We start from the raw sequence: 57,671 nt of genomic DNA, 5'->3' as shown, positions 1-57,671 counted from the left end.
CACCGGCGTCAGCACCGAGTTCGGCAGCTATGCGAACCGGCGCGTGCGCGAGCTGACGAAGGGTTCCGCCGACAAGCTGCTGGCGCGCGTCTACGGCGGCGACTATGCCGTGCTGCGGGAAAAGGCCGAAACGGTCGCCAAGTCCATCGCCGACATTCCCGGCGTGGTGTCGCCGCAGGTGCGCCTTCCGGCCGTCGAGCCGGCCATGGAGGTGGAAATCAATATCGACCGCGCCACGGCCAAGGGCGTGAAGCCGGGCGACGCGCGGCGCGCCGCCGCGACGCTGGTGTCCAGCATCACGGCGGGCCAGCTGTTCGAGGAGCAGAAGATTTTCGACGTCGTCGTCTGGGGCATGCCGTCGATGCGCTCAAGCGTACAGAGCGTCAGCGACATCCTCATCGACGCGCCGCACGGCAGCCAGGCGCGCCTGGGCGACATCGCCGACGTGCGCGTGCGCTCGAATCCCTCCATCATCCGCCACGACGCCGTTTCCCGCTACATCGACGTGGCGGCCGGCGTGGCGGGCGCCTCGGTCGCCGCCGTCAACGAGAAGGTCGACGACCGCCTCGACAAGATCAGCTTTCCCGCCGAGCACCATGTCGAGCTGCTGGGCGAATCCGACGAGCGCGAACGCGACGCCTTCAGCCTGCTGCTCTACGCGGCGGCCGCCGTGTTCGCCGTCTTTTTCGTGCTGCAGGCGCGCCTGAACAGTTGGCGCCTCGGCGCGCTGCTGTTCGGCGCGCTGCTGCCGCCGCTGGGCGGCGCCGTGCTGGGCGCCGCCACGCAGGGCGCGGCGGGGTCGACCCTGGCGCTGTTCGGCGGCCTGGCCGTGCTGGGCGTCGCGGCGCGCGGCGGCTTGCTGTTCCTGGAGCGCTGCCAGGCGCTGGCGCGCGAAAACGGCGCCGTCCTGGGCCCGAACCTGGTGCACAGCGCGGCGCGGGAGCGCTTCGACGCCGCCGTGCTGGGCGCCGCCGCCGCCATGCTCGCCATGCTGCCGCTGCTTTTCTACGGCGCCGCCGCCGGGCTGGAGCTGGTCAAGCCGATGGCGGCCGTGGTCGTCGGCGGCCTGGTAACCACCCTGCTCGGCAACCTGTTCCTGCTGCCGGTCCTGTACCAGGCGTTTGCGCCGCCGGCCGACCGCGCCGCGGCGACGGCGCGGCGCGAGGCCGTCGTGCGCGGCGCCGAACGGCGCCAGCCGCAGCCGGCGTGAAACCATAGCGACAAGGAGGACTGGCCATGATGCGCTGGATAGTCAAAACAAGCTTGCGGCTGCGCTATCTCGTGCTGGCCGCCTCGGTGATGCTGATCGTCCTCGGCGCCACCCAGTTCCGCGGCATGCCGGTCGACGTCTATCCCGAGTTTGCCCCGCCCAAGGTGGAGGTGCAGGTGCTGTGCCTGGGCATGCCGGCGGCCGACGTCGAGGCCCTCGTCACCGTGCCGATGGAGCAGGCGCTGTCCGGCATCCCGGGGCTGGACGTGCTGCGCACGCGCTCGGTGAACGACCTCTCCGACGTCGTGCTGATCTTCAAGCAGGGCGCCAATCTGATGGACGCGCGCCTGCGCGTGCAGGAGCGCGTCACCGCCATCACGTCCCAGTTGCCGCGCTGGGCCACCTCGCCGTTCATGATCCAGCCGTTGTCCTCGACCAGCCGGGTCATGAAGATCGGCCTGTCGGTCAAGGACAAGTCGACGCAGAACCTGATCGACGCGGCGCTGACGGCCTACTGGGTGGTGCGGCCGCGGCTGATGATGGTGCCGGGCGTGGCCAATGTGGCGATCTGGGGCGACCGCTGGAGCGTGCTGCAGGTGCACGCCGACGCCGACAAGATGCGCGAGCGCAAGGTGACGATCAACGGCGTGATGGACGCGGCCGCCGACGCCCTCGACGTCGGCATGCTGAAGCACCGCAGCGGCCATGAAATCGGCACCGGCGGCTTCATCGACACCCCCAACCAGCGCCTGGTGGTGCGCCACATCCTGCCCAACCTGACGCCGGCGGAGCTGGGCAAGGTGCCGCTCGACACGCCCAAGGGCGCCGCGCCCGTGCGGCTCGGCGACGTCGCCACCATCGTGCGCGACACCCAGCCACACCTGAACGGCGACGCCATCATCAACGACGGCCTCGGCCTGATGCTGATCGTCGAGAAGCTCGCCTGGGGCAATACGATGGAGGTCACCCGCGGCATCGAGGAGGCGCTCGACAAGCTGCGCCCCGGCCTGCCGGGCATCGCCATCGACACGACCATCTTCCGGCCGGCCACCTTCATCGAAGACGCCCTGGGCAATCTGGGCGGCGCCATGCTGATCGGCTTCGCCCTGATCGTCGCCGTGCTGCTGCTGTTCCTCTACGAGTGGCGGGTGGCGCTGATCAGCGTCGTATCCATCCCCCTGTCGGTGGTCAGCGCCGGCCTGATCCTCAAGTACATGGGGGCCTCGATCAACACCATGGTCCTGGCCGGCATGATCATCGCGCTCGGCATCATCGTCGACGACGCCATCATCGACGTCGAAAACATCGTGCGGCGGCTGCGCCAGCGCCGCAGCGAGGGCAGCACCGAGTCGAGCGCCGCCATCATCCTCGCCGCCTCGCTCGAAGTGCGCGCGCCCATCATCCACGCGACCCTGATCATCGTCGCCGCCACCGTGCCGATCTACCTGCTGGAGGGCCTCACGGGCGCCTTCTTCCGGCCCATGGCCTCGGCCTACGCGCTGGCCATCCTCTGCTCGATGGTGGTGGCGCTGACCGTCACCCCCGCCCTGGCCCTGGCCGCGCTGGCGAAGGCGCCGCTGGACCGGCCCGGCTCACCGCTGGCGCGCTGGCTGCGCCAGCGCTACGAGCGCGCGCTGCGGCCCATCCTGCGCCATCCGGCCGCCGCCTACGGCGCGACGGGCGCCTTCGCCCTCGCCGCCATCCTCGTCTGGCCGCTGCTGGGCCAGGGGCTGTTTCCGGCCTTCAAGGAACGCGACTTCCTGATGCACTGGGTGGCGCGGCCGGGCACCTCGCACGCCGAAATGCTGCGCATCGTCCAGGCCGGCGCCGCGCAGCTGCGCGCCATCCCCGGCGTGCGCAACTTCGGCGCCCACATCGGCCAGGGCACGCTGTCCGACGAACCGGTCGGCATGAACTTCGCCGAGAACTGGATCAGCATCGACAAGACGGTCGATTACGACAAGACGCTGGCCGCCGTCCAGGCCGTGGTCGACACCTTCCCCGGCTTGCAGACGGACGTGCAGACCTATCTGAAGGAGCGCACCAAGGAGGTGCTGTCGGGCAGCGGCCACGGCATCGTGGCGCGCATCAGCGGCGAAGACCTCGGCATCATGCGGCAAAAGGCCAAGGAACTGCAGCAAAAGATGTCGGCCATCAAGGGCGTCGTCAACGCCCACGTCGACCTGGTCACGGAAGTGCCGCAGATACAGATCGAGGCCGACCTCGGCAAGGCTTCCCGCTACGGCATCAAGCCCGGCGATCTGCGGCGCACGGCCTCGGTCTTCATCGCCAGCGAGGAGGCCGGCGACATCTGGCACGCCAACAAGAACATCGAGGTGCACGTGTGGAGCGACGCGCGCCACCGCAACAGCATCCACAGCGTCGCCGACCTGATGCTCAACGCCCGCGACGGCCGCCTGGTGCGGCTGGGCGACCTGGCCAAGGTGGAGTTCAAGCCGGTGCCGAACGTGGTGCTGCGCGAGAACGGCTCGCGGCGCATCGACATCGCCGCCGACGTGGCCGACAGCGGCCAGCTCGGCGCCGCGGCGCGCGCCGTCCAGGAACTGCTGGCCACGCTGGAACTGCCGCGCGGCTACTCGGTCGAGCTGCTCGGCGAATACACGGAGCGCGAGAACGCCACCCGGCGCCTGCTGATCCTGTCCGTCGCCGCGCTGGCGGCCGTGACGCTGCTGCTGCACACGGCCTTCGCCAGCGCCCGGCTGGCCGTGCTGGTGGTGCTGACGCTGCCCTTCGCGCTGGCCGGCGCCATCGTCGCCACCGGCATCGGCGACCGCGTGCTGTCGCTGGGCACCCTGGTCGGCTTCCTGACCGTGCTCGGCGTGGCCGCCCGCAACGGCATCCTGATGATCAAGCATTTCCAGCACCTCGAACGCTACGAGGGCGAAACCTTCGGGCTCGCCCTGGTCGTGCGCGGCGCGCGCGAGCGCCTGTCGCCCATCCTGATGACCTCGCTGGCGGCCGGCTTCGGCGTGCTGCCGCTGGTGATCGCCGGCACCGTCCCGGGCAACGAGATCGAGCATCCGATGGCCGTGGCCATTCTGGGCGGCCTGATCACCTCGACGGCGCTCAATCTGTTCGTGCTGCCCTCGCTCTACCTGCGCTTCGCCAAGCCGGCGGGCATGGCGCCCGCCGGCTTGGCCGGGCCGGCGTAGGCGCGCCTTCCGCGGCGGCGCCGGCCCGCGGGCTGTCTGAATCGAAGGAGGTGGACCATGCAGCTTCATCAAGTAATGGCGGCCGCGGCCATCGCCGCGGCGCTCGCCGCCGGCGGCTGCGGCAAGCAGGCCGGCACCAAACCGGCGGCGCCGAAGGGCCCGGCCGTGCAACTGCTGCCGGACGGCGGCAAGCGCATCACGCTGCGCGAGATCGACAGCCGGCACCTGGGCATCGAGCTGGCCGAGGTGCGCCAGGGCGCGGACGGCCTGGTGATCCCCTATGCCGCGCTGCTGTACGACCCCACGGGCAAGGAGCTGGCGTATATGAGCACCGCCGCCAACACCTTCGTGCGCGCGCCGCTGAAGGTGAAAGCCATCGAGGGCGACACCGTCACCATGCTGGAGGGGCCGCCACCGGGCGCCAAGCTGGTGACGAAGGGCGCCGTCGAGCTGTACGGCATTGATTTCGGCGTCGGCAAATAGACGGGAGGCCATCATGAAACGCCGTGTTATGGCAGTGTGCGGCATGCTCGCCTGCGGGTTGGCGAGCGCCGACGCCAAGTTCGAGCAACTGTCGGTGCGGATAGAGCAGAACGCCACCGACCAGGACTTCGAGTTCGTCGTCGAGGCGACCGGCGGCGACACCGGCTTCGCCGCGCTGACGGTGAGGGCGCCCGACGGCCGCGTCGTCGCCCGCTTCGAGGCGCCGAAATCCGGCCTGGGCATGCGCACCTTCCGGCTCGAAACGCCGGAGCCGAAAAGCTTCGCGCGTCTCCAGGCCGATTACCCGGCCGGCGACTACACGTTTACCGCCACCACCGTCACGCAACTCCAACTCAGCGATACGGCGCGCCTGAGCCACCAGTTGCCGGCGGCGGCCACCTTCGTGCGGCCACGCCCCCACGAGTCGGGCGTCGCGCCGGGCGGGCTGCGCATCGAATGGCGTCCGCCGGCCGGCTTGAAGTCCTGTGTCTTGACGATAGAGAACGACGTGACGGAGGTGAAGGTCGTGCAAGCCACGCTGGCCGGAACGGCAAGCACCTTCCAGGTCCCCGACAAGCTGCTCGAAGCGGGCGCCACCTACAAAATTGCCATCGGCAGCGTGGCCCAGAACGGCAACGCATCCTATGTGGAAACCTTGTTCAGCGTCGCGAAATGAGGCGGCGGCGCGGCGCTATTTTTCGCCTCGCACTTGATGCAGATCCATAGGGCGCGGCGGGCCTGCCGTGTAAGATTGGCGAACAGGGAAAGCCGCCGGCCTGATGTTTTTGCAACAGTTACGCCGCTGTGTAGTCCCTGCACAAGGAGATGTCAACATGATATCAATCGTTCACACCGGGCTGGCCGTGGCCGCGCTATTCCTTTCCGCCGCCGCCCCAACGACCTCCGTGCACCTGGGCACGGAGGAGTTCGGGCTCAGTCCCAAGCAACTGGTCGTAGCCATCGACAAGGTGGAGTCCCTGATTTCAGCATGCATGCGCGAGCAGGGCTTCGAATACGTGGCGGCGGACTTCAACACCGTGCGCAGGGGCATGGCGTCCGACAAGAAGCTGCCCGGCATGAGCGAAAGAGAATTCATCGCAAAGTACGGATACGGCGTGTCGACCCTGTACACGGGGGAGCCGCCGCAGCTCGCCAAGGGCTACAGCCCCGGCAAGGAAGGATTGGGCGCGCGCAATGTCGACATCTACCGCAAGCTTTCGCCGCAGAGCCAGGTCGCCTACGACCGTGCCCTGTTCGGCGCAAACTCTGGAGCGACCTTCGCCGTGAGCCTGGAGATGGAAAACTTCGCCTTCACGGGCGGCTGCACGAAAAAAGCCGTCGAGCAAGTCTTCCAGCCGGATCAACTAAAGGACACTTACTACAATCCCAAGGACGCGCTCGTCAACAAAGACCCGCGCATGCAGGCCGTGCTGCGCAAATTCGCCGCTGAAATGCGCAAGGCCGGATACGACTATACCCACCCCGACAATGTCGAGCAAGATATCTACAAGCGGCTTGCGGCCCTGACCAGGGGCGGGGCGATTCCCGTGAGCCAGATGACGCCGGAACAGCGCGCGGCGCTCAAGCAGTTGCAGGCCTACGAGCTGCAGGTCGCCCAGAAAAGCGTGCAACTGAGCGAGGATCTGGTCGATCCCGTCAAGGACAAGATCGAGGAGGAGCTCTTCGGCCGCACGCCCCAGTGATCGCACGCGGCGCCGCCCGCGGGCGGCATGCGCCGCGGCGCTACACTCGCGCGCCCACACCATGGCCCTCAAACACTCCACCGCGCTCGCCGGCGTGCTGCTCGCCGCGGCCGTCGTCGCCATCGGCGCCTTTATCGCCGGCACGCGCATCGTCTCCCCCGCCGACACGGCGGCGCGCACGGCGCCGCCGCCACCCTCGCCCATCCTCGTTCCCATCGAACGCCGCGTGCTCAGCGCCAACATCGTGACGCGCGGCACGGCGCGCTTCGGGCTGCCGCAGAAAATCGCGCTGGCACCGTCCGCCCTCAAACCGGGCCCCGGCCTGATCGGCACCCTGCCCGCGCGCAATGCGGACGTGCGCGAAGGCGCGGTCCTGCTCACCGTCTCCGGCCGGCCGGTGTTCGTGCTGCGCGGCGCGCTGCCGGCCTACCGCGACCTCGCGCCCGGCCTGAGCGGCGACGACGTGCGCCAGCTCGAACAGGCATTGGCGCGGCTCGGCTTCCCGCCCGGCCCCGACGACGGCGCCTACGACCAGCGCACCGCCGAGGCCGTGGCGCGCTGGTATGCCGCCGGCAAATGGGCGCCCTTCGGCGCCACCCGCGAGCAGCTCGCGGCGCTGGCAGCGCTCAAGCGCGACATGGAGGACACGCTCAAGGCGCGGCTGGCGGCCGAGACGGCGCTGACGGCGGCGGCGCTGGCCGTCGACGCCGCGCTGGCCGGCGCGGAACTGGCCGTGCAGACGGCGGCCACGGATCTCGACGCGAAACGCGCCGCCGCGCGCCGCCTGGCCGCCGACAGCGGCCGGCCCATCGCGCTGGAGGTCGAGCGGGTCCGCGCCGCCTACGCAAACAGCGCCGCCAGCGCCGAGTACCAGGCGCAGATCGCCGAGCGCGCCCTGGTCGTGCTCGATCCGCGCCAGCCGGGCACGGCGCGCGCCGCGGCCGAGGCCAAGCTCGACCTGGCCCGCAACGCCACCCAAAAGACCCGCGTCGAAGGCGAGGCGGCCATCCTCGCCGCCGAACGCGACGCCCAGCTGGCGCGGGAACAGGCCGCGCTCGCCGACACGGCGCTGGCGTCGGCGCAGTTCGAGGCGCGCAAGTCGATCCAGGCCGCGCGCGACGCGCGCAAACTGGCCGAATTCGACGCCGCCGCGACCAGGCAACGCGCCGACCGCCTCGCCGCCGAGCTGCGGGCGGCCGAATACCGCAGCGGCGTGCAACTGCCCGGCGACGAAATCGTCTTCCTGCCGTCCCTGCCGGTGCGCGTGGCCGACCTCGCCGCGCCCGTCGGCGCCCCGGCGAGCGGCCCCATCCTGTCGGTCACCGACTACCAGCTCGCCGTCGACGGCGCGCTGCCCCTGCAAAGCGCCGCGCTGGTGAAAACTGGCATGGCCGTGGCCATCGACGAGCCCGACCTCGGCATCAGCGCCACAGGCGTCGTCGGCCAGGTCGCGGCCGAGCCGGGCACGCGCGGCGTCGACGGTTACCACGTCTATTTCGAGGTCCGCGTCACGGCGGCGCTCCCCAGGCTGGACGGCGTGTCGGTGCGCCTGACCATTCCCACCCAGACCACCAGGGGCGCCGTTCTCGCCGTGCCCACCAGCGCGCTCTGGCTGGCGGCCGACGGCAGCAGCCGCATTCAGATACAGGACAAGGGCGGCTTCCGCCCTGTGCTCGTCAAACCGGGGCTGGCGGCCGCCGGCTTCACGGAAATCACGCCGCTGAACGCCGCGCTGCAGGCGGGCCAACTGGTCGTCGTCGGCTACCAGACGGCCGCCGCCAAGGACGCGAAGTGACGCCGCCCGCGGCGCGCGTCCTCGAACTGCGCGGCATCTGCCGCGATTTCGGGCTGGAGCAGTCGGTGCCGGCCCTGAGCGACGTCAACCTTTCGCTCGACCGCGGCGACTGGCTGGCCATCACCGGCCCCTCGGGCTCCGGCAAATCCACGCTGCTCAACATCATCGGCTGCCTCGACCACCCGAGCTCGGGCAGTTACCTGATCGACGGCATCGACACGGCGCAGCTCTCCGACGCAATGCGGGCCGGGCTGCGCAGCCATTACATCGGCTTCGTCTTCCAGTCCTTCCACCTGCTGCCCTACCGCTCCGTGCTGGAAAACGTCATGCTGGCCGAGGTCTACGGCCACCATGCCCCGGCTGGCCGGCGCGAGCGCGCCCTCGACGCCATCGGCCGCGTGGGGCTGGCGCAACGCGCCGACTATTCGCCGATGCGCCTCTCGGGCGGCGAGCGGCAGCGCGTCGCCATCGCCCGCGCGCTGATGGCTGCGCCTAGCGTGCTCCTGTGCGACGAGCCGACCGGCAACCTCGACACCAAGGCCAGCAAGGCCATCCTCGACATCTTCGCCGACCTGAACCGCCACGACGGCCTGACGCTGATCGTCGTGACCCACGACGAGAACGTGGCCGGCAGGGCGATGCGGCGCGTCAGCATCGTCGACGGGAGGCTCAGCGAGGCGGCCGGCGCGCCCGCCCCGGCGCCGGCGCGCCCGCCGGCGCCCGCCGCCGGCCGGGACGTGCCGCCCTCCCGCATCAGCCTGCGCGACCTGGCCAACGAAGCGCTGGCCGGCATATTCTCCCGTCCGGGACGCATGGCGCTGACCGTGCTCGGCGTGGTCATCGGCCTGGCCGCGCTCGTGGCGACGGCCGGGCTGAGCCGCACCGCCGGCAACAGCGTCATCAGCAAATTCGACCGGCTCGCCGCGACCGAACTGTTCATCAGCGGCCGGCCCGGACAAACCACCGGCATCGTCGACCCGGCGGCGCTGCCCTGGGACGGGCCGGCACGCCTGCGGCGCCTGAACGGCGTCGTCGCCGCCGGCACGCTCAGCGACGTCGACGTCGGCGAGGCCATGGTCAGCGCCTCCCCGGTGCACGATCCGCGGCAGCAAAGCGCATTCAAACTGTCGGTCCGGGCCGCCTCACCGGAACTGTTCCCGGCGGTGCGCGCGACGCTGCGCGCCGGCCGCGCCCCGGACGCCGGCCACTCGGCGCGCGCCGACCGCGTGGCCGTGCTCGGGCCGGACGCGGCGGCGCGGCTCGGCATCACCGGCCTCGAACAACTGCCGGCCATCTTCGTCGGCGACCAACTCTATCTGGTGATCGGCCTGCTCGACAGCGTCGCCCGCAAGCCCGAATTACTGAGTTCCGTCATCATTCCCGAAGGAACCGCGCGGCACCTTTTCCGCCTCGCCGGCCCCGGCCTGATCGTCGTCGAAACGCGCATCGGCGCGGCCAAGTTGATCGCCGACCAGGCCCGCCTGGCGCTGCGCCCCGACGACCCGCGCGCACTGCGCGTCGAAGTGCCGCCCGAGCCGCGCCGCGCCCGCGACGAGGCGCAGAGCGACTTGAACATGATGTTCCTGATGCTGGGCGGACTCTCGCTCATCGTCGGCGCCATCGGCATCGCCAACATCATGCTGGTGGGCGTGATGGAGCGGACCGCCGAGATCGGCCTGCGCCGGGCGCTGGGCGCATCGCGCGCGCATATCACCGCGCAATTCCTGATGGAGAGCGCCTCGCTGGGCGCCCTCGGCGGCGTCATCGGCGCCAGCATCGGCGTACTGATCGTCGTCGGCGTCGCCGCCTACCAGACATGGACGCCGGTGCTCGACCCCGCCGCGCCCCTCCTCGCGCCGCTGGCCGGCGGCATTGTCGGATTGTTGTCGGGCACCTACCCGGCCCTGCGCGCCGCCCGCCTGGAGCCGGTGGAGGCGCTGCGGCACTGAGCGCGCGCCGCCACGGGGCGGCGCGGCAAAAAAACCTATCATCTGAGGAGGAATCCATGTCCGCCGAGAAGCTGCAAGCACACATCGCATTGGCCGGTATACGGCGTGGCGCGGCGCTGCTCCTGTGCGCGCTCCCACACATCCTGTGCCGGGCCGACGATGCGGACGCCATTGCGGAACTGAAACGCGCCGTCGCCAGCCTGCGCGAAGAAAACCGCGCGCTGACGCGCCGCCTCGACGCCCTCGCCGAGCAGCGCGCCGGCGGCCTCGATCAGCGCGTGCAGGAACTGGAGAGCGCGAAGATTGCGCAGGAAGATGCGGTCCGCGCCATCATCCGGGACAGCCTGTCAAAGGTCGGCCCGAAGATCAACGAGGCCGCCGCACTCGGCGGCACGCTCAGCGCCAGACTGGCGCGCGACAAAGACTTTTCGGGCGCCCGCAATAGCGCGCTGGGGCTCGGCTCCATCGACTTCGAGCTCGACATCAAGATGAGCGAATGGGCAAGCGGCCACATCAAGATCGACTATCTGAACGGCCAAGGCGCCGCGCCAATCCAGGGCAGCGCGGCGCCCCTCGACCGCCTCGCCGTCGACACCGGCTACATCACGCTCGGCAACCAGCAGAAATTCCCGCCGCTGCTGTCGATAGGCCGCATGGTGCTGCCTTTCGGCACCTCGACCGGCCATCCGGTGACCGACGCCCTTTCCGTCGGCAGCGCGCTGACCGTGGACGCCTTCGAAATGCGCCACAACGCCATCGGCCTCAACTTTGCGTTCCCGACGCCGCCGCTGCTGCCGCGCAGCCCGCCCGTAATCGCCCCGGCGGTCAAGCCCCAACTGTTCTATCCGATCGTCCGCGCCCTCGCCCACGGCATGGGTTACGCGCCGCCGCCGGCGCGCCCCGCCGCGCCAACGCCGCAGCCGGAAGAAACGCCGCCGCCGACATACAGCGCCGGCGTCTACGTCTATGAGGGACTCACTCCCGGCGGCAACTCGCGGCATTTCGGCGCCAGCCTGGGCTACCGCGCCAAAGGCCATTGCGGCCGCCCCTACGAAGAACTGCGCGGCATCGGCGTCTGCCCCTGGGCCGTCGATCTGGCCTTGAGCTACAACAGCTCCGTGTTCAACAGCCTGTTCCTGGGAAGCGAATACGCCGCCCACCTCGGCCAGATCGGCCGCGTGCCCGGCGTCGCGGCCAGCATCCGCTCGACCCTGGGACCGTTCGCCCTCGTCGGCGAATGGAATTCCGCGACCCGGCCCGCCCGCTTCCGCAACGACGCCGGCGCCCCGCTCGCCATCCGGCCCGCCGCCTGGCAGATTTCGCTGGGCTATCAACTGGGTTGGAACCCCTGGGTAAGGGAAATCGGCGCCCAGGGCAGCTACCTGTCAATCGGCTACTCGCGCAGCCGCGACCTCGCCGGCACGACAAGAATGCTCGACACCACGCCGACACGCTTCGGCTTCCTCCCCCGCCAACGCCTGCTGCTGACCTTCGGCGAATGGGTCGTCGACGGCGTTCGCTTCAGCATCGAATACTCCCGCGACTGGGACTATGCGCCCGACCAGGGCGGCAGCGGACGCACGGCCAGCGGGCTTGCCGCGATGCTCACCTATGCATGGTGACACGGCCCGGCATTGTCGTGAAGACCATTTCGTGGCAGCATGCCAGTTGCCTGACAAACATCACGATGCGACGCGCACACCGGACCACTATATGGGACCTTCCCAATTTTCAATTGAAAAACAACTTCCCCCGCCCCTGGGCCGCGCGGCGCCGGACGATGAAGCCCATTGGGAAACGGTGCGCGCCCAATTCCAGGTCGCCCCCGACTTCATCAATCTTGAAAACGGCTATTTTGGCGTGCAGGCACAGCCGGTATTCGACGCTTTCCTGCGCCACCAGCGGCAAGTGAATACGCAAACCTCCTACTTCATGCGCCAGCATTTCGCCGATCGCCACGCGGCCATCATGCACATGCTGGCCGCCTTGTGCGGCGTCAACGCGGACGAGCTGCTGATCACGCGCAACCTGGTCGAGGCCATGAACATCCTGATCCAGGGCTATCCGTGGCGCGCCGGCGACGAAGTGCTGCTCGCCAGCCACGACTACGACAGCGTCGTCGACACGCTGGAAATGGTCCGCCAGCGCAAGTCGATTTCGCTGGCGCGGGTCAGCATTCCGCTCGACCCGGACAGCGACGAACACATTGTCGGCATCTACGAGCAAGCGATACATGCCGGAACGCGGCTGCTGCTGCTCACGCACATGGTGCACCGCACGGGCCAGATCATGCCGGTGGCGAAAATTGCCGCCATGGCCAGACGGCACGGCGTCGACGTGATGGTGGACGCGGCCCACTCCTTCGCGCAAATACAGTACCGGATGCCGGACCTCGGCGCCGATTTCATTGCCGTCAACCTGCACAAATGGCTGGGCGCGCCGCTCGGCGTCGGCTTGCTGTACATCCGCAAGGCGCGCGTGGCGGACATCGCGCCGCTGTTCGGCGACCTGGCGCGGGACGCCGGCGACATCCGCAAGCTCGGCCACTTCGGCACGGTGCCGCCGGCGACTATCCTGAACATCGAAGACGCCATCCATTTCCACCACTGGGTAGGCGCGGCGAACAAGGAGGCGCGCCTGCGCTACCTGAAGGAATACTGGCTGACGAAAGTCCGCGCCATGCCGCACGTGACGGTGCTGACGCCGACGGCGCCGCATCGCTCCTGCGCGATCGCCGCATTCCAGGTCCAAGGCGTGCCGGCCCGGCGGGTGGCCGAACTGCTGATGTCGGAACACAAAATATTCACCGTCATGCGCGACATCGACGGCACGCAGGGCGTGCGGGTGACGCCGCATTTATTCACCACACCGGCCCAGCTGGACCTGCTGGTGGCGGCAATCGCCGGGCTGGCGGCCCGCCCGCATGGTACATTGATGACTACTTGACTCAGCTGCGCCCTTGGAAGGAGACAAGCTTGAGCATCATCACCATCTTCAACCAGAAGGGCGGTGTGGGCAAAACCACCACCGCCGTCAATCTCACCGCCGCGCTCGCCAGGCGCGGGCGCAATCCCTACTGCATCGACCTCGACCCGCAAGCCCAGTTCAGCGCGATCAGCGGCGTGCACGCGGCCGACGGCGACGCCACGGTGCTGTCGCTGTTCCAGCGCAACCGCCCGCTGCGCGAGCTGATCGTCAGCACCAACAACGGCGGCAGCATCATCCCCGCCCACCTCGAGCTGTCCAAGGTCGACACGCTGTTCGGCAAGGGGTATAACGTCGTCAACCGCCTGAACACGGCTTTGCGCGCCGAGCGCTTCGCCGACGAGGCTTACCCGGTGCTAATTGATTGCAGTCCGCTGATCGGGGTGCTGGTGCTGAACGCGATCTTCGCCAGCCACGGCGTGATTATTCCCGTGTCGGCAGATCATCTGTCGGCGCGGGCGGCGCTGCAAACGGAAAAAACCTTGAAGGCGCTGGAGGTGGTGTTGAAGCGCAGGGTGCCGCGGCGCTATCTGATGACGCGCTTCGACACGCGCCGGCGCATGGCCTGGGAAGTGCATCAGATGCTAGACGAGAAATGTGGCGCCGAAGTGTGCCGCACGCGCATTGCCGAGAATGTCAGCCTGGCCGAGAGTCCGGCGCACAGCATGACGGTGTTCCAGCACGCGCCCAGCAGCCGTGGCGCGCAGGATTACGATGCCTTGCTGGATGAATTGTTAGCCGATGGCTTTATCGTCTGAGCCGGCGTAAGGGCGGCGGCATCAGCTGTCCTTGGAAATCAAGGTCAAGATATCCTCCACCGATGTCGCCTGCCACAGCTTTTCGTCGGTGTTTTTGGTGACGCAGCGCATCACCGTGCAGAGGCGGTACATCTGCATCAGCTTGCGCTCGGCGTCGGCCTGGTCGCGCCCGGCAATCAGGATGCTGTCGATTTTCTGGCCGTAGCGCGTCTGTACCGAGAAATCAAATTTCAGCATGGGCTTCCCCTTCATCGTTGCTGACGCTTATTATGCGCCGAAATTGCTTTCATGCAAGCGTTGTCTCCCCGCAGCCGTAAAACCGTTTCCGCGACTCCTGTTATGATGCTTGGTCACTATCATCTTGCTACCGGAGTTCACCCATGAACGCGCTGATGTACGCCAATTTCGGCATTACCGACTTCTGGACTTTTTTATTCGGCACCATCTTTATCGTCCTGCTGCCGGGTCCGAATTCGATGTATGTGCTCAGCGTGGCGGCGCAGCGCGGGGTGCGCGAGGGCTATCGCGGCGCCTGCGGCGTCTTTTTGGGCGATTTCGTGCTGATGGTCTTGTCGGCCTGCGGTGTCGCTTCGCTGCTCAAGGCCAGCCCGATGCTGTTCTATCTGGTGAAATACATAGGCGCCGCCTACCTGGGCTGGATAGGCTTGCAGATGCTGCTGGGCTGCTGGCGTTCGCTGCGCGCCGGGCCTGAGGCCCGCGCGGCGGCCCCGCAAGAGCTGCGCGAAAGCAAGCCCTTCCGCAAGGCCCTGCTCATCAGCCTGATGAATCCGAAGGCGATCCTGTTCTTCATTTCCTTCTTTATTCAATTCGTCGACCCGCAATTCGCCACGCCGATGCTGTCGTTCGGCCTGCTGGGCATCGTCTGCGAGCTCATCAGCTTCACCTACCTGACGGCGCTCATCTTCATCGGCGTGCGGCTGGCTGCGGCGTTTCGCCGGCGCCGGCGCCTGTCGGCCGGCATGTCGGGCGGCGTAGGCGCGCTGTTTATCGGCTTCGGCGCAAAACTGGCCGCCGCCACGCTGTAGAGCGCGCTTTCGCGGGTCGGATCGGCGTCGCGCCATCCGACCGGGGTATTAAAACATGCGCGGCGTCAGCACTTTCACGTCTTCGCGCTGCACGGCCAGCCGGGACACATAGGCCTCGGGTTCCAGCCGCATCGCCGTCGCCAACATCCTCACGCGCAAAGCGACGTCGTCATCGACCCGCTTGCCTTCCTCGACGACGATATCCACCAGGGTGTCCAGCGCCAGCCCGTACTCGCCGGCGTCGAGAAACTCGCGCACCTCGGCAATTTCAGCCGCCGAGAAAATTTCCTCCAGCATGCGCAGTAGCGCGGTAAACATCGACTCGATTCTCTTGAAATCCGACATAATCTTTCCCTCTCAATTCTTCGGCGTATTGGTCGGGAATCCCGTGACCGTCCTGTCACTGGGCTCGACCACCACCGTGATATCAATGCCGTCGCGCGTGCCTTTGATGACGCTGCGGCCGCCGCGCCCCGGCGTGACGCTGGAGGCGGAATCGTTGGCCACGTCCAAAATGGCATTCAATATTTTTTCATCGCTCCAGGTTTGCGGAAACTCGCTCTTGCCCGGATGGCCGGTGCCATAACGATGTCCGCCGCCCGTGGCATCGCCATCGAGAATGTGCGTCTTGCCTACCTCGTCAATATAATAGCGTCCATAGACCACGGCTTTTGTATCCATTGTAGTGTAGCAGTCCCTTAAACAGGCATAAAGGTGAACCCTGGTTGCGCCTGGACTGTGAAACGCCGGGAAACCAGGACTCAGAATAATATCGACAGCCCGGCTCCGCCGCAACGATTTTATAAATATGCAATTATCGCATTCCAGCTATTTAGGGCGGAATACAATGCAAAAAAAGGCGCCCGCGGGCGCCCTTGCAACGGCAAGCGCGGCCAGGCCCGCGCCGCACCTTAGAACTGCTGGTTGTACGCCACGCCCAACAATTGCAGACGGGTTTTGTAGGTGCCAACGGTGGTTTCGCCGTTGCCGGTGCAATCGCGCATGATCGGCGAGCAGGCGTTGCTGTAGTTGATGTTCGCTTCCTTGAAGTGCAGGTAGCTATAAGCAAGGTCGATCGACGAGTTCGCGCTCAATTTCCAGTTCGCGCCCAGCGAGAACTGGTAGCGGTCGCTGTCCGGCAGCGCCGGGTGGGTCAGCTCCGGGCTGCGGGTTGGCGCCTGGTCGTAGGCGAAACCGCCGCGCAGCATGACCTTGTCGTTGTACTGGTAGTTGCCGCCAACGGAGACGCGCACCGTGTTTTTCCATTCCTGGCGGATGCGCTCAGCGCCTTCCGTCGTCGGCGGGAACTGGATGTCCAGGTTTTTCAGACGCGAGTTGCGGGTCCAGGTCACGTCCGCCATCGCCGCCCATTTCGAGTCGATCTGGTGGAACACGTTGGCCGACAGGGTTTCCGGCGTGCGCAGCTCGACCAGCGAACCCGAGTTCACCTTCAGCGAGGAGTCGGACAGGAATTTATTGACCGCCGCGTTGTTGCTGGCGTTCGAGAAATCCCAGATCGTGCTGCCCTTCAGCTTGTGGGAAATCGACGAACGGTAAGCCAGGCCGAAACGGGTGCCCTCGTCGAGCTGGAACAGATAACCGACGTTGAAGCCGAAGCCCCAGTCCTTGCCGTCCATCGAAGCATGGCCGTCGCCGTTGCCGTTCCTGCCGGCGCCAACCCCTTCCAAGGCGGTGCGGGCGGCCAGCATGGCAGCCATGCCCTGGGTCTTGGCGATGTTGGTGAGGAAGGCGGTGGAGCCGGCCGGCGCGAATTTACCCAGGAAGCGAACCGAAGTAGGCACATCGACGGCTTGCTCCAGATCCGCCTTCATGAATTCGGCGGTGACGCCGAAGCCGAAGGAATGATGTTTGTCGAGCTTGAACGAAACGGATGGGTTCAAGGCCACCGATTCCAGCTTGATGCTGGTCAGCGCATAGCGGCCGGACCAGGTGTTGCCGTAGTCCAGTTTCGCGCCGTAAGGCACGAACAAGCCGGCGCCGACGCTCCATTGATCATTGATTTTCTTGCTCGCGTACAGGGACGGGGCCACCACGGCGTTCGGCGCATAGTCTTTCGCCGCCGTGCCGTAGCTTGGGCCGCCGACGAAGCCCACTTTGGGGACGTTAAAGCGGCTTGAGCCCTTGTCCGTAAAAGTCGAGTGCGGAATAACAACGGTGGCGCCGCCGGTGAACTGGGTGCCTTCCAGGCGCGACATGCCGGCCGGGTTGTAGAAAATCGTCGATGCATCGTTCGCTTCGGCGGCGTTGGCGTCAGCCGTGCCTTGCGCGGAGATGCTTTGCGAGCCAAAACGATAGCCGGACGCCTGTGCCGTGGCGGACATGGCGCCGAGGGCGCCGGCAATGATCAGGGGCAGGTATTTAAGTTTCAAAATGAGTCTCTCTTTTTTATGTGGTGGCATGCGTTCGCCGGTCATTTCAACGGCCAGAACCGCACGCTCGATCCGCCCGGCGGAACGACGGCGCTCTGGAACTTGAAGCATACAACATTCCGTTCAAACGAGCGAGCGCTCGTTCTTTTATTTTGCAATGTTGGCAATTGCACAATATGACGCCAGCACCGGTTCCGGCAAGTCGATCAAGAACCGCTTGCGCATCAATTCCAGCATCTGCTCGGCCGGCACGGGCCGGGAAATCAGGTAACCCTGCACCTCGTTGCATTGCAGCGCACGCAGTATCTCCAATTGCTGCACCGTCTCCACGCCCTCCGCGACCACGCTCATGCCCAGCGCGTGCGCCATCGACAGGATGGCGCGGATGAACACCTCGCCCTGCTTGGACTTGCCCAGCTCCAGCGTGAAGGCGCGGTCGATCTTCAAGCCGTCCATGGCGAACTTCTGCAACTGCGACAGCGAGGAATAGCCCGTGCCGAAGTCGTCGACGAGCAGGCGCACGCCCTGGCTGCGGATCGCCGCCAGTTGCCCCAACGCATCGTTCTGGTCGCCCATCATCGCCGACTCGGTGATCTCCACCTCGATCCAGCGCCCCTCGATGCCGTAGCGGGCCAGGGCCACGGCCAGCACCCGGTCGACGTCGCCGCGGCCGAACTGGTGCGCCGAGACGTTGATCGACACGGGCAATAGCTCCAGCCCCAGCGACTTCCACTGCGCCAGTTGCTGGCACACCATGTCGATGACGCGCGCGCCCAGTTGCGCGATCAGGCCGCTGCTCTCGGCCACGGGAATGAATTCCAGCGGCGGCACCATGCCCTGCTGGGGGTGGATCCAGCGCACCAGCGCCTCCATGCTGCACATCTCGCCCGTCAGCGCGTCCACGCGCGGCTGGTAATACACGGTGAACTGGTCCTCCTCCAGCGCCGCCACCAGGTTTTGCTCGATGTCGCGGCGCTGGCGTATCACTTCAAACAGTTCCGGCTGGTAAAAGCGGTGGTGGCCCTTGCCGGCCACTTTCACCGCGTACATCGCGATGTCCGCGTTCTTCAGCAAGGTGGCCGGGTCGGCGCCGTCGCGCGGGTAGACGCTGATGCCGATCGAGGCGCCCATCTTGTGGCGCTCGCCGTCCAGCAGGAAGGGTTCTTCGACGGCCGCGGCGACGCGCTCGGCGACCCGGGCCACGCGGGCGTCGCTGTCGACCGGGTCGAGGATCACGACAAACTCGTCGCCGCCCAGACGCACCACGTGGTCGCCGGGGCGCAGCACCGACTTCAGCCGCAGCGCCGCCGCGCACAGCACCGCGTCGCCCTCGGCGTGGCCGCGGGTGTCGTTGACGGCCTTGAAGCCGTCCAGGTCGATGAACAGCAGCGCCAGCATGCTGTTGGCGGCGCCGGCCTGCCGCAGCGCCTCGGGCAGGAAGCGGCCCAGCCAGTGGCGGTTCGGCAAGCCCGTCAAACCATCCTCGTTGGCCACGCGCAGCAAGTCGGCCTCGTGCGACTTGCTGCGGCTGATATCCTGCAAGGTGACGGCCAGGCGGTCGCCGCTGCGCACGAGGCGCCGGCGTATCCAGCGCAAATTGAATGGATTGCTCTCGGGCAGCTCGATCTCGACATCCGAACAGCCCGTCTCCATGGCCTCCCGGTAAATGCCGATCAGCTCGGCGAAATACGGCTCCTGCGCGCGCGCCTGCAGGCGCAGCCCCAGCAACTGCTCGCGGCGCAGCCCGAAGAAATGCGCGCCCGGCTCGTTGCAATCGACCAGCTCGAAATCCTCGATCGTGCCGCAATGGTTGCGGATCGCCGCGACGATATAGAAACCGTCGCTGGTGCCCTCGGTCGCCATCCGGTAGGCGCTGCGCACGCCCTCGCTCTGGTGCTGGCGCCAGGCCAGGCGCACCGACAGCACGCTGGCGATGATGGTAAATAACAGCAGCAAGCCGCTGACGGCGCCGGCGATGACCATATAGATGGCCCGCGTCTCCTCGTAGGGGCGCAATACCTCGGACGCGGCCAGGCCGATCACGGCCGTAAACGGATACGCCTTCAAGGCTTGCCAGGCGACGAAACGGTTCTCGCGGTCGGCAAAGGTGCTGCGCCCGGCCGACAGCGCCACCCCGCTTTCGCCCTCGACGAAGGCCGTGTCGATGAAGGGCGTGCGGCTGACGGGCAGCACGGCCGCGCCGACGCGCGCGCTGAACACCTCGCCGTCATCGCTGAGCATCGCCGTCAAGCCGTGCTGGCCGAAATTGAAACTGTCATAGAACTGCGACAGATAGGCGGGATCGACGGCCACCACCACCACGCCGTCGAACTCGCCGTTGCGGTCCTCCAGCCGGCGCGTGAAATTAATCAGCGGCGCCGCGGCGGCTGGGCTGCGGCCCACGCCGATGCGCAAGGCGCTGGCATTGCTGCGCCAATGTTTGAGCACATACTCGGCGCTGCCGGACGGCAGGCGCTCGAACGGCACCGTGGCCGTCACCGGCCGGCCCTTGCGGTCGAGAATGGCGACCATGGCAAACTGCGGCGCCGTATACAAACCGTTCCTGCGCGACTCCTCCAGGCTCAGCGTCGCCTTCGAATGCTCCCAGTCGTACTTCAACTCCATCGTCATCTGGTCCATCTGCTCCAGCGTGCGCACCAGCGACTGCGCATACGCCCGCGACAGGGAGGCGGCGCTGGCCAGGGCATGCTTCTGCGCCACGGCCCTTTCCACATTCAATTGCAAGTGCGTGATCGCCCACAAGGACGCCAGCAGCGCCAGCCCGACCAGGGGCCAAACCAGAATCAAGCGCAAATTACTTCTTAAAAATGTAGATTTTGTCATTTCAATTGTTGTTTGCCTTCTCACACATGCTGAAATGACGGAAGCGACGACGTTGCGCATTTTAGTATGTTGCTGTACGGACACGGAAATTACCACAGACTGGCGGCCAAATGTGGCCGGCTCATGCGAATCCTTGAGAAATATGCGGAAAACACCTACCGGGGCCGGCCTACCGCGGCGGCGGCGCGCTGCGTTACAATCTCGGTCTGCCCGGCTGGCGCGCGAGCGCGCGCGGCCCCTGCCCCCGTCCGTTGGAGAAATACATGCAGCAATACCAAGAACTAATCAAAACCGTGCTCGACAGCGGCAGCTGGCAAGACAACCGCACCGGCGTGCGCACGCTCAGCGTGCCGGGCGCGATGATGCGCTTCGACATGAGGGATGGCTTCCCCGCCGTGACGACGAAAAAACTCGCCTTCAAATCCGTCGTCGGCGAACTGGTGGCCTTCCTGCGCGGCTCGCGCAACGCCGCCGAATTCCGCGCGCTCGGCTGCAAGGTGTGGGATCAGAACGCCAACGAAAACGCCCAATGGCTGGCCAACCCCTACCGCCAAGGCGAAGACGACCTGGGTCCCGTGTACGGCGTGCAATGGCGCGGCTGGCCGGCCTACAAACTGCTGGACGCCGGCCAAGCGCTGCAAATAGCCGACGCGGAAAAAAATGGCTTCCGCGTCGTCGCCCCCATCCAGGAAAACGGCGCCGCCAAAGTATTACTATACAAAGCCGTCGACCAACTGCGCGAATGCCTGGATACCATCATCCACAACCCGGGCAGCCGGCGCATCCTCTTCCACGGCTGGAACCCGGCCGACCTGGACGCCGTGGCGCTGCCGGCCTGCCACCTGCTCTACCAATTCATCCCCAACGCCAACACCCGCGAAATCTCCATGTGCCTCTACGTGCGCAGCAACGACATCGGCCTGGGCACACCGTTCAACCTGGCCGAAGGCGCGGCGCTGCTGCACCTGGTGGCACGCCTGACCGGCTACACACCGCGCTGGTTCACCTACTTCATCGGCGACGCCCACATCTACGAAAACCACATCGACATGGTGCGAGAACAACTGACACGCGCGCCCCACGCGGCGCCGCGCCTCATCATCTCCGAGCGCATCCCCGACCATGCCAAAACCGGCACATACCAACCGGAATGGCTGGAAAAAATCGAACCGAGCGACTTCAGCCTCGAAGGCTACCAACACCACCCGCCCCTCACCGCCCCGATGGCCGTCTAACTCCAAAACAACTTTGGGGTCAGGTCTAGACATGGCGGTTTTCTAAGAACAACTTTGGGGTCAGGTCTAGACATGGCGGTTTTTTGCGGCAAAAACCGCCATGTCTAGACCTGACCCCATTTGTTTTTTGGTGGCCCGGGTAAAATAACCGATAATGGCGTTGGCGTTTCCGCTTTACTTTTTCCGCTTTTTTATATGACTCAGCTCACTATCATTGTCGCCACCGACCCCGACGGCGGCATCGGTTTCATGAACACTATGCCTTGGCGTTTGCCGGAGGATTTGGCGCATTTTAGGCGTCTGACGACGGGTCACCCCGTTATCATGGGCCGTAAGACCTTCGATTCGATCGGTAAGCCGCTGCCGAACCGCCGGAATATCGTGATTACGCGTAACCCGGACTGGCGCGCGGACGGCGCCGAGGCCGTCGCTTCGCTGGCCGAGGCCGTCGCGCTGGTCGGCGACGCGCCCGCCTTCGTCATCGGCGGCGCGCAGATTTATGCGCAGGCGATGCCGCTCGTCGAGCGTATTGTCATGACGAAGATCGCCAAGCATTTCGATTGCGACGCGTTTTTCCCCCTGCCCGATGCAACGCTGTGGCAGGAAACCGAGCGCCTTTCCCACCATTCGGAGACGGCCGGGCTCGATTACGCTTTCGTCACTTTGCGCCGCGCAGGCGCGTCCGCCAATTAATCAGGGAGTAGATATTCATGTCTGGACACGGTTTTCACGTTCACGGCCCGCACGATCATGCGGTCGAGCATGCGGCCCACGGCAGCGATAAATTTTCCGGCAATATCGCGGTGATGACGGCGATTCTGGCCACCGTCGGCGCGATGTTCGGTTATCAGGGCGGCGCCACGCAGAACGATGCGGCGTTGTTCAAGAATAATGCCGCCATCGATAAGACGGAGGCGGCGAACCGCTGGAATTATTATCAGGCCAAGTCGAACAAGCAGAATCTGGCCGAGCTGGCGATGACTTTGCCCGGCGCCGACGCGGAGCGGTATAAGGCCGACGTGGCCCGCTATAAGACGGAAAAGGATGGCATCAAGAAGGATGCCGAGAAGTGGGAAGCTTCGTCGGCCGAGTGGAACCAGAAGTCCGATGCGGCGATGCATCAGCATCATCAGTGGGCGCTGGCCACGACGGCCGAGCAGATCGCCATTTCGCTGGCCGCCATCACCTTGCTGACGCATAAGAAGTGGTTGCAGTACACTGCCTACGGCGTGGCCGCGGCCGGCATCGGCCTGGGCGCCTTCGCCTGGCTGCATGTGGACCCGATCGGCGCCCTGGCCTTGAAGCTGGGGATGGGCGCGGCCGGGCACTAGCGTCCCCGGATCGGCGCCAGGCGCCGCCCGCTTGCCCTTGTTGCTAATTTTTTCACCGGATTCCCGCCATTTCTGCGAGAATCCGGTTTTTATTTTTTTCGGCGCATTTGCGGCGAGCTGCCAGTCCCGGCCTTGTGCCCCCGGATTGGCTTTTCCCTTTGGAGAAGACTTCCATGAAATTCCGTTTCCCCATCGTCATCATTGACGAGGATTTCCGTTCAGAAAATACGTCCGGCCTGGGCATCCGCGCCCTCGCCGCCGCGATGGAAAAAGAAGGCATGGAAGTGCTGGGCGTGACCAGCTACGGCGATTTGTCGCAGTTCGCGCAGCAGCAGTCGCGCGCCTCGGCCTTCGTGCTGTCGATCGACGACGAGGAATTCGGCGGCGGCTCCATCGAGGAAACGGACCACGCGCTGAAGTCGCTGCGCGCCTTCGTCGAGGAAATCCGCTACAAGAACGCCGACATCCCCATCTATCTGTACGGAGAAACCCGCACCTCGCGCCACATCCCCAACGATATCCTGCGCGAGTTGCATGGCTTCATCCACATGTTCGAGGACACGCCGGAATTCGTCGCCCGCCACATCATCCGCGAAGCGAAATCCTATCTGGACGGCCTGTCACCGCCGTTTTTCCGCGCGCTGGTGCATTACGCCAACGACGGCTCGTATTCCTGGCACTGCCCCGGCCACTCCGGCGGCGTGGCCTTCCTGAAGTCGCCGATCGGCCAGATGTTCCACCAGTTCTTCGGTGAAAACATGCTGCGCGCCGACGTCTGCAACGCCGTCGAGGAGCTCGGCCAGTTGCTCGACCACACCGGCCCCGTCGCCGCGTCCGAGCGCAACGCCGCGCGCATCTTCAACGCCGACCATTGCTATTTCGTCACCAACGGCACCTCGACCTCGAACAAGATGGTCTGGCATTCGACGGTCGCGCCCGGCGACATCGTCGTCGTCGACCGCAATTGCCACAAGTCCATCCTGCACTCGATCATCATGTGCGGCGCGATTCCCGTGTTCCTGATGCCGACCCGCAACCACCTGGGCATCATCGGCCCCATTCCGCTGGAAGAGTTCACGCCGGAAAGCATCGCCCGCAAGATCGAGGCCAACCCCTTCGCCCGCGAGGCCGCCAACAAGAAGCCGCGCATCCTGACGATCACCCAGTCGACCTACGACGGCGTGATCTACAACGTCGAGACGCTGCGCGAAATGTTGGACGGCAAGATCGACACCCTGCATTTCGACGAGGCGTGGCTGCCGCACGCGACCTTCCACGATTTCTACAAAGACATGCACGCGATCGGCAAGGACCGCCCGCGCGCCAAGGAGTCGATGATCTTCTCGACCCAGTCGACGCACAAATTGCTCGCCGGCCTGTCGCAGGCTTCGCAAATCCTCGTGCGCGAGTCGGAGAAGGTCAAGCTGGACCAGGACGCCTTCAATGAAGCCTATCTGATGCACACCTCGACGTCGCCGCAGTACTCGATCATCGCCTCGTGCGACGTCGCCGCGGCCATGATGGAGGCGCCGGGCGGCACCGCGCTGGTCGAGGAGTCGATCATCGAGGCGCTCGACTTCCGCCGCGCCATGAAGAAGATCGACCAGGAGTGGGGCCAGGACTGGTGGTTCCAGGTCTGGGGGCCGGACACCTTCGCCGAGGAAGGCATAGGCGCGCGCGAGGACTGGATGATACGCGCCGAGGACGACTGGCACGGTTTCGGCAATCTGGCCGAAGGCTTCAACATGCTCGACCCGATCAAGGCGACCATCGTCAATCCGGGCCTGTCGCTGGACGGCAAGTTCGGCGACACCGGCATTCCCGCGTCCATCGTCACCAAGTACCTGGCCGAGCACGGCGTCATCATTGAAAAATGCGGCCTGTATTCCTTCTTCATCATGTTCACGATCGGCATCACCAAGGGCCGCTGGAACACGCTGCTGACGGCGCTGCAACAGTTCAAGGACGACTACGACAAGAACCAGCCGATGTGGCGCATCCTGCCGGAATTCGCGGCCGCCAATCCGCGCTACGAGAAAATGGGCTTGCGCGACCTGTGCCAGCAGATCCACGACTTCTACAAAGCCTACGACGTGGCGCGCCTGACGACGGAGATGTACCTGTCGGACATGATCCCGGCGATGAAGCCCTCGGACGCCTTCGCCAAGATGGCGCACCGCGAAATCGACCGCGTGCCTATCGACGAGCTGGAAGGCCGCATCACGTCCATCCTGCTGACGCCGTATCCGCCGGGCATTCCGCTGCTGATTCCGGGCGAGCGCTTCAACAAGACCATCGTCGACTACCTGCGCTTCGCGCGCGACTTCAACGAGCGCTTCCCCGGCTTCGAGACGGACGTGCACGGCCTCGTCAAGCGCGAAGTCGACGGCAAGCGCGACTACTTCGTCGACTGCGTGCGCCTGTAAGACCGGCGCGCCGCCGGCTGCCCGCCAGCCGGCGCCGGCTGGCGGGCGCAACTGCCGCCCGCCGGCTCCCCTCCCCCGCCCGATTGGCGCACATCAAGCGCGCCCCTCCCGCCTGCCTCTATAGTCCCTAACCACCGCATCCGCATCAACACCTGTCGGCTTGGATGGACGTAGCCATGGCGCTCACGGTTTGGCTGGATTTCCTGCACGACACGCAGGCCGGCAACGGCACCATGCTGGTCGCAGCCTTGAAGCAAGCTCAGGTAACCATCCAGGCAAGACCGTCTTGCCCGGCCGGCTTCGGCATCGTGCTGTTTCAGCAAGCCGACGCGGCGCTGCTCGACGCCATGCGCGCGCGCTGTCCCGATTCGACCGTGCTGGCCATTTCGGCGGCGCCACGGCCGCTGCCCGTGTGCGCGCTGCGCGCCGTGCTCGACGCCGGCGCCACGGATGTGTTGCAGTGGCCGCCAGGCGCGGCCTGCGCCGAACAGGTGCTGGCGCGCCTGCAACGCTGGGACGCGGTGCAGCAACTGGTCGACTCCAGCGCGGTGCGGCGCTGCCTGGTCGGCGCCAGCCCGCCGTGGCGCGCGCTGGTGCGCAGCGTCGTCGAGGCGGCCGCCTTCACCCAGGCGTCCGTGTTGATCACCGGCGAAACCGGCACCGGCAAGGACTTGATCGCCCAACTCATCCACCAGCTCAGCGGCAGCAAAGGCGAGCTGACGGTGCTCGACTGCACCACGCTGTCGCCGGAACTGGCCGGCAGCGAATTGTTCGGCCACGAGCGCGGCGCGTTCACCGGCGCGGCCAGCGCGCGCGACGGCGCCTTCGCGCTGGCCGACGGCGGCGTGCTGTTTCTCGACGAAGTGGGTGAACTGCCCCTGCCGATGCAGGCGCAACTGCTGCGCGCGATACAGGAACGCAAGTACAAACGGGTCGGCAGCAATATCTGGCAGCCGACCCAATTCCGCCTCGTGTGCGCGACCAACCGCGATCTGGAGGCGGAGGTGGCGCGCGGCGGCTTCCGCGCCGACCTGTATTACCGCATCGCCGGCTGGCGCTGCCGGCCGCCGCCGCTGCGCGAGCGTCCCGGCGACATCTTGCCGCTGGTCGCCCATTTTCTCGGCCAGCTATCGGCGCAGGCGGCGCCGCATGAACTCGATCCGGCCGTGCGCGAGTATTTTCTGACGCGCGACTATCCCGGCAATGTGCGCGAGCTGCGCCAGGCCGTCACGCAAGTCTGGCAGCGCCACAGCGGCCCGGGGCCGATCACCATCGGCGACCTGCCGCCGGACGAGCGGCGGGCGCCGCCGCTGTGGCCGGACCGCTACTTCGAGGCGGCGATCGGGCACGCCCTCGAGCTCGGCGTCAGCCTGTCGCGGATCAGCCAGATGGCGGCCGAAATCGCGATACGCCTGGTGCTGCAGCAGGAAGGCGACAACAACCAGCGCGCCGCGCTGCGCCTGGGCGTAACGGACCGCGCCTTGCAGATCCGCCGCAAGGCGCGGACGGCGGCCCGGGCCGCCGATCCGGACGCGGCCCCGGCGGGGCCGGACCCCTGCCGCTAGCTGCCGGCATGGGCAAATGCCAGGCGCCGCGGCCCACTCAGCCTTGCCCGATCAGGCGCAGAAAATTCCCGCCCAAAATCAGCTCCTCGTCGCCTTCGGGCAGCGCCAACAGGCGGATTTTTTCCAACTCCAGGCCCGGGTGCAGCCATGGACCGTCGGAGCCGAACAGCACCTTGTGCGCGCCGGCGCGCCGCACCGCGTCGCGCAGCAGGTCGAAGCGGCGCACGCCCGCGCTGTCGGTGTAGATATTCGGGTGCCGCACCAGATGGTCGATCAAGGCCAGTTGCGCCGCCCAGTTGTCGGCGAAGCTGCCCAGGTGCGGCAAGATGAAGTCAACGTCCGGGTACTGCCGCGCCAGCAGCTCGGCCACGGCCACCTCCCCTGCCGGGTCGTACAGCACCGGCAAGCCGAAAGCCCGCGCCGCCTCGCACACCTCGCCGCTGATGCGCGCGTCGAAGCGGTGCGCCTTGATGCCGACAAAGCCGTGCTGCTCGACCGCCTCGCGCACCATCGCCAGAATCCGGCCGCGGTCGCGCGCGGCGTGGACGAAGGCGAAGCCGAAGAAGCGCTGCGGCGCCGCGGCGACGAGGCGCGCCACCGCCCGGTTCGCCACCGCGTAGTCGGAGTGGAAGGCGGCGAACAGCACGCTGCGGTCGATACCGGCCGCGCGCGCCCGGCGCAGATAGTCGCCCAGTCCGGCATCACTGTCCCACGGCCCGCTCAGGCCGTCGCCGGGGCCGGCGTGGCAGTGGTTGTCGATGACCATCACCAGTTACCCATGACGACGATGTTGTTGCCGCGCCGGCGCCAGCGCCCGCTCTGGCTTTCGCCCTCCGTCTCCGCCGCCGCGGCGCCGGGCAGATGGCGCCGCAGCGCCTGCCGCAGCGCCGCCTGCAGGGCTGGCGGGCTGGCGTCGCCGTCGGCCGCCAGGCGCGCCGCGCTGCCGGCGATGCGCACGAAGCGGCGCGCCATTTCCAGCTCCCGCTGTGCGTGGTCGACGCCTTCGAGTTCGACTTCGAGCGCCTTGCTGACGGCGCTGCCCAGCGCGCTGCCCAGGGCCGTGCCGACGCCGGGAACCGGGATCAGCGAACCGAGCGCGCCGCCGACGAAGGGCAGCGCCTGCTTGGCGACGGCTTTCAGCACACCGCCCAGCGGCTTGGCGACCTTGCCGACGACGGAGCCGACTTTTTTGATGCCCTTCCAGACGCCTTTGAAGACATTGCCGAGGAACTGGTCCAGCTCTTCCTCGCTGGCCACGGCCAGCAGCTCCATCGCCAATGCCATTTCTTCGGACTCGTTGAACGGGCTGGCGCCGGCCATTTCGCGGTAGCCCCAGCTTTGCCGGCCGAATTCGAGCACTTCGAAGCCGCTTCGGGCATTGCGGCATGTGCCGCATTGGCAGTCAATCCTGTGCATGGTGATGCTCCTTTCTGATTCAGGTTGAAGGTGACTGGGCGCCTCCGCTTGCGCGGATTCACCATTCGTAGCCAAGTATTTCCTGCTCCATTTCGCGGCGCTGGTTGGTCAGCACGCCGGCGCTGCGGGCGAACATGTCGGTATGAATGCGCCGCTCCAGCGCGCGCCGCTGCGCCTGGCTCAGCGCCGGCATTTGCGCCACGTAGACCTGGTGATTGACCAGCGGCAGCCCCATCATCTGGGCGCACAGCAGATGCTGTTGCAGGCGCCGGCGCAGGTCGTCGGTCTGGCCGCTATAGGCGCGCTGCCGGCCGTTGCTGGTGAATTCGATGACGTACAGCCCGGCGCCCCTGGCGGCGGGATTGTCCAATGCGCCGGTGATGGCGCCCAACGCCAGGTAAGGCGGGCGCTGCGCCGCCGGCAGGCGGCCGATCGTGGCGGCGAGCGTCGGCGGCACCTCACCCTGATCGTCAGGCCCATAGTCGGGTTCCTGCTGCGGCTCGTCCTGGGGCGGCTCCTGATACGGCTCCGCCTGCGCATACGGGAACGGTTCCGGATAGGGCTGCGGCACGGCATAGGGCCAGCCGGCGCCGTAGTACGGGCCGAACACGGGCGGGCGGCGGCGCGGCCGGCCGTAGCGCGGCGGCTGCGGCTGGGCTGGCGGCCTTGGCTTCGGCCGCCCCCGCGCCATGGCCCGCGCCGGCTGCCGCGCCATACCGCCCATGCGGTCCAATCTGCCGCGCTCGAAGGCCATTTCACCTTCCGTTTCCCCCCTCGCCATGAAAGGCAGGGATTCAAATTCCTCGTTCATATCGCCTCCAGTAAATGATATTGAAGTGCCGCCACGGCGCCGGCGATGTCGGCCGGCGTGTGGTCGGCGCGCAGCAGCAAGCTCAGCGCCGCGCCGCCCCCGCCGCGCTGCAGCACAACGTCGACGCCACTGCGGCCCAGGGCGGCGTGCAGCGCGGCGCCATCCGTGCCCGCGCGCAGCAGCACGCTCTGCACCGGGAAGGCGCCGCCGCGGCTGGCGACGCCGCACGCGGCCAGCGCCGCGCGCAGCTGCGCCACGCGCTGCCGCAACACGCCGCGCAGCGCGTCGCCGCAGGCGCGGTTCAACCGCAGCGCGCGCGCCGGCGCGGATCGCCGCCGCCGACGGCGGGCTGGTGTGCACGCGCGTGCGGCTGTGCGCATGGAAGCGCCGCAGCAGCGCGGCGCTGCCGGCCAGCACCGCCAGCGGCGCGCCGAAGCCCTTCGCCAGCGAGGCGCCGACAATGACGCCCGGCCCGGCCAGACCGTGCAGCGGCAGCGCGCCGCCGCCGCCCGGTCCCAGCACGCCCAGCGCCTGGGTGTCGTCGAGCACCAGATAGCCGGCGCCCTCGCGGGCGATGGCGGCGTAGCGGACCAGCGGCGGCGCCCGCTCGTTGCCGGGGCAGTAGCCGTCGGCGAGGATCAGCGGACGCCGCCCGGCGCCGCGCCAGCGCCGCGCCAGCCGCGCCGCCGCGCCCGCGTCGCCGTGCGCAAACACCTGCAGCGGCAAGCCCAGCGCGGCCGCCCGCTGCGCGCCCCAGCAGGCGATCGGATAGGCGCCGGCGTCGACCAGCAGCGCCAGCCGCTCCTGCGCCAGCATGCCGAACAGATCCCAGAACAGGTGCAGCGTCGACGGCAGCAGACAGGCCGCCTCGCAACCCATCAGCAGGGCCAGCCCGGCCGCCAGCGCGGCGCCGCCGGGCGGCTCTTGCAGCGCCGCCGGCTTGCCCAGCGTGAGCGCGTCCCACTCGCCCAGCGCGCCGCTCGGATGGCGCATGCCCAGATACAGCGCGCTGGTGAAATCGGCCATGCCGGCGCCCTAGACGCCGCGGACCTGCTGGGCCAGGCGCTGGCGCAGCAGCACCGACGGCAGCGTCGCCTCGGCGGCCGGGTCGACGGCGTCCACAGACAGGTCGACGCCGGTGGCGGCGCGGTAGCCGTGGATGTAGCCCTGCACCTGCGGACGCCAGAAGCGCGCCCAGTTGAACGCCTGGGTCGGTTCGTAGATGTCGCTCCAGTTGCCGTAGCGGACAGAGAGCAGCAACTGCTCGCCGAACATCGCCAGGCTGCGGAAGTGCATCACGCTGGTGTCGGTCCAGCCCTGCAGCTTTTTCATCGCATCGACACGGTCCATCCACGGTTCCGGATAGGCGACCATCACGCGCGTGGGCAAAAATTCGCGGAACTCCGGCCGCGCCAGCAGCCACTGCTGCATCAACATTTCGATGCGCGCCGTCGACGGCAGGTCGCCGAACTGGTTGTGCGCGCCTTGCGACAGGATCAGGTGCACCTCCTTGAGCGCGTTCAGCACGGGGAAGGCGTCGGCCTTGACGGTGGTGTCGTCGTCCTGCTTGTAGAAGGACGTGAGCAGGCGCAGCAGGTGGTGGAAGGCTTCCAGGAACTTCGAGCGGCTGTCGGCCGGGCGGAAATGCTGCACGGCCTTGCCGTCGAGGCGCACGCCGTAGTGGTGGTCGTACTCGTAGTTGCGGCGCACCACGGTCAGGCGGTGCTGCTCGTCCTGGGTATAGCCCCACAGCAGATTGTTCAGCGGGCGCAGCATGTCGATTTCCGTGTTCGCCAGCGGGTCGTTCGCCAGCCCCGGCGCGCGCAGGTTCTGGAAGCGCTGCGTGATCGCGTTCATCGTCTGCACCAGCATGCCCTCCTCGTGCCAGTAGGACCAGATCAGCTCCAGCAGGCAGGGATTGGCCAGCTTTTCCTGGATGATGCCGAAGCACAGGTCGACGTCGCCCTCCTGGCCGCGCGGGATGCTGATCGGGATGTCGGGCAGCTTGCGGCGGATCACGGCCAGATACGGCAGCGTCTGGAAGCCGTCGACGTTTTCCAGGTAGTCGTTGCGCAGCACCGTTTCCAGGTCGCGCCCCGGCGGGATGTCGCGCCGGTCCAGATAGGCGTTGTCCTCGGCCGGATTGAAGGCCAGCGGCTGGTTCAGCACACCGCAGTTGACCATCACGAAGGCTTCCGTGGCCACCTTCAGCACCCGGTAGGCGTCCGAGTCGGTGAACGGCAGCACGCGCCGCTGCTTGAGCTGCTGGAAGGCCTCGGCCTTCTTGACGAAGCGCTCCTGCTCGAAACCGCGCACGTTCGCCGTGTCGGTGCAGAACAGGCTGTCCATGAAATGCAGGTAGTTGGTGAAGGACATCGCCTCGGTGCTGTTGCGTATCAAGGTCCACAGCGGCAGATCCTCGGTCGGTTCCGTCTCGGTGCGCGTCAGCGACACGCCGACGTTGCCGGAAATCGGCTGCGGCGTGCGCTCCTCGGCGTCGAATGCGGCGTTCACGGCCAGCATCGCGCCCGGCCCGGCGCCGCCCGGGCCGCCCGGCAGCCCGGCCAGTCCGGCCATCAGCTCGGGCCGGCGCGCCAGCAGCATCTGGGCCGCGAACAGGTGCCGGCCGGGGCGCCGCACGGCGCTGCTGAAGGTGTTGTCCACGCCGCTGACGGCCTTCCACGGCGCCGGCGCCACCAGCGTGACCAGCTCGCGCCCCTCGTTGCTCTGGTCGCCGCAGAAGCTGATCGTGGCGAACGCGCGGTCGCTGACGCGGGCCGTCTGGCAATTGCTCGGCTGGCAGTCGGCCGTCTCGAAGCGCAGCGTCACTTTCGGATCCAGCTCCGGCTCGAAGCACACCAGCGCGCCGCAACCGGCCCGCACCTCGGCGCACTGGGCGCACGTGCGCGGGAAATTCTCATACACCAGCACATAATTTCCCGGCGCCAGATCCGAGAACGCCGCGTTGCCGCTGCTGTCGGTCCAGTGGATGCCGAGCCGGTCGGCCGGCACCGGCGTCCACGTGGCCGGGTCGAAGCTATTGCACTCCGTGATCGTGCTACGGTACAGGCTGACGGCCGCGTTGACGATCGCCGCCCCGCTGGCGTTCTCCTGCACGCTGACCTGCACCGTGCCGTGGCGGACTTTCCTTGCCCCCGTGTTCTTGCTGCTCATGTCAATCTCCTTAATGGATAGTCAAACGCTGTTCAAGCCCGGGCTGCGGCGCGCCGGCGCCGCGCTTGCGCCCCGCCGCGCCGCTGCAGATGAGCGAGGTGCCGAGCGTGCTGCGCAGCGCCCAGTGGGTCAGCAGGCGCGCCAGCAGCGTGCTCTCGTCCTCCGGATTGAGGCGGCCGTTGGCGCGGGCCTGGCCGAGCACGGCGAACACCAGCGACGGCGCGGCGCGGTACATCTGCTGCGGCGCCCGGTTCCAGGCGCGGAACAGGCGCTCCAGGCGGGCCGGCTGGCGCGCGCGCACCGCCATCACCTCCGTCAACGAGGCGCCGCGCAAGGCCGGCGGGCGGTGCTGCGCCAGCAGGCCGACCAGGGCCGGCATGCTGGCCTGCAGCTGCGCCAGCACCTGCAGCTGCGCCGGCGCCAGCCCCTGCGTCGGATAGAAGGACAGCCACAGCTTCTCGATGCGCTCCCACTGCGGGTGCGGATACAGCGCCCGCCCCATCGCGCAACTGAGCCGCACGCGTATCCACGGCGCCGGGTGCGGGTCGTCCTCGTTGAGGCGGAAAACGAACACGCGCGGCAGGCTGACGACGCCGATCAGGCCCAGCGTCGCCGCCACGCCGAGCCGCGCCAGCGACCAGAAGTCGGCGACGATCTCGCTTATCCAGCGCTCCCACAACTGCCACGCCCGCAGCGGCCCGGGGCCGCCGCGCTGCATCGCCTGCAGCAGCGGACGCAGCGACGTCACCAGCTCCAGCAGCGCCGCGCCCTGGTGGCCGACTTCGTGGATCAGCGACGAGGCGATGCCGCTGCCTATCATGCGTTCGCGCGGCACGCGGATGATGGCGACGGGATTGTCGCCGCCGCCCGGCAGGCGCGTGCGGGCGCGGCGGATCGCCGCGCCCGGCCCGCGGTCGAGGTAGCAGATCACCGGCGGCGCCTCGTAATAGGCGCCGGGCAGCGCCAGCGCGTCGGCCGCGACCACGTCCAGGCCCGACAGCCAGACCCCGTTCTCGCTCTCGCTGCGCTGGGTGATGACGTCGTTGAACAGGTCGAACTGGGTCAGCGTGGCGTTGAACTTCAGGCGCAGGAAGGTAAAGCGCCGCTGCGCCTCGGCCGCCGTGGCCGCGCGCGCCTGCGGGCCGCGCAACCACCACATGAAGGCCGCCACCCTCGCCTGCAGCTCGCGCCGGCCCAGCACCAGATGGCGCTCGATGGCCGACTGCGCGTCCGGCAGCAGCGCGGCGGCCGGCACCATCGGCTCGATCAGCGCGAAGGGCCGCACCCGCGCCAGCCGGGCCAACAGCGCGCGCGCCTCTTGCGCCAACATCCACGCGGCATAGGGGCTGATGGCCATGGCCGTCAGGCGCCGTACAGGATGATCTTGTGGCCCTGGCGCGCCCAGCGGCCGCTGTTGCCGCGCGCGCCGGGGGCCTGCGTCTGGGCGCCGCCCGGCGCGCCGCCCTGCCCCGCCATCTGGCCGCCCAGCTTGCCCAGCAGGCCGGGGGCGAACTGGCGCGCGGCGGCGGCGGCGGCGCTCTGGGCGATGGCGCGCGGATCGCCGCCGCGCGCCGACGCGGCCCGGTTGACGGTGTCGGCGGCCAGCTTGACGAACTGCCGCGCCCCCTCGTACTCGCGGTCCTCGCCCGACTGCATCTCCGCCTCCAGGCCGAGGGCGCCGCCGGCCGCCGTGGCCAGCCCGCTGCCGATCTTCGCCCCCAGCGGCCCGCCGAAGTAGCCGCCGATGGCGCCGCCGGCCAGCGGCAGCGCCTTCTTGGCCACACCCTTGAGCACGCCGCCGACGGCCTGGCCGATCGGCGAGCGGATGATGCCGCCGGCGACGGAGGCGGCCTTGCGCAGGAAATTGCCGAGGAATTGGTCGAGCTCCGCCTCGGTGCTGACCGACAGCAGCTCGTTGGCCAGCTCCATCTCCTCGGCCTCGGAAAACATGCCCTGCGGGCTGGCCTCGCCGGTCCACTCGCCCTGGCCGAACTCGAACTGCTCGGCCTCGAAGCCCGACATCTCCTGGCCGTATTCCAGCGTCGTACGATCTATGTCATGCATGATGAACCCCCTTGGTAGGTGAACCAACAATGCCGGAGCGGACCGCCCGCCCCGGTCAACAATTCAGGACAACGATGTGCTTGCCCTGACGCCGCCAGCGGCCGCTGGGCGCCGGCGTGTCGGCCGCGTGGCGCAGCAGGCCGGGCGCGTAACGCCTGGCCGACTGCAGCAGCGCCGCCTGAACCTGGGTGCGCGGCTCGCCGCCGGCCGCCGCCGCGTTGGCGATGGCGTCGCCGGCGAAGCGCACGAAGTGACGCGCCACTTCGAATTCCTTGTCCTCGGCGCTGAGCCCCTCCAGCTCCAGGCCGAACAGGCGCGCGGCGCGCACCTTCAGCTCGGCCCCGGCGCCGGCGCCGCTGCGGATCGGCAACACCGGCTCGGCGGCCTGCTTCAGCGCCCCGATCAGCGTGCGGCCCAGCGGCGTCGCCGGCAAAGCCGCGCCGCCGACGCTGGCCACCAGTTCGGCCAGCCAGGATTCCAGCTCGGCGCCGCCGGCCACCTCAAGCAAGGCGGCGCCGAAGGCCATGTCGCGCTGTTCGTCGGCGCCGCGCGTCGGCGCCGCGCGGGACGGCGCGTCGACAGCGAATTCCATATCGGGCATGTAGTCCAGCAAACGACGCTCCATGTGCGGCTCCGCTCGGAAAGGTGGGGCAGGCCGGCGCGCTGGCGCGCGTGCTGCCGATAGCGTCGATGCTGCAAACGCCGTGCCAGCGCTGGCGCCTGGAGCGGCGCGGCGCCGGCGGCGAAGGAAAATTCGGGAGGGATGGTCGGACAGGCGTTGGCGGCGAAAGCCGCTTCGCCGCGCAATCGATATGCGCGGCGACTCGATACGGCGGTTTTTGTTGGTTTTGGATATGAGCCGCGGGCGGCGAATTGGCGGCCGGCGCGCAGGCGCGCGGGGCCGCCCTTGCTCAGCGGCGGCGCCGGCTTATGCCTTGATGTGCTCGAGCCGCCGGCCTACATCGAACCGGCGGCAAAGGACGGGGACCGGTCCGCTTAGGCTTTGGGCAGCGTCACGCCGCTCTGTCCCTGGTATTTGCCGTCGCGGTCCTTGTACGAGGTTTCACACACTTCATCGCTCTCGAAGAACAGCACCTGGGCGCAGCCTTCGCCGGCGTAAATCTTCGCCGGCAGCGGCGTCGTGTTGGAAAACTCCAGCGTGACGTAACCCTCCCACTCCGGCTCGAACGGCGTCACGTTGACGATGATGCCGCAACGCGCATAGGTCGACTTGCCCAGGCAGATCGTCAGCACGCTGCGCGGGATGCGGAAGTATTCGATGGTGCGGGCCAGCGCGAACGAGTTCGGCGGAATGATGCACACATCGCTTTTGACGTCGACGAAGGAATTCGAATCGAAGTTCTTCGGATCGACGATGGTGCTGTTGATGTTCGTGAAAATCTTGAATTCGTCGGCGCAGCGGATGTCGTAGCCGTAGGACGAAGTGCCGTAGGAGATGACTTTACGGCCGTCGGCCGTGCGCACCTGGTTCGGCTCGAACGGCTCGATCATGCCGTGTTGTTCCGCCATCCGGCGTATCCATTTATCGCTTTTAATCGTCATCGCAAAGGCATTTTCTAAGAATTCAGGGGAAGGCGGGGCCGCGCGCGCCAAGGGGCGCATGGCCCGAACACCGCGATTTTACGCGAAAAGCCCACGCTTATGGCCTGCAAGACAGACTTTTCGCCGGTTCCACCCCGATTTTCCGCAGAAAATTAACGCTTCGGCGCCAGCAGCGCGGCGATCATCTCGCGCACCTCGTGGGCGGCCAGCTCCGGCGACTCCATCGGAAACAGGTGGCCGCCGGGGATCTGGCGGAAGAAGCGCCCGACCAGCTTGCGCGTCGGCCCCAGGCCGGCCTGGCGGCATTCGGCCGACTCGCTGCCGCCGATGAAGCCGATCGGCACCGGATAGCGGCCCGTCACCAGGGCGCCGATGTGGTGCGGCAGGCTGCGGTAGACGTCCGTTTCGATCTCCCGCGTGAAGCGCAGCTGCATGCCGTCCGGATGCGGCGCCAGGCCGCTGGCGATATAGTCGCGCAGCACCTCGGGCGCCCAGGCGGCGAACATCTGCTTGGCGGCGAAATGCCGGTAGGCCGCCTCCGCGTCCGGCCACACATTGCGCCGCCGCACCGAAAAGCGCGCCGGCGAAAAATAGCGCTCGCCGAGCTTGCTGTTGCGCAGCAGCCGCAGCACCAGCGCGCGCCAGCCCGCCACCACGGGCGAATCGAGCAGCACGACGCAGCGCACCAGCTCCGGGCGCGCCTTCGCCACCATCAGGCTGAGCATGCCGCCCAGCGAATGGCCCAGCAAAATCACCGGCTGTTCATAGCGCGATTCCAGCGCCTCGATGTACTCGTCGACCAGGGCGCTCCAGCCCGTCTCCACCGGGTAGGCCGGGTTATGCGCGTGCATGTCGAGCGCCTGAACGTTGAAGTCCTGCGCCAGCAGCCCGAAAAAGCGCCGGTACGTGCCGGCCGGATAACTGTTGGCGTGGGCAAAATGCAATAGCGGTTTCGTCATTTTTTTGTGGGCGCGCGTGCCGTTGGCGATGCCGCGTCGCTGTCTCCTGTGGATTGCAAGCTTGCCCCAATTGTAATAGGCGGCAGCGGCCACAAATCCGAGGAAGCCCTCTAGACCGGCCGGGCCTGCCTGTCCGGCCCGGCGACGGCATCGTCCGGGGCGGCGCGCGGCGCGGCGGGGCGGGCGGCGGCCGGCTCCACGATCAGCACATATTTGTCAACGGCCGCGCATTGCTTCTGATTCGCAATCTGCATGGCCACGGCGCGGCCGTCGCCGACCGGCCTGGGGTGCTTGATATAGAACATGGTTTCCTCGCCTCATTCGCCAATATGCTCGTTTGCGCGCGCGGCGGCGGCCGCCCAGGCCGTCAATCGACAAAGGAAGCCAGCACCTCGCGCAATTCTTGCATCGAATCGACGACGCAAAACGCGCCGTCGAACGCGTGGCCGCGCGTCAATTCCGTGCGCACGACGATGCATTCCAGGCCAGCCGCGTTGGCCGCGCGCAAACCGCGCGGCGAATCCTCGATGGCCAAGCATTCGTGCGCCGGCACGCCCAGGCGCGCCAGCCCCATCAAATAACTGTCCGGCGCCGGCTTTTCAGCGCCGTACATTTCCCGGCACACGACGAAATCGAAATACGGCGTCAGCTTGCTGTCGCGGTGGCTCAGCTGGAAATGCGCCGCGTAACTGCCGGTGACCACGCCCATCGGCACGCGCCGCCACAGGTCCGCCAGAATCGCCTCGACGCCGCAATGCACCAAATTGCCCGCCTTGGCCAGTTTCTCGCCGAAGCGGCGGTTTCTTTCCTGCCGCAAGAGCTCAATCTGCTGCTCCGAGTACGCTTTTTCAAGCAGTAAATGCCAGGCCCCGTAGCTATAGTATAAAAACCAGTCGAAAAACTGCTTGCGCGTCAGCGTGATGCCCTGCTCCAGCAGCACTTCCCGGTTCGTTTCATAAAACAGCTGCTCCGTATTGACGAGGACGCCGTCGTTATCCCACAGCACACCCTTAACTTTTTTCATGATCGCTTAATGCCCAGAGAGGATGTCATAGCCGAGTTTGGCAATCAGCGTCACCAGCAGGAACATGAACAGCACGCGGACGAAGGCCGAGCCGCGGCGCACGGCAATCCAGGTGCCCGTCAGCGCGCCCAGCACATTGCAGAGGGCCATGGGCACGGCGACGGCGTACATGACGTTGCCGGCGGGAATAAAGAACGCCAGCGCCGCGACATTCGTGGCGACATTGACGATCTTCGCGCAGGCCGACGCCAGCAGGAAGTCGAACGCGAAAAAGCGGATGAAGAGGAAGATCAGGAAACTGCCGGTGCCGGGGCCGAACAAGCCGTCGTAAAAGCCGATGACGCCGCCGATCAGCACCGTCAGCACGCGTTCGCGGCGGCCGAAGGTCCGCTCCAGCTGCACACTGCCGAAATCCTTCTTGATGAAAGTGTAGATCGCCATCACCACCAGCAGCACCAGCACGAAGGGCCGCACCACGTGCGGGGGCACGGCCGAGACGGCCGCCGCGCCGAGGAAGGACATGCAGAACGCGGCGGCCGCCGCCGGCAATACCAGCTTCCACGGCACCCGGACCTTGCCGACATAGGATTTGGCGGCAAACATCGTGCCCCAGGCGGCCGCGAACTTGTTCGTACCCAGCAAAGGCGCCGACGCCATCGACGGCATGAAGTTGAACAGGGCGGGCATCTGGATCAGCCCGCCGCCGCCGACCGCGGCGTCGATCAGACCGGCAAAAAATGCGAACAAGCAGAGCAGCGAAATGGTGAGCATGGACATCCTGAATTGTGAAGAGGAAACAAAACGAGTATAGGCCGTGCGCCCCGCCTGGCGATGCAACGCGACGTTGCGGAAAACGCAATCAGCAAAACTTGTACAATGCGCCTGAACGCGCCGCGCCGCGTCGCCATTCAATCAATTAACGGAGCCTGGGCGGCATGTCGATCAAACTGATGTGGGAAATCCGGGCCTTTTGCTCGGTCGTCGACAAGGGCAGCTTCGTGCACGCGGCGCGCATGCTGGGCTGCTCGCCGAGCGCCGTGACGCGCGCCATCCAGCACCTGGAAGAGGCCATCGGCGCCGAACTGATCCTGCGCACGCAAAAGCAACTGACCTTGACGACGGCCGGCGACTGCTATTACGCCTTCGCCCGGCACCTGCTGGAAACCCAGGCGGAGGCGCAGGACCGCCTGGCCGAGCTGGGCAACACGCCCCAGGGCTGGGTGCGCATATCCGCGCCGGAAATCCTCGCGCTGGGATTGCTGCCGAAAACCGTGGCGCGCTTTTCCAGCGCCTACCCGAGCGTGCAGATCGACATACGCTTCTCCGACAAAAGCATCGACCCGATCGAGGAAAAGCTCGACTTCGCCATACGCGGCGCCTTCCCCAAGTCGAGCGAGCTGATCGGTTACCCCCTGTGGAACTACCGGCGCTACCTGTACGCCGCGCCCGCCTACCTGGCGCGCAACGGCACCCCGCGCGAGCCGGAGGAACTGGTCGGCCACGACGTCATCATGCACACGGCGCCGCGCATCCTGCGCGACTGGCACTTCGTGTCGCAGCAACGCAGCCTGAGCAACACCATCAAGCCGCGCCACCGCTTCACGTCCGGCATCGCCACCTTCCAGGCCGCGATGGAGGGCGCCGGCATCGCCCGCCTGGCCAGTTGGCTGGCGGAGCCGGCGGTGGCCGCGGGGCAACTGGTCAAAGTCTGCGCCGCCTACCGGCTCGCCTCGTCGAAGGGCATCGACCCCACCATGCACGCCGTGTACGGCTCGCCCAGGCTCGGCAAAGGCGCCCGCCTATTCCTGGAGGAAATCCGCAAACTGGGCCTGGACCTCCCCGACGAGCGGGGACAGCCCCCCGTTTCCGAGCAATAGTTGCTGGAAACGGGGGTCTGTCCCCAAACGCCTGCAATTTGGCTCCGCGCACCATCATGCAATTTATTCTTTTCTTTTCCTTTATGTTGAAATCTGATGACATTCCGGTCCGCCGGGCCGGCGTGCAACATCAAAGGAGACGAACATGATGGCATGGGCTTGGAGAAGTGCGCTGGCGGGTGTCGCAATCAGCATGTCGGCGCTGGCGCCGCCCGCGCTGGCCGCCAATAATGACCCAGTGGTGCTGGTGCACGGCTTCCTGGGATTCGGCCCCGACGATTTGCCAGGCACGGGCTTCAGCTACTGGGGCGGCAGCAACGATATTGCCGCACACATGCGGCGCTTCAACGGCAGTCATAGCGTGTTCGCGGCGGCGGTCGGGCCGGTCAGCTCGAACTGGGACCGCGCCGTCGAGTTGTATTACCAGATCAAGGGCGGTTGCGCCGACTACGGCGCCCGCCACACGGCCAGCCATGCGGCCTTCGGCGCCGTGCAGAAGCCGGCCGGCAAGTGCTGGGCCGCCGACCCGGCCAACAATCCGCAGCACTATCCGCTCGCGCTCTACCCGGCCTGGGACGCCAGCCACCCGCTGCACCTGATCGCCCACAGCCAGGGCGGGCAGACGGTCAGGACGCTGATACAATTGCTGGAAAACGGCCCGCCGAACGGCAGCGAGGGCGACGGTGAGCTGTACGCGGGAGGCAAAATAGGCTGGGTCAAGAGCGCCACGACCATTTCCAGCCCGCACAACGGCACGACGCTGCGCGACGTCATCGTCGACTTCCTGCCCCATGTGTCCGAGCTGGCCGGCAAGATCATCGACATCGCGGGCCTGGGCGGCAGCCACAATCCGCTCTACCAGTTCCGCCTGGAACAGTTCAAGCTGGCCCAGGAGCCGGCCGAATCATTCCGGGATTTCTTCGAACGCATCCAGGGCACGCCGTTCTGGGCGCTGGCCAACCATGACGCCGCCCAATGGGATCTCGGGCCGGACGGCGCCCGGGAATTGAACGCCTGGGTGCGGACCTCACCCCATGTTTACTATTACTCGATAGGCAGCGACGCCACCGAAGCGGGCAGCCTGTGCTGCAACAACACCGACCGCATCATCGCGCCCTTTCAAAGCCCCTCTTACCGCTATGCCCGCAGGGACATGATATTCCTCAGCAAACCCACCGCCGGCGAATGGGTCGTGCCGGCATTCTTCCAGCCGGGCATGGGTTCGTACACGCAATCGTCGCCGCACCGCGTGCACATCGACAGCGACTGGTTCCCGAACGACGGCGTCGTCAACACCGTCAGCATGAAGGGGCCGGCCGGGCAGCCGCAGCGCAACTACGACGGCAACTCCGTGCGCGGCGCGTGGAACTACCTGGGCGCCTACCGTGGCCACGACCACTTCGACATGATAGGCTGGCTGACTCCCGCCTACGCCGTCTATCCGCTTTATGACAGGATCAGCGCGATTATCTACGGCCTCTGACATGCTTGGGCGCAGCCGCCAGACACATCGACAATACCACTTCAATACCTATTGACAAGATTTTTTGAGCACTGTAAAGTTATCTCAAAATTAATCTAGCCATACTCACTAGGCCGTCGATGCAAAACAAGAATCTGAGCGGAATCTGCTGGATGGTGCTCGACGCCATGATCATGAGCCTGATGTTGTTGTGCGGGAAGGCGCTCGGCGACCTGGCATACCATCCGCTACAGATCGTCTTCCTGGCCACCCTGCTGGCGGCCGTTTTCAATACCGCGTTGTTCTTCCGGGGCCAATGGCAACAGATCCGCCCGCAACGTCCTTTTTTGCACCTGCGCCGCGCCCTCCTCAGCGTGGCATCGACTGCCTGCCTGCTGAGCGCCCTGCAATCGCTGTCGCTGTTTGAGGTCAGCGCGTTCAGCCTGCTCATCCCCGTATTGACGGGGATGACCTCCATTGTCGTGCTGCGCGAATCGCCGAGCGGCGCGCTGTGGCTGTCCACCGCCGTCAGCGTAGCGGGCGTCGCCCTGCTGCTCGCCGCCCGCTACAACCACGCGACCCTGCCCCATCCCATACTGGCGGGCGTCGCGTTCGGCACCGCAGCGGTGCTCACCGCCGTGCTCAACAATCTGAACATGAAAAAGATCGGCCGTGAAGAGGCGCTCATTCCGCAAATGATTTTCGGCCCGGCCTGCTCAGCCCTGCTGCTGCTGCCGGCGATGTTCTTCGTCTGGCAACCGCTGCGCGCCCCGGCGCACTGCTCCTTGCTGCTGTACGGCCTGCTGCTGGCGGCGCGCATGGTGACACGCTACCGCGCATTCCACCGCGCCGACCTGTCGGCATTGATGCCGATCGAATACACGCAATTGCTGTTTTCGGCCCTGTTCGCCTATGCGTTTTTCGGCCAGCGCGTCACGTTTGTGGCCGGCATCGGCATGGTGCTGGTCGCCGCCGGCGGCTTGATCCTGGTCAGAGGTGAACTGCGCCGTAACGCGGCATTACTGAGGAGGTAAGTTTTGGGTATCAGCATGAACACACCGCAATTGATACTGTGGGACCTAGACGGCACCCTGATCCACAGCGAGTCGCTGCACATGGAATCGATCCGCCACGCTTGCCGCATGCTGGGCAAAGACTGCGGCGCAGACCTCGGCATTCCGGCGGGATCGGACGGCCCGAGCGGATACCGCCATCTGTTCGGCATGGCGGCGGAGCAGCCCTTGCCGGACCAATACGCCGACTGGTATGGCGCGGCGATAGACTACGTCGTCGCGCACCTGGCAGAGACGGCGCCGGTGGCCGCCGCGGTGGAATGCTGCGCCTGGTTTGCCGGCCGCGGCCTGGCCCAAACACTCGTCTCCAATTCGCACCCGCGCATCATCGAAGCGTCGCTGCGGCATCTGGGCATCCGCGAACACTTCACCTACCTGTGCAGCGGCGACGAGGTCGCGCGCGGCAAGCCGGCGCCGGACGCCTATTTGCACGCCCTCGCGCTGCACGGCGCCGCCGCCGAATCCTGCCTGGTGTTCGAGGACAGCCGCAACGGCATCATCGCGGCCAAGGCGGCGGGCCTGCGCGTGGTCGCCGTCTCCGACCTTGCGGACGTGACGGCGCTGGGCGATTTCACGGTGTCGCCGTCGCAGCCGGCGTCCTGGCACACGCTGCGGCAACGCCTGTTCTGAGCCTGCACACACCTCACCACCATTGGAAAGGCCAGCATGACGAGCAAATTATCATTCAACCAGGGCGACCCGCAATTCATCCCCCTGACGACCTACCACGGCTATCCGGAGCAGGAAATGGCCGTGCGCGCCCAGCAGTTTTACCACGAGATGGCGCGCCGCAAAACCGTGCGCGAGTTCTCCAGCGAGCCGGTGCCGCGCGCCGTCATCGAACAATGCCTGCTGACGGCCGGCACCGCGCCGTCCGGCGCCAACCACCAACCCTGGCATTTCGCCGTCGTGTCCGCCCCCGAACTGAAAAAGAAAATCCGCCTCGAAGCGGAAATCGAGGAGCGCGAGTTTTATGAACGCCGCGCGCCGCAGGAGTGGAAGGACGCGCTGGCGCCACTGGGCACCGACTCGAACAAGCCGTTTCTGGAGGACGCGCCCTACCTGATTGTCATCTTCGGCCAAAAAAACACCATCATGGACGACGGCACGGTGGTCAAGAACTACTATGTGCCGGAATCCGTATCGATCGCCACCGGCTTCCTGATCACCGCGCTGCACCACGCCGGCCTCGCCACGCTGACGCACACGCCAAGCCCGATGGGCTTCCTGAACCAGTTGGCCGGCCGCCCCGAAAACGAAAAACCCTACATCCTGCTGGTGGTCGGCTACCCCGCCGCGCACTGCGTGGTGCCGAATATCCGCAAGAAGCCCTTGAGCGAGATCGCCACCTTCCTCTGAGCGCCAGCGGAACCTCGGCAACTTACCGGCCATACCAGTAGCGCGCATGGCCGGGCCGGTATTCCTCCACCTCCAACTGCGCGCCGAAACGCAACGTCAGCGCACCCGACTCGTCGGTGCGCAGGCGCCGTATGCCCATTTGGCCATAGCGTTCATACACCTCCGGTTTCGGATGGTGGTAACGGTTGCGGTAGCCCACCTGGAACAGCGCCAGTTGCGGATGCACGGCCGCCAGGAACGCCGGCGTCGACGACGTGCCGCTGCCGTGATGCGGCGCCAGCAACACGTCGGCGCGCAAGGCGCCGCGCGCGCGGTCGAGCAATTGCGCCTCCTGGGCCGCTTCGATGTCGGCCGCCAGCAGGATGGTCTTATGCCCGGCGCTGATGCGCAAGGTGCAGCCGCGCGCGTTCGGTTTCAGCGACAAGTCGTCGTAGCTGGCGGCCAGCGGATGCAACATGTCGAAGCGCACGCCGTCCCACTCCCAGCCCTGCCCCGCCGCGCAGCGCCGGTGCTGCGGCGCGGCCCTGACGACCGGATGGTCCGGCCACATCGACGAGGCCAGCCAGCCGACCCGCACATTGTCCAGTATCGACAAGGCCCCGCCCGAGTGGTCGGCGTCGCTGTGGCTGACGATAACGCCGTCGAGCGCGTCGATGCCGCGCGCCTTCAAGTACGGCAGGATGACGCGGTTGGCGCCGTCCGAACCGGGCGCATAGAACGGCCCCATGTCGTACAGCAGGCGATGTCCACCGGTTTCGATCAGCAGGGCCATTCCCTGGCCGACGTCGAAGGCCGTGACCCACATCTCTCCGTCGCCGGGGTGGCTCGGCAACAAGGTCAATAGCGGCACCCAACTGGCGGCGCCAAGCCAGCGCTGCGGCCAGCCGCGCGGCGCCAGCATCCACACCGTGCCAAACAGCGCCCAGCAAAATATCCACAACGGCGGAGCCGGAGCGCTCCAGACCGCAAACGGCTGGTCGCTCAGCCACTGCAGGACTGCCGCCAGCGCCTGCAAGAGCGCGTGCGCGATCCCCAGCAGCAGATCCATCAGCGGCGCCGGCATCAGGCTTCCCGCCAATGACAAGGGCGTGACGACAAGGCCGATCAAGGGAATCGCCACGGCGTTCGCCAGCGGACTGACCAGCGACACTTGCGCAAACAGCAGCATCGTCAGCGGCACCAGGCCGAGCGTGACGACGTACTGCGTATGCGCGCCCAGTTGCAGCGCCTCGCGCAGGCGCTGCAAGCGGCCGCGCTCGGGGTCGCGCCGCGCCAGCGTGCGCCCGACCGTCGCATACAGGATCATGGCGACGGCGCCGAACGACAGCCAGAAACCCGGCCACAGCACGGCCCAGGGATCGAGCAGCACGACCATGCCGAGCGCGCTGCAGAGCACGTGCGAGACGCTGGTGATGCGTCCCAGCCACAGCGCGGCCGCCACCACCGACAGCATGTACAGCGTACGCTGGGCCGGCACGCCGAAGCCGGCCAGCGCCACGTACAGCAGCGCGGCGACGGCGCCGGCCAGCGCCGCGACCTTCTGCGCCGGCAGGATCAGCGGCAGTTGCATGCCGGTGAAGAAGGAGCGCCGCCACATACTTGAGGCAAGCAGCGCGAACAGCCCGGCGACCATCGTAATGTGCAGGCCGGAGATGGAAACGAGGTGGCTGATGCCGGTGCGGTTGAACACCTTCCAGTCGGACTGCTCGATGGCGCGCTGGTCGCCGACCACCAGCGCGACGATGACGCCGGCGTACTCCTTGCCGGCCAGGCTGCGCAGGATGCGCGCGCGCAGCAGGGTGCGGCTGCGCTCGATCACGTTGCCGATGCCGGGGACGAAACTGTCGACGCGCCGGTTCTTCCGCGCCGCGCCCTGGTCGGGACGCACATAGCCGGTGGCGCGCAAGCCCTGCTCCAGCAGCCAGACCTCGTAATCGAAACCGTGGGGGTTGGCGTTGCCGTGCGGGCGCTGCAGCCGTACCGTCAGTTGCCAGCGCTCGCCGGGCTGCACGTCGCCGACTTCGACGATCTGCTCGCGGAAGCCCGCGTACCACGACAGCGCCAGCCGCGGCGGCACCGTTGCCGCGCCACCATGCACCGCCTCGACGGCGAAATTGAAGCGCACGCCCTGCCCGAAGCGGTAAGGCAGGCTGTCGATGGTGCCGACGACGGTGAGGTCGCGCCCTTCGTCGGCGGCGGCCAATTGCGGCGTCAGCGCCACCTGCGCGACGCTTGCCGCCCAACAGAAGCCCAGCACGGCGCCGAGCAACAGCGCCAGGGCGCCGCGCAGCGCCGGCTTGCCATGCCGCGCCAGATAGATCAGGCAGCTGGACACAAGGATGGCGGCGAGCAGCGCCAGCGTCGGGAATGCCGGCAAGCTGGCCTGCATCTGCAGGCAGGCCGCACCGGCGGCGAAACCGAGTATTCCGATGCGCATGGTGGGAGGTCCGGCCCGGCCGGGCCAGCGGCAGTCGACGCCTGCAATATAGCGCGGCCACGACACGCCGCCCCGCTCCACCCGGCCTTCCGTTGATACAGCTCAGTTGTGTCAAGCCGCCGCTTGCCGGCTTTTTCCTGTCCGGCGCGCCCGGGCTGAACGGCATCGGCGCTTGACGGGCACGATATAATGCGCACCGATATAACATTGGCAGTCAGGTAAAAAATGAGTCATCCGTCCCCCGCCCCGATTCCACCGCAGGATAGCGCTGGAGACGATGACGAGTTTTTGTGCCGTGAACTGGGCCTGCAGGCGAAGGGCGTGCAACTGCTGAAGATGGAAGGCCGGGTGTTCCTGCGCTTTTCCGGCCACGCCAACGCCGACGGCCTGTCGGTGCCGTATGCGCTGGTGCCCAGCCAGGGCGTGCTGGCGCGGCCGGCGAAGTGGCGCAAGATGGATGCCCCGGCCAGGCTGCAACTGGTGCGCGAGCGCGCCGGCGACGCCGCCATCGCCGAGCTGCGCCAACACGTCGCCGACTTCGCCAGCGACGTCGCCCGGCAGTGCGATGATGTCGGCCTCGACGCGATGACGCTGCTGCACACGCTGGCGGACCTGCAAACGTCGGATCCGGCCGGGCTGGTGTTCGACCGCATCCGCCAGCGCCTCGTCCATGCGGCCGAGCGGCAGCGGGAGGAGCGCCACGCGGCGCGCACCAAGGAAAGCATCAACCTGGCCGAGTATCCCAGTTCCTTCGAGGTTGCGCGCCGCATGCCGCGCCGCTTCGTCGCCCTGCTGGGGCCGACCAATTCCGGCAAGACCCACCGCGCCATCGAGGCGCTGGCGAAGGCGCGCAGCGGCATCTACCTGGCGCCGCTGCGCCTGCTCGCGCTGGAAAACTACGAGCGCATGCAGTCGGCGGCGCCGCACGGCAAGCCGCTGGCCGTCAGCCTCGTCACCGGCGAGGAACGGCGCATCGTCGACGGCGCCACGCATGTGGCCAGCACCGTCGAGATGCTCGACAGCGGCACCCGGGTCGAGGTCGCCGTGATCGACGAAATCCAGATGCTGGCCGACCGCGACCGTGGCGCCGCCTGGACGGCCGCCGTCTGCGGCGCGCCCGCCAGTGTCGTTTATCTGGTCGGCGCCCCCGAGGCGAGGCGCGCCATCGAGGCCCTGGCCGAGCGCCTCGAATGCCCGCTGGAGGTGCATCTGCTCAAGCGCAAGGCGCCGCTGTCGATGGAGGCGGGCGCCGTGCGCAAGCTGCGCAGCCTGCGCCGCGGCGACGCCGTGATCGCGTTCTCGCGCCGCGAGGTGCTGATGTGGCGCGACCTGATCACGGAAACGGGCTTGTCGGTGGCCACCGTCTACGGCAACCTGTCGCCGGAGGTGCGGCGCGCCCAGGCGCAGCGCTTCCGCGACGGCCTGGCCGACATCGTCGTCGGCACCGACGCGCTGGCGATGGGCCTGAACATGCCGATTGCGCGGATTGTGATGACCACCTCGGTGAAGTTCAACGGCCAGGAAGAGGAGGAAATTTCGGCGTCGCTGGCCCGGCAGATCGCCGGCCGGGCCGGCCGTTTCGGCGTGCATGAGGAGGGGCTGGTGGCCGGTTACGACGACGAGACGCATGCCGTGATGCGTTCGCTGCTGAAGGAGAAGCTGCCGGCCCTGAACACCAGCGGCTTTGCCGTGGCGCCGTCGCTGGAGCATCTGCACCGCATCGCCGCCGTCACGGGCGAGACTTCGCTGGGCAAGTTGTTGAAACGCTTCGCCCACAATATCGACGTGCCCGACGGGTTCTTCTATCCACGCATCACCGAGGACCAGTCCGCGCGCGCCGTCTGGCTGGACACGCTGCCGCTGTCGGTCGCCGAAAAATTCACGCTGTCCCTGGTCCCGGTGTCGGCCAAGGTGCCGTCGCTGCAAAAGGCATGGGAACACTGGGCCACGTCGCTGTCGCGCCAAAAAGCCACCCACCTGCAGCGGCACAACGCCTCGCTGTCATGGCAGAACCTGCAGGAGGTCGAGGATACCTGCCGCCTGTACTCTGCCTACGCCTGGCTGGCCTACCGCCTGCCCGAGTACTTCCCCAGCATCGAGCTGGCGCAGCAGTTGTCGCGCGAAGCGTCGGAGCGCGTCGACGCGATTCTCCAGGCGCAAAACGCCGCCGCGCGACGGCGCCACGACAAGAAATCCAGATAGGGAGCGGCCGCCTATGCCGCCGCGCCGGCGGCCATGCGCGGCAGCGCGGCGCGCGCGTTGGCCGTGGTCGCGGCGGCCACCTCGGCGACGTCGAGGCCGCGCAGCTCGGCCAGCACCTGGCCAATGCGCGGCAATTGCTCCGGGCTGTTGCGGCCGGGATGGAGCCAGCTCGGCGAGATGTCCGGCGCGTCCGTCTCCAGCACGATGGCCGACAGCGGCAATTCCAGCGCCAGGCGGCGTATCTGCAGTGCGCGGGTGAAGGTCATGGCGCCGCCGAAGCCGAGCTTGAAGCCGAGGTCGATGTATCCCCGGGCCTGCTGGAAGCTGCCGTTGAAGGCGTGGGCGATGCCGCCGGCCGGGCGGATCTGGCGCGCGTGCTTCAGCACCACGTCCTGCGAGCGGCGCACGTGCATCAGCACCGGCAGGTCGAAGTCGCGGGCGATCTTGAGCTGCTCGCGCAGGAAGTGCTCCTGCTTGGCGCGCATGGCCGGCTGCGCCAGCATCGGGATGAAGAAATCGAGGCCGATTTCGCCGACGGCGACGAAGCGGCTGTCGCCGATGGCCGCTTCGACGGCGCCGCGCAGCGCGATCAGGTCGTCCTCGCTCGCCTGCGGCACGTAGATCGGGTGGATGCCCAGCGCGTAGCTGGCGGCGCCGGCGCTGGCCGCCAGTTGCGCCACGACGCCGAAGTTGCCCCGCTCGACGGCCGGGATGACGATCATCGACACGCCCTGTCCGCGCGCGCGCGCGGCCACCTCCAGGGACTCGGCGGCGAATTCGTGGGCGTCCAGATGGCAGTGCGTGTCAATCCACATTGACGCTCTCCAATACGCTACTGGTCGGTGTACGCCTGCAGGCCCTGGTCCGTCAGGCGCAGCACCCGGTCGCAGCGCTTGGCCAGTTCGATGTCGTGGGTGACGATGACGAAGGCGGTGCCCAGCGTGCGCGACAATTCCAGCATCAGGTCAAAGATCTGCTCGGCGGTGGCGTGGTCGAGGTTGCCGGTCGGTTCGTCGGCCAGCACGCAGGCCGGCTGGGTCACCAGCGCGCGCGCCAGCGCCACGCGCTGGCGCTCGCCGCCGGACAGTTCGCCCGGCACGTGGCTGACGCGCTTGGCCAGGTTCACGCGCGTGAGGATCTGCGTGGCCAGCTGCTGCGCCTCGGCCCGTTTCAGGCGCCGTATCATCAGCGGCATGGCGACGTTGTCGAGCGCGGAGAATTCCGGCAGCAGGTGGTGGAACTGGTAGACGAAGCCGAGCGAGGCGTTGCGCAGGTCGCCGCGCGCTTTCTCGTTCAGGCTGGCAAAGTCCTGGTCCAGCAGGGTGACGCTGCCGCTGCTGGGCGTGTCGAGCCCGCCCAGCAGGTGCAGCAGCGTCGATTTGCCGGAGCCGGAGGCGCCGACGATGGCGACCCGCTCGCCCTGGTGGACGTCGATGTCGATGCCGGACAGGACCTTGACCTGGTAGTCGCCCTGGACGAAGGTCTTGCCCAGGCCGCGGCAGGACAGCACGGGCGCGCCGTTGCGTGTCTTATTCATAGCGCAGCGCCTCCGCAGGTTTGACGCGGGCGGCCCACCAGCTCGGGTAGAGCGTCGCCAGGAAGGCCAGGATCACGGCCAGCACGCCGATTTTCGAGACGTCGGCCCAACGCAGGTCGGACGGCACGGTGCTGATGAAGTAGATATCCTTCGACAAGAACTGCACTCCTAATAATTGTTCGATGAACGGGACGATGATGTGGATGTTGAGGGCGACCAGCACGCCGCCGGCGACGCCCAGCACGGTGCCGAGTATGCCCACCAGCGCGCCCTGGATCATGAAGATTTTCATCACCGAGGCCGGCGAGGCGCCCAGCGTGCGCAGGATGGCGATGTCGGCCTGCTTGTCGGTCACCGTCATCACCAGCGTCGACACCAGGTTGAAGGCGGCCACCGCGATGATCAAGGTCAGGATGATGAACATCATGCGTTTTTCCGTCTGCACGGCGGCGAACCAGTTGGCGTTGAGCTGGGACCAGTCGCGCATGCGCAGCTCGCCCGGCATGCTGTGCTTGAGCGCCAGCGCCACTTCGGGCGCGCGGTTCATATCGGCCAGGCGCAGGCGCAGGCCGGACGGCCCCTCCAGGCGCAGCAGCCGCTCGGCGTCGCCGATGTGGACGAAGGCCAGGGCGGAATCGAATTCGTTGTGGCCGGCCTCGAAGATGCCGGTGACGGTGAAGCTGCGCATGCGCGGCAGCACGCCGGCCGGCGTGACCTGGCCCTGGGCCAGCATCAGCGTGACTTTCTCGCCCAGGTTGACGCGCAGCGCGCGCGCCAGCTCGACGCCGAGGACGATGTTGAAGGCGCCCGGCTTGAGTTCATTGAAGCTGCCGCGCCTGACCTGCGCGGCCACGTCCGACACCTTCGGCTCCTCCTCCGGCAGCACGCCGCGCACCACGGCCGGGCGCAGCGCCTCTTCGCGCAGCAGCATGCCCTGGGTTTCGACGAAGGGCGCGGCGCCCTTCACTTCCGGGTTCTTGAACGCCTCGCGCGCCGCCTCCTGCCAGTTCGGCATGGCGCCGCGCGCATCGAACACCTCGACATGCGCCAGCACCGACAACATGCGGTCGGTGACCTCTTTCTGGAAGCCGTTCATCACCGACAGCACGACGATCAGGGCGGCCACGCCGAGGCCGATGCCGGCCATGGAAATGAGCGAAATAAACGAGATGAAGCTGTTGCGGCCACTGCGCCGGCCGGCGCGCGTGTAGCGCAGGCCAACCAGCCATTCGAAAGGCAAATTCTGAGTGATGCTCATGAGTTCCGGCGATTCAATACTGTCGAGCCCGAAGTGTGCCACAAATGCCCGGCCATGCGTGAAACGCCCTGCGCGGCGCCCCGGCTATTCATAGCGCAGCGCCTCGGCCGGCTTCACCCGCGCCGCCCACCAGCTCGGGTAAAGCGTCGCCAGCAGCGCCAGGGCGAAGGCGACCAGGCCGATGACGCCGACGTCGAGCCAGTGCAGGTCCGACGGTACGGCGCTGATCTTGTAGACTTCCTTGGACAGGAAGTGCATGCCGAACAACCGTTCGATGAAGGGCACGATGACGCCGACATTGAAGGCCAGCAGCGCGCCGGCGGCGATGCCGAACGCGGCGCCGAGCAAGCCCACCACGGCGCCCTGGATCATGAAGATTTTCATGATCGACGCCGGCGAGGCGCCCAGCGTGCGCAGGATGGCGATGTCAGCCTGCTTGTCGGTCACCGTCATCACCAGCGTCGACACCAGGTTGAAGGCGGCCACGGCGATGATCATGCTGAGGATGATGAACATCATGTTCTTCTGGCTTTGCACCAGCGCGTACCAGCTGGCGCTGACCTTGGACCAGTCGCGCATCCACAACTCGCCCGGCATCGACGCCTTCAGCTCGCGCACCACCTGCGGCGCGCGGTTCATGTCGACCAGGCGCAGGCGCAGGCCGGACGGCCCGGCCAGGTGCTGCATCGCCTCGGCGTCGCCGATGTGGACGAAGGCCAGGCCCGAGTCGAGCTCGTTGTGGCCGGCGTCGAAGATGCCGGCCACGGTGAAGGCGCGCATGCGCGGCAGCACGCCGGCGCGGCTGAAGGGCTCGCGCTCCAGCATCAGCGTGACGTTCTGGCCCAGTTCCGCGCCCAGCGCCCGCGCCAGTTCGACGCCCAGCACGATGTTGTAGGAGCCCGGCGTCAGGGCGGCGAAGCTGCCGCGCTTGACCTGCGCGGCCACGCTGGACACCTTGCCCTCCTCCTGAGGCAGCACGCCGCGCACGATGACGGGGCGCATGGCCTCGTCGCGCAGCAGCATGCCCTGGGTTTCGACGAAGGGCGCGGCGGCGCGCACCTGCGGATTGCGCAGAGCGGCCTGGGCCTGCTCGCGCCAGTCGGGCATGGCGCCGCGCGTGTCGAACACTTCCACGTGGGCCAGCACCGACATCAGGCGGTCCGTGACCTCCTTCTGGAAGCCGTTCATCACCGACAGCACGACGATCAGCGCGGCGACGCCGAGGCCGATGCCGGCCACGGAAATGAGCGAGATGAAGGAAATGAAGCTGTTGCGGCCACTGCGCTTGCCGGCGCGCGTGTAGCGCAGGCCGACCTGCCATTCATATGGAAGTTTCTGGAAAATGCTCATGCGCGGGGGCGATCAAAATACGTTCGAGTGCGCAGTGTGCCATAAATCCCCCTTCCGCCACAGGGGCAGGCCATGCCCGCCGGCGCCCTCAGCGCGGCTGGAACACCGCCTCCAGGGTCGGCGCCGTCAACAAAGCCTTGGCCCAGGCCAGCGTCTGCGCCTCGCTGGCGCCGGCAAGGCGCCTCCGCACGGCCGGGGGCAAAGGGCCGAAACGTTCTTCGAGTTGCAGGGCGAGAATGCTCTGGCGCCCCTGCTGACGGCCCTGCTGACGCCCCTGCTGACGTCCGAGTTCCAACCCTTCCTTGCGCAACATGCGCTCCAGCGTACTCATATAAGGCATGGCGCCGCTCCTTTCCATTGTCCGGACGTCGCGCCACACGGCGGCGTTGACGCCGGCGGGCAGGCGCATCATCCAGTCTATGACACTGAGGAAGTCCATCATACGTTGTTCGCTCCAATTTCGCTCGATTAGCAATGCAGCAAGACGGCGCTTGGCCGCCGCCCGCCGGCCGTCGTCGCCCCGCGTTTGCCGAGTCAGCCAGTGGGCCGCCGTCACCAGTGCGAAGGGATTGTCGTCGTCGAGCAATTGCTCGATCCGGCCGGCGTAATCGCTCAGTTTCACGACCTAAAAACGCAGCCCCATCGCGGGACTTGGCCATGCATCCAGTGTAGCGAAACGCCGGTCCGGCGGGGCCGCCTGGCGCAAGGATGGCGTGGCAATCCGGCCGCGCATTTCTCTTTCGCCGGCGCAATGCCCTACAATCTCGGGATGAAACAACTTACTGTCGCTCTCCCTTTCGCCCTGCCCCCGCCCGAACTGGCCGCCGACCTGCAGCGGGCGCTGCAGACGCCGGCGCTGGCCGCGCTGCTGTCGCGCACCTGCCAACAGCAATTTAGCCCTTTCGACAACGCCACGCGCGTGCTGCCGCACGAAGCATGGCTGGCCCACGCGCTGGGCCTGGCGCCGGCGCCCGACAGCGCCGGCGCCGCCGCGCCGTTCGCGCCGACCGTCATGCGCGGCTTCGGGCAGGCGCCCGAAAGCGGCCACTGGCTGCTGGTGCACCCGGTGCATGTGCAAATCGCCCGCAACCACCTGCTGATGGGCGACCAGCGCCAGTTGCCGCTCGACGAGGCCGACGCCCGCGCGCTGTTCGACGCCGCCCAACCCTATTTCGACGAAATCGGCAAAACGCTGCTCTACGGCGACGCGCACACCTGGTTCGTGCGCGCCGACGACTGGACCGGCCTGCGCACGGCCTCGCCGGATGCCGCCACCGGCCAGAACCTGACCGCCTGGATGCCCGAGGGCGAGCAGGCGCGCGCCTCGCGCAAGCTGCAAAACGAGGTGCAGATGCTGTGGCACGAGCACCCGGTCAACGTGGCGCGCCAGGCGCGCGGCCTGGCGCCGGTGAATTCCTTCTGGCTGTGGGGCGGCGCCGGCGCCGCGGCGCAGCCCGCCGCGCCCCTGTTCACGGCCGACGTGCCGGCGTGGCTGGCGGCGCTGGCCGCGCCCGGGCGCCGTGCCGCCGGCGCCGAGGCCGTCCTCGGCCAGCCCGACGAGCGGGCCGTCGTCGCACTGGGCGGCCTGGTCGGCGCCGGACTGGCGGCGGACTGGTCGAACTGGCTGCTGCACATGCAGCGGCTGGAACAGGAATGGTTCGCGCCGCTGCTGGCGGCCCTGAAAGGCGGCCGCCTCGGCCGGCTGACGCTGGTGCTGAGCAACCGCGACGCCTACGCCGAATTTAGCAGCAGCAAAAACGCCCAGCGCAAATTCTGGCGTCCCCACACCTTGAACAAATTGTCCACATGACCCGCACCCGCATCGCCACCCGTCCCTGCCCCTACCGCGAATCCGAAATGCTGCGCCAGGGCGGCGTCCACCCGGTCCTGGCGCGCCTGTACGCGTCGCGCGGCCTGAGCGACGCCAAAGAGCTGTCGAGCGAACTGGCGGCGCTGATTCCGCCGTCCGGCCTGCTGCACATCGGCGCGGCCGCCGTGTTCCTGGCCGACGCCATCGCCGCCGGCAAGCGCATGGTCATCGTCGCCGACTACGACTGCGACGGCGCCACCGCCTGCGCCACCGCGCTGCGCGGTCTGCGCGCCATGGGCGCCCAAGTCGATTTCATCGTGCCGAACCGTTTCGAGTACGGCTACGGCCTGACGCCTGAAATCGTCGAACTGACGGCGCGCGAGAAATCGCCCGACATCATCATCACCGTCGACAACGGTATCGCCAGCATCGACGGCGTGGCCGAGGCCAACCGGCGCGGCATCGAAGTCGTCGTCACCGACCACCACCTGCCGGCCGACACGCTGCCGCAGGCGCGCGTCATCGTCAACCCGAACCAGCCCGAATGCGGCTTCCCCAGCAAGCACCTGGCCGGCGTCGGCGTGGTCTTCTACGTGCTGCTGGCGCTGCGCGCGGAGCTGCGCAAGCGCGGCGTGTTCGACGCCCAGACCCAGCCCAAGCTGGACAATCTGCTCGACCTGGTGGCGCTGGGCACGGTGGCCGACGTCGTGCGGCTCGACTCGAACAACCGGATCCTGGTGGCGCAGGGCTTGAAGCGCATGCGCGCCGGGCGCATGCACGCCGGCGTAGCGGCGCTGTTCCGCGTGGCCGGGCGCGAGGCGCGCAGTGCCGGCCCCTTCGACCTGGGCTTCGCGCTGGGGCCGCGGCTGAACGCGGCCGGGCGCCTGCAGGACATGTCGCTGGGGATCGAATGCCTGATCACCGACGACGAGGGGCGCGCCTGGGCGCTGGCGCAGCAGCTCAACGACATCAACCTGAAGCGGCGCGAGATCGAGGCGGAGATGCAGGACACCGCGCTGCTGCACCTGGACCAGTTCGAGCCGGCCAACAGCAGCACCATCAGCGTCTTCGACGCCGACTGGCACCAGGGCGTGATCGGCATCGTCGCCTCGCGGCTGAAGGAAAAATTCTACCGCCCGACCATCACCTTCGCGCCCGGTGCGGACGGCTGGATCAAGGGTTCCGGGCGCTCGATTCCCGGCTTCCACCTGCGCGACGCGCTCGACCTGGTGTCGAAGCGCGCGCCCAGCCTGATCGACAAATTCGGCGGCCACGCGATGGCGGCCGGCCTGACGATACGCGCCGACGCCTTCGAAGCCTTCTCGGCCGCCTTCGAGGCCGTCGGCCAGGCCTGGCTCAGCAAGCAGCAACTGGAGCGCGTGGTGGAAACCGACGGCCCGCTGGAGGACGCCTACTACACCACCCAGTTCATCGAGCTGATGGACGGCCAGGTGTGGGGCCAGGGCTTCGCGCCGCCGGTGTTCTGCGACGAGTTCCGCGTCGTCAGCCAGCGCATCCTCAAGGAGCGCCACCTGAAGCTGCTGCTGGAGAAGAACGGCGCGCGTTTCGACGCCATCTGGTTCGGCCACACGGACGCCGTCGGCGAGCGCGCCCGCGTCGCCTTCCGCCTCGACGCCAACGAGTACAACGGCGTCACCAAGGTGCAACTGCTGGTCGAGCACGCCGAACCGGCCTGACGCCGACGGCGGCGCGCTATTTACAGAGCGCGCCGCCGATCGACGCCAGCAAATCGGCGTCGCCGTTGCGCGGCGGCCGCCGCAGCAGCATCGCGCCGCTGCTTTCCGAGACGACGAACAGCTGCACGAAACTGCCGGCCTGCACGTAGCGCCCGAGAAAATGCTCGACCAGTTGGGCGAAGACGTGGACGCCGCCGACGGCGACGGCGGCTTCGTTGACGCGCACGCGCACCGCGACGCCCTGCAGCAGCAGGCGGCCGCGGCGGTCGCGCAGCCAGGCGCTGACGGGCCAGTGCTCCAGCGACTCGATGGCGGCGACGAAGTGCGACCACAGCGCCGGCTCCGGCAACTCGTACAAGGTGAGTATTTCGGCCCATGCCGCGCCCTCCTGCCCCGCATTGCTATGGCAGAGATCGCAGGCGCCGCGCGCGCCGCCGGCCGCCGCATGGCGGACCCGAATCGGCGAGGCGCACGCCCCCGGCAACGCCACCACCGGGGTGCACGCAAGCAGCAAATTGTCGGCCGACAGCGGCGCCAGCAGGCGGGCGCCGTCCGAATCGGGCGCCAGGCCCGACAAGGCCACGTGCAGCGTCAGGCGGCGCCCGCCCGGCGGCAGGTATTTAACGAGCGTCGCCAAATCGAGATCGAAAAAATTGAACTTCTCGGGACAGACCAGGTATTCGCCCAGCAGCCGCGCCGCCGGGAAACCGGCATCGGCGGCCGCGCCGAGCGCCTCGCCGTCGCGGAATCCCACGGCGCTGAACGGCAGGCGGTCGAGCAGGCTCCAATGGCCGCTGCCGGCCGCTTCCACGTAGGCGCAGGCGGCGCGCATGAACAAGGCGTCGCGCAGCGCCGCGCAGAACGCCGGCGCGCCGTCGATAAAGACGCGCAGCGGCCGCAGCGCAAAACGGTCCAGCGCCGGCGCGGCGGCGCTGGCGTCGATGACCAGGCTGACGCTGGCGCCGGCGTCGGGTGGCAGCCGCACGGACGCGGGCGCGGCGGCGGCGGCGCTGAAACACGCCTGCGCCAGCGCCACCGGCGCCTGCGCCACGTCGTACACCGTGCGGTAGCGGCTGGCCGCGCCCCGGCCCGGCAGCGCCGTCAGTTGCGCGCCGCGGCCGATCGCGGCGACGGCGCCATCGACGCGCGCTATCGAGCACGGCGGCAAGCGACGCGGACAGCGCTCGCGGAGCAGGTCGGCAAGGGCTTCGGAAAACGGCGGGACGGCGCCGCCGACATGCCACAGGGCAGTCCGAGCGCACCCTACATGCGGCGGCAACAACTGCATCGCTTCCTCCCCGGCTGGCGCATTCGGCAACCACGCCATACTGGCAGGAAACACCATCGGCCTCTTTGCGCTGCCACAAGAGTGCATGGCGTCCGCCGCGCGCGCTCCCTTGCCAGGCATGTGCTATTGGAGTATAAATAATCCATTAACGGAGCAGATCATGAGCCTAGCCTACGCCTACCCGAAAAGCCGTTTCGAACCGACCGCGCTGGTGGACCTGAACGCCAAAGCCGAGCGCGAGCGGCTCTCCAAATCCGCCCTGATGGGCTTTTTCAAGCTGACCGCCACCTGGAAGCTGCGCGACGACGACGCCCGCGAACTGCTCGGCGGCCTCTCCAGCAGCGCCTACTACGAGTGGAAAAAGAACCCCGACCGTGTCCTGGAAGTGGACCGCATCACGCGCATCTCCTACCTGCT

Annotated in this window: 49 protein-coding genes (2 of these 49 running past the window's edge); 25 read left to right on the top strand and 24 right to left on the bottom strand. The window is 67.4% G+C overall.

Going from position 1 to position 57,671, the window contains the following annotated elements; genetic code table 11:
* The 10 genes from OIK44_RS03355 to OIK44_RS03310 all read left to right on the top strand — a co-directional run.
* Positions 1-1,210: the end of an efflux RND transporter permease subunit gene (locus OIK44_RS03355; RefSeq protein ID WP_273669260.1), read on the top strand. It extends 1,958 nt beyond the left edge of the window; only the last 1,210 of its 3,168 coding nucleotides appear in the window; its start codon lies beyond the left edge, outside the window; its stop codon occupies positions 1,208-1,210.
* 26 nt (positions 1,211-1,236) lie between these two features.
* Entirely contained in the window at positions 1,237-4,383 is a 3,147-nt protein-coding gene (locus OIK44_RS03350; RefSeq protein ID WP_273669259.1) for an efflux RND transporter permease subunit, read from the top strand.
* A 57-nt stretch (positions 4,384-4,440) separates the two neighbouring features.
* Positions 4,441-4,866: an efflux RND transporter periplasmic adaptor subunit gene (locus OIK44_RS03345; protein ID WP_273669258.1), complete on the top strand. Its 426-nt coding sequence runs from the start codon at positions 4,441-4,443 to the stop codon at positions 4,864-4,866.
* A 13-nt stretch (positions 4,867-4,879) separates the two neighbouring features.
* Positions 4,880-5,542, top strand: coding sequence for a hypothetical protein (locus OIK44_RS03340; protein WP_273669257.1), 663 nt, complete (start codon positions 4,880-4,882; stop codon positions 5,540-5,542).
* A 157-nt stretch (positions 5,543-5,699) separates the two neighbouring features.
* Positions 5,700-6,569 carry a hypothetical protein gene (locus OIK44_RS03335; protein ID WP_273669256.1) on the top strand — a complete coding sequence of 290 codons (870 nt, stop codon included), beginning with the start codon at positions 5,700-5,702 and terminating at the stop codon, positions 6,567-6,569.
* Between the two features lie 61 nt (positions 6,570-6,630).
* The gene (locus OIK44_RS03330) at positions 6,631-8,364 is read left to right on the top strand and encodes a peptidoglycan-binding domain-containing protein (RefSeq protein WP_273669255.1); all 1,734 of its coding nucleotides are present in this window, start codon (positions 6,631-6,633) and stop codon (positions 8,362-8,364) included.
* Positions 8,361-10,313 carry an ABC transporter ATP-binding protein/permease gene (locus tag OIK44_RS03325; RefSeq protein ID WP_273669254.1) on the top strand — a complete coding sequence of 651 codons (1,953 nt, stop codon included), beginning with the start codon at positions 8,361-8,363 and terminating at the stop codon, positions 10,311-10,313. Before OIK44_RS03330 ends, OIK44_RS03325 begins: the two co-directional genes overlap by 4 nt.
* A gap of 56 nt (positions 10,314-10,369) precedes the next feature.
* Positions 10,370-11,935: a hypothetical protein gene (locus OIK44_RS03320; protein WP_273669253.1), complete on the top strand. Its 1,566-nt coding sequence runs from the start codon at positions 10,370-10,372 to the stop codon at positions 11,933-11,935.
* 91 nt (positions 11,936-12,026) lie between these two features.
* Positions 12,027-13,259, top strand: coding sequence for an aminotransferase class V-fold PLP-dependent enzyme (locus tag OIK44_RS03315; RefSeq protein WP_273669252.1), 1,233 nt, complete (start codon positions 12,027-12,029; stop codon positions 13,257-13,259).
* Between the two features lie 29 nt (positions 13,260-13,288).
* Entirely contained in the window at positions 13,289-14,056 is a 768-nt protein-coding gene (locus OIK44_RS03310; RefSeq protein ID WP_273669251.1) for a ParA family protein, read from the top strand.
* 21 nt (positions 14,057-14,077) lie between these two features.
* Here the strand turns inward: OIK44_RS03310 and OIK44_RS03305 are convergent, their stop codons facing one another.
* Positions 14,078-14,293, bottom strand: a complete 216-nt coding sequence (locus OIK44_RS03305; RefSeq protein WP_273669250.1) for a hypothetical protein — start codon at positions 14,291-14,293, stop codon at positions 14,078-14,080.
* A gap of 143 nt (positions 14,294-14,436) precedes the next feature.
* On the opposite strand from OIK44_RS03305, the gene leuE reads away from it, so the two are divergent.
* Positions 14,437-15,102, top strand: a complete 666-nt coding sequence (gene leuE, locus OIK44_RS03300) for a leucine efflux protein LeuE (RefSeq protein ID WP_273669249.1) — start codon at positions 14,437-14,439, stop codon at positions 15,100-15,102.
* 48 nt (positions 15,103-15,150) lie between these two features.
* Here leuE and OIK44_RS03295 read toward each other — a convergent pair whose 3' ends face one another.
* The 4 genes from OIK44_RS03295 to OIK44_RS03280 form a co-directional block, all read right to left on the bottom strand.
* The gene (locus OIK44_RS03295; RefSeq protein ID WP_273669247.1) at positions 15,151-15,447 is read right to left on the bottom strand and encodes a MafI family immunity protein; all 297 of its coding nucleotides are present in this window, start codon (positions 15,445-15,447) and stop codon (positions 15,151-15,153) included.
* 12 nt (positions 15,448-15,459) lie between these two features.
* A complete protein-coding gene (locus OIK44_RS03290; protein WP_273669246.1) occupies positions 15,460-15,783 on the bottom strand; it encodes an EndoU domain-containing protein in 324 nt (107 codons plus the stop codon).
* 230 nt (positions 15,784-16,013) lie between these two features.
* The gene (locus OIK44_RS03285) at positions 16,014-17,492 is read right to left on the bottom strand and encodes an OmpP1/FadL family transporter (protein WP_273669245.1); all 1,479 of its coding nucleotides are present in this window, start codon (positions 17,490-17,492) and stop codon (positions 16,014-16,016) included.
* Positions 17,493-17,639: 147 nt separating this feature from the next.
* Positions 17,640-20,300, bottom strand: coding sequence for a bifunctional diguanylate cyclase/phosphodiesterase (locus OIK44_RS03280; RefSeq protein ID WP_273669244.1), 2,661 nt, complete (start codon positions 20,298-20,300; stop codon positions 17,640-17,642).
* 299 nt (positions 20,301-20,599) lie between these two features.
* Between OIK44_RS03280 and OIK44_RS03275 the strand changes: the two genes are divergently transcribed.
* The 5 genes from OIK44_RS03275 (at position 20,600) to OIK44_RS03255 (ending at position 26,893) form a co-directional block, all read left to right on the top strand.
* Positions 20,600-21,571: a thymidylate synthase gene (locus OIK44_RS03275; protein ID WP_273669243.1), complete on the top strand. Its 972-nt coding sequence runs from the start codon at positions 20,600-20,602 to the stop codon at positions 21,569-21,571.
* A gap of 195 nt (positions 21,572-21,766) precedes the next feature.
* Entirely contained in the window at positions 21,767-22,264 is a 498-nt protein-coding gene (locus OIK44_RS03270) for a dihydrofolate reductase (protein WP_273669242.1), read from the top strand.
* A gap of 17 nt (positions 22,265-22,281) precedes the next feature.
* A complete protein-coding gene (locus tag OIK44_RS03265) occupies positions 22,282-22,902 on the top strand; it encodes a DUF4337 domain-containing protein (protein ID WP_273669241.1) in 621 nt (206 codons plus the stop codon).
* Between the two features lie 173 nt (positions 22,903-23,075).
* Positions 23,076-25,328 (top strand): arginine/lysine/ornithine decarboxylase, encoded by a 2,253-nt coding sequence (locus tag OIK44_RS03260; RefSeq protein ID WP_273669240.1) that lies wholly within the window; start codon positions 23,076-23,078, stop codon positions 25,326-25,328.
* A 176-nt stretch (positions 25,329-25,504) separates the two neighbouring features.
* Positions 25,505-26,893, top strand: a complete 1,389-nt coding sequence (locus OIK44_RS03255) for a sigma-54-dependent transcriptional regulator (protein WP_273669239.1) — start codon at positions 25,505-25,507, stop codon at positions 26,891-26,893.
* Between the two features lie 37 nt (positions 26,894-26,930).
* Here OIK44_RS03255 and OIK44_RS03250 read toward each other — a convergent pair whose 3' ends face one another.
* The 12 genes from OIK44_RS03250 to OIK44_RS03195 all read right to left on the bottom strand — a co-directional run bounded on the left by OIK44_RS03250 (position 26,931) and on the right by OIK44_RS03195 (position 38,675).
* Complete coding sequence (locus tag OIK44_RS03250) at positions 26,931-27,659, bottom strand: amidohydrolase family protein (protein ID WP_273669779.1); 729 nt, start codon at positions 27,657-27,659, stop codon at positions 26,931-26,933.
* Positions 27,659-28,309 (bottom strand): hypothetical protein, encoded by a 651-nt coding sequence (locus OIK44_RS03245; RefSeq protein ID WP_273669238.1) that lies wholly within the window; start codon positions 28,307-28,309, stop codon positions 27,659-27,661. The genes OIK44_RS03250 and OIK44_RS03245 overlap by 1 nt, the downstream gene beginning before the upstream one ends.
* A gap of 58 nt (positions 28,310-28,367) precedes the next feature.
* Entirely contained in the window at positions 28,368-30,146 is a 1,779-nt protein-coding gene (locus tag OIK44_RS03240) for a GIY-YIG nuclease family protein (RefSeq protein WP_273669237.1), read from the bottom strand.
* A gap of 9 nt (positions 30,147-30,155) precedes the next feature.
* Complete coding sequence (locus OIK44_RS03235; protein ID WP_273669236.1) at positions 30,156-32,294, bottom strand: carboxypeptidase-like regulatory domain-containing protein; 2,139 nt, start codon at positions 32,292-32,294, stop codon at positions 30,156-30,158.
* A 10-nt stretch (positions 32,295-32,304) separates the two neighbouring features.
* Entirely contained in the window at positions 32,305-33,651 is a 1,347-nt protein-coding gene (locus OIK44_RS03230) for a hypothetical protein (RefSeq protein ID WP_273669235.1), read from the bottom strand.
* 5 nt (positions 33,652-33,656) lie between these two features.
* Positions 33,657-34,358: a hypothetical protein gene (locus OIK44_RS03225; RefSeq protein WP_273669234.1), complete on the bottom strand. Its 702-nt coding sequence runs from the start codon at positions 34,356-34,358 to the stop codon at positions 33,657-33,659.
* Between the two features lie 55 nt (positions 34,359-34,413).
* Positions 34,414-34,983, bottom strand: coding sequence for a hypothetical protein (locus tag OIK44_RS03220; protein WP_273669233.1), 570 nt, complete (start codon positions 34,981-34,983; stop codon positions 34,414-34,416).
* A 371-nt stretch (positions 34,984-35,354) separates the two neighbouring features.
* Entirely contained in the window at positions 35,355-35,921 is a 567-nt protein-coding gene (gene dcd / locus OIK44_RS03215) for a dCTP deaminase (protein WP_273669232.1), read from the bottom strand.
* Between the two features lie 152 nt (positions 35,922-36,073).
* Entirely contained in the window at positions 36,074-36,880 is an 807-nt protein-coding gene (locus OIK44_RS03210; RefSeq protein WP_273669231.1) for an alpha/beta fold hydrolase, read from the bottom strand.
* A 110-nt stretch (positions 36,881-36,990) separates the two neighbouring features.
* Positions 36,991-37,185, bottom strand: a complete 195-nt coding sequence (locus OIK44_RS03205) for a hypothetical protein (protein WP_273669230.1) — start codon at positions 37,183-37,185, stop codon at positions 36,991-36,993.
* A 62-nt stretch (positions 37,186-37,247) separates the two neighbouring features.
* A complete protein-coding gene (locus tag OIK44_RS03200; protein WP_273669229.1) occupies positions 37,248-37,904 on the bottom strand; it encodes an HAD family hydrolase in 657 nt (218 codons plus the stop codon).
* A 6-nt stretch (positions 37,905-37,910) separates the two neighbouring features.
* A complete protein-coding gene (locus OIK44_RS03195) occupies positions 37,911-38,675 on the bottom strand; it encodes a sulfite exporter TauE/SafE family protein (protein WP_273669228.1) in 765 nt (254 codons plus the stop codon).
* A 164-nt stretch (positions 38,676-38,839) separates the two neighbouring features.
* On the opposite strand from OIK44_RS03195, the gene OIK44_RS03190 reads away from it, so the two are divergent.
* From OIK44_RS03190 to OIK44_RS03170, 5 genes are all read left to right on the top strand, one after another.
* Positions 38,840-39,781, top strand: a complete 942-nt coding sequence (locus tag OIK44_RS03190) for a LysR family transcriptional regulator (RefSeq protein WP_273669227.1) — start codon at positions 38,840-38,842, stop codon at positions 39,779-39,781.
* A 145-nt stretch (positions 39,782-39,926) separates the two neighbouring features.
* Positions 39,927-41,264, top strand: a complete 1,338-nt coding sequence (locus OIK44_RS03185) for an esterase/lipase family protein (RefSeq protein WP_273669226.1) — start codon at positions 39,927-39,929, stop codon at positions 41,262-41,264.
* A 119-nt stretch (positions 41,265-41,383) separates the two neighbouring features.
* Positions 41,384-42,277 carry a DMT family transporter gene (locus OIK44_RS03180; protein ID WP_273669225.1) on the top strand — a complete coding sequence of 298 codons (894 nt, stop codon included), beginning with the start codon at positions 41,384-41,386 and terminating at the stop codon, positions 42,275-42,277.
* Between the two features lie 15 nt (positions 42,278-42,292).
* Positions 42,293-42,946: an HAD family hydrolase gene (locus OIK44_RS03175; RefSeq protein ID WP_273669224.1), complete on the top strand. Its 654-nt coding sequence runs from the start codon at positions 42,293-42,295 to the stop codon at positions 42,944-42,946.
* Between the two features lie 36 nt (positions 42,947-42,982).
* On the top strand, positions 42,983-43,675 hold the full coding sequence (locus OIK44_RS03170) for a nitroreductase family protein (RefSeq protein WP_273669223.1): 693 nt from the start codon (positions 42,983-42,985) through the stop codon (positions 43,673-43,675).
* 22 nt (positions 43,676-43,697) lie between these two features.
* Here OIK44_RS03170 and OIK44_RS03165 read toward each other — a convergent pair whose 3' ends face one another.
* The gene (locus OIK44_RS03165; protein ID WP_273669222.1) at positions 43,698-46,112 is read right to left on the bottom strand and encodes a DNA internalization-related competence protein ComEC/Rec2; all 2,415 of its coding nucleotides are present in this window, start codon (positions 46,110-46,112) and stop codon (positions 43,698-43,700) included.
* Positions 46,113-46,337: 225 nt separating this feature from the next.
* Here OIK44_RS03165 and OIK44_RS03160 point away from each other — a divergent pair, with 225 nt between their 5' ends.
* On the top strand, positions 46,338-48,314 hold the full coding sequence (locus OIK44_RS03160; protein ID WP_273669221.1) for a helicase-related protein: 1,977 nt from the start codon (positions 46,338-46,340) through the stop codon (positions 48,312-48,314).
* A gap of 11 nt (positions 48,315-48,325) precedes the next feature.
* Here the strand turns inward: OIK44_RS03160 and OIK44_RS03155 are convergent, their stop codons facing one another.
* From OIK44_RS03155 to OIK44_RS03135, 5 genes are all read right to left on the bottom strand, one after another.
* The gene (locus OIK44_RS03155; protein ID WP_273669220.1) at positions 48,326-49,129 is read right to left on the bottom strand and encodes a TatD family hydrolase; all 804 of its coding nucleotides are present in this window, start codon (positions 49,127-49,129) and stop codon (positions 48,326-48,328) included.
* 17 nt (positions 49,130-49,146) lie between these two features.
* Positions 49,147-49,851: a lipoprotein-releasing ABC transporter ATP-binding protein LolD gene (gene lolD / locus OIK44_RS03150; RefSeq protein WP_273669219.1), complete on the bottom strand. Its 705-nt coding sequence runs from the start codon at positions 49,849-49,851 to the stop codon at positions 49,147-49,149.
* Positions 49,844-51,109, bottom strand: a complete 1,266-nt coding sequence (locus OIK44_RS03145; protein WP_273669218.1) for a lipoprotein-releasing ABC transporter permease subunit — start codon at positions 51,107-51,109, stop codon at positions 49,844-49,846. The genes lolD and OIK44_RS03145 overlap by 8 nt, the downstream gene beginning before the upstream one ends.
* 84 nt (positions 51,110-51,193) lie before the next feature.
* Positions 51,194-52,459 (bottom strand): lipoprotein-releasing ABC transporter permease subunit, encoded by a 1,266-nt coding sequence (locus OIK44_RS03140; protein ID WP_273669217.1) that lies wholly within the window; start codon positions 52,457-52,459, stop codon positions 51,194-51,196.
* Between the two features lie 88 nt (positions 52,460-52,547).
* Entirely contained in the window at positions 52,548-53,081 is a 534-nt protein-coding gene (locus OIK44_RS03135) for a hypothetical protein (RefSeq protein ID WP_273669216.1), read from the bottom strand.
* A gap of 147 nt (positions 53,082-53,228) precedes the next feature.
* Here OIK44_RS03135 and OIK44_RS03130 point away from each other — a divergent pair, with 147 nt between their 5' ends.
* Positions 53,229-54,269, top strand: a complete 1,041-nt coding sequence (locus tag OIK44_RS03130; RefSeq protein WP_273669215.1) for a hypothetical protein — start codon at positions 53,229-53,231, stop codon at positions 54,267-54,269.
* Complete coding sequence (gene recJ, locus OIK44_RS03125; RefSeq protein WP_273669214.1) at positions 54,266-55,966, top strand: single-stranded-DNA-specific exonuclease RecJ; 1,701 nt, start codon at positions 54,266-54,268, stop codon at positions 55,964-55,966. The genes OIK44_RS03130 and recJ overlap by 4 nt, the downstream gene beginning before the upstream one ends.
* Before the next feature lie 16 nt (positions 55,967-55,982).
* Here recJ and OIK44_RS03120 read toward each other — a convergent pair whose 3' ends face one another.
* A complete protein-coding gene (locus OIK44_RS03120; RefSeq protein WP_273669213.1) occupies positions 55,983-57,254 on the bottom strand; it encodes a type VI secretion system baseplate subunit TssF in 1,272 nt (423 codons plus the stop codon).
* Between the two features lie 160 nt (positions 57,255-57,414).
* Between OIK44_RS03120 and OIK44_RS03115 the strand changes: the two genes are divergently transcribed.
* Positions 57,415-57,671, top strand: the 5' portion of a protein-coding gene (locus tag OIK44_RS03115) for an antitoxin Xre/MbcA/ParS toxin-binding domain-containing protein (protein ID WP_273669212.1). The gene runs 181 nt beyond the window's last position; the window shows 257 of its 438 coding nt (coding positions 1-257); its start codon is at positions 57,415-57,417; its stop codon lies beyond the right edge, outside the window.

It is taken from the genome of Janthinobacterium fluminis (genome assembly GCF_028595325.1).
Lineage (GTDB): Bacteria > Pseudomonadota > Gammaproteobacteria > Burkholderiales > Burkholderiaceae_D > Janthinobacterium > Janthinobacterium fluminis.
Note: the sequence above shows the minus strand (reverse complement) of the source record. Positions and strands in the feature narration are given on the sequence as shown.

Coding starts and splice junctions, on each gene's coding strand:
- OIK44_RS03350 (WP_273669259.1), top strand. CDS start 1,237: ATGATGCGCTGGATAGTCAAAACAAGCTTGCGGCTGCGCTATCTCGTG.
- OIK44_RS03345 (WP_273669258.1), top strand. CDS start 4,441: ATGCAGCTTCATCAAGTAATGGCGGCCGCGGCCATCGCCGCGGCGCTC.
- OIK44_RS03340 (WP_273669257.1), top strand. CDS start 4,880: ATGAAACGCCGTGTTATGGCAGTGTGCGGCATGCTCGCCTGCGGGTTG.
- OIK44_RS03335 (WP_273669256.1), top strand. CDS start 5,700: ATGATATCAATCGTTCACACCGGGCTGGCCGTGGCCGCGCTATTCCTT.
- OIK44_RS03330 (WP_273669255.1), top strand. CDS start 6,631: ATGGCCCTCAAACACTCCACCGCGCTCGCCGGCGTGCTGCTCGCCGCG.
- OIK44_RS03320 (WP_273669253.1), top strand. CDS start 10,370: ATGTCCGCCGAGAAGCTGCAAGCACACATCGCATTGGCCGGTATACGG.
- OIK44_RS03315 (WP_273669252.1), top strand. CDS start 12,027: ATGGGACCTTCCCAATTTTCAATTGAAAAACAACTTCCCCCGCCCCTG.
- OIK44_RS03305 (WP_273669250.1), bottom strand. CDS start 14,293: ATGCTGAAATTTGATTTCTCGGTACAGACGCGCTACGGCCAGAAAATC.
- leuE (WP_273669249.1), top strand. CDS start 14,437: ATGAACGCGCTGATGTACGCCAATTTCGGCATTACCGACTTCTGGACT.
- OIK44_RS03295 (WP_273669247.1), bottom strand. CDS start 15,447: ATGTCGGATTTCAAGAGAATCGAGTCGATGTTTACCGCGCTACTGCGC.
- OIK44_RS03290 (WP_273669246.1), bottom strand. CDS start 15,783: ATGGATACAAAAGCCGTGGTCTATGGACGCTATTATATTGACGAGGTA.
- OIK44_RS03275 (WP_273669243.1), top strand. CDS start 20,600: ATGCAGCAATACCAAGAACTAATCAAAACCGTGCTCGACAGCGGCAGC.
- OIK44_RS03270 (WP_273669242.1), top strand. CDS start 21,767: ATGACTCAGCTCACTATCATTGTCGCCACCGACCCCGACGGCGGCATC.
- OIK44_RS03265 (WP_273669241.1), top strand. CDS start 22,282: ATGTCTGGACACGGTTTTCACGTTCACGGCCCGCACGATCATGCGGTC.
- OIK44_RS03260 (WP_273669240.1), top strand. CDS start 23,076: ATGAAATTCCGTTTCCCCATCGTCATCATTGACGAGGATTTCCGTTCA.
- OIK44_RS03255 (WP_273669239.1), top strand. CDS start 25,505: ATGGCGCTCACGGTTTGGCTGGATTTCCTGCACGACACGCAGGCCGGC.
- OIK44_RS03250 (WP_273669779.1), bottom strand. CDS start 27,659: ATGGTCATCGACAACCACTGCCACGCCGGCCCCGGCGACGGCCTGAGC.
- OIK44_RS03245 (WP_273669238.1), bottom strand. CDS start 28,309: ATGCACAGGATTGACTGCCAATGCGGCACATGCCGCAATGCCCGAAGC.
- OIK44_RS03240 (WP_273669237.1), bottom strand. CDS start 30,146: ATGGCCGATTTCACCAGCGCGCTGTATCTGGGCATGCGCCATCCGAGC.
- OIK44_RS03235 (WP_273669236.1), bottom strand. CDS start 32,294: ATGAGCAGCAAGAACACGGGGGCAAGGAAAGTCCGCCACGGCACGGTG.
- OIK44_RS03230 (WP_273669235.1), bottom strand. CDS start 33,651: ATGGCCATCAGCCCCTATGCCGCGTGGATGTTGGCGCAAGAGGCGCGC.
- OIK44_RS03225 (WP_273669234.1), bottom strand. CDS start 34,358: ATGCATGACATAGATCGTACGACGCTGGAATACGGCCAGGAGATGTCG.
- OIK44_RS03220 (WP_273669233.1), bottom strand. CDS start 34,983: ATGGAGCGTCGTTTGCTGGACTACATGCCCGATATGGAATTCGCTGTC.
- dcd (WP_273669232.1), bottom strand. CDS start 35,921: ATGACGATTAAAAGCGATAAATGGATACGCCGGATGGCGGAACAACAC.
- OIK44_RS03210 (WP_273669231.1), bottom strand. CDS start 36,880: ATGACGAAACCGCTATTGCATTTTGCCCACGCCAACAGTTATCCGGCC.
- OIK44_RS03205 (WP_273669230.1), bottom strand. CDS start 37,185: ATGTTCTATATCAAGCACCCCAGGCCGGTCGGCGACGGCCGCGCCGTG.
- OIK44_RS03200 (WP_273669229.1), bottom strand. CDS start 37,904: ATGAAAAAAGTTAAGGGTGTGCTGTGGGATAACGACGGCGTCCTCGTC.
- OIK44_RS03195 (WP_273669228.1), bottom strand. CDS start 38,675: ATGCTCACCATTTCGCTGCTCTGCTTGTTCGCATTTTTTGCCGGTCTG.
- OIK44_RS03190 (WP_273669227.1), top strand. CDS start 38,840: ATGTCGATCAAACTGATGTGGGAAATCCGGGCCTTTTGCTCGGTCGTC.
- OIK44_RS03185 (WP_273669226.1), top strand. CDS start 39,927: ATGATGGCATGGGCTTGGAGAAGTGCGCTGGCGGGTGTCGCAATCAGC.
- OIK44_RS03180 (WP_273669225.1), top strand. CDS start 41,384: ATGCAAAACAAGAATCTGAGCGGAATCTGCTGGATGGTGCTCGACGCC.
- OIK44_RS03175 (WP_273669224.1), top strand. CDS start 42,293: ATGAACACACCGCAATTGATACTGTGGGACCTAGACGGCACCCTGATC.
- OIK44_RS03170 (WP_273669223.1), top strand. CDS start 42,983: ATGACGAGCAAATTATCATTCAACCAGGGCGACCCGCAATTCATCCCC.
- OIK44_RS03165 (WP_273669222.1), bottom strand. CDS start 46,112: ATGCGCATCGGAATACTCGGTTTCGCCGCCGGTGCGGCCTGCCTGCAG.
- OIK44_RS03160 (WP_273669221.1), top strand. CDS start 46,338: ATGAGTCATCCGTCCCCCGCCCCGATTCCACCGCAGGATAGCGCTGGA.
- OIK44_RS03155 (WP_273669220.1), bottom strand. CDS start 49,129: ATGTGGATTGACACGCACTGCCATCTGGACGCCCACGAATTCGCCGCC.
- lolD (WP_273669219.1), bottom strand. CDS start 49,851: ATGAATAAGACACGCAACGGCGCGCCCGTGCTGTCCTGCCGCGGCCTG.
- OIK44_RS03145 (WP_273669218.1), bottom strand. CDS start 51,109: ATGAGCATCACTCAGAATTTGCCTTTCGAATGGCTGGTTGGCCTGCGC.
- OIK44_RS03140 (WP_273669217.1), bottom strand. CDS start 52,459: ATGAGCATTTTCCAGAAACTTCCATATGAATGGCAGGTCGGCCTGCGC.
- OIK44_RS03130 (WP_273669215.1), top strand. CDS start 53,229: ATGAAACAACTTACTGTCGCTCTCCCTTTCGCCCTGCCCCCGCCCGAA.
- recJ (WP_273669214.1), top strand. CDS start 54,266: ATGACCCGCACCCGCATCGCCACCCGTCCCTGCCCCTACCGCGAATCC.
- OIK44_RS03120 (WP_273669213.1), bottom strand. CDS start 57,254: ATGCAGTTGTTGCCGCCGCATGTAGGGTGCGCTCGGACTGCCCTGTGG.